This is a genomic window from Streptomyces sp. NPDC041713 (assembly GCF_055591085.1).
The window spans coordinates 937,431-992,786 of record NZ_JBVIZY010000001.1 but is presented as its reverse complement, the minus strand read 5'-3'; the positions used below and the strand labels follow the sequence as shown (position 1 = coordinate 992,786).

Annotated in this window: 56 protein-coding genes (2 of these 56 running past the window's edge); 15 read left to right on the top strand and 41 right to left on the bottom strand. The window is 71.4% G+C overall.

Annotated features, from left to right (window positions below):
- The 9 genes from ACZ6CV_RS04365 to ACZ6CV_RS04325 form a co-directional block, all read right to left on the bottom strand.
- Nucleotides 1-579, bottom strand: partial view of a DUF3618 domain-containing protein gene (locus ACZ6CV_RS04365; RefSeq protein WP_469249494.1) — the 5' portion only. The gene continues 57 nt to the left of window position 1, outside the view; the window shows 579 of its 636 coding nt (coding positions 1-579); the start codon lies at nt 577-579; the stop codon falls past the left edge of the window.
- The gene (locus tag ACZ6CV_RS04360) at nt 576-1,013 is read right to left on the bottom strand and encodes a phage holin family protein (RefSeq protein WP_388666752.1); all 438 of its coding nucleotides are present in this window, start codon (nt 1,011-1,013) and stop codon (nt 576-578) included. Before ACZ6CV_RS04360 ends, ACZ6CV_RS04365 begins: the two co-directional genes overlap by 4 nt.
- A gap of 51 nt (nt 1,014-1,064) precedes the next feature.
- Entirely contained in the window at nt 1,065-1,730 is a 666-nt protein-coding gene (locus tag ACZ6CV_RS04355; RefSeq protein WP_469249493.1) for a hypothetical protein, read from the bottom strand.
- Nucleotides 1,727-1,879: a hypothetical protein gene (locus ACZ6CV_RS04350; RefSeq protein WP_362376377.1), complete on the bottom strand. Its 153-nt coding sequence runs from the start codon at nt 1,877-1,879 to the stop codon at nt 1,727-1,729. The genes ACZ6CV_RS04355 and ACZ6CV_RS04350 overlap by 4 nt, the downstream gene beginning before the upstream one ends.
- Before the next feature lie 93 nt (nt 1,880-1,972).
- Nucleotides 1,973-3,199 carry a WD40 repeat domain-containing protein gene (locus ACZ6CV_RS04345; protein WP_469249492.1) on the bottom strand — a complete coding sequence of 409 codons (1,227 nt, stop codon included), beginning with the start codon at nt 3,197-3,199 and terminating at the stop codon, nt 1,973-1,975.
- 2 nt (nt 3,200-3,201) lie between these two features.
- A complete protein-coding gene (locus ACZ6CV_RS04340) occupies nt 3,202-3,756 on the bottom strand; it encodes a SigE family RNA polymerase sigma factor (protein ID WP_469249622.1) in 555 nt (184 codons plus the stop codon).
- Between the two features lie 173 nt (nt 3,757-3,929).
- Nucleotides 3,930-4,565: a hypothetical protein gene (locus ACZ6CV_RS04335; protein ID WP_469249491.1), complete on the bottom strand. Its 636-nt coding sequence runs from the start codon at nt 4,563-4,565 to the stop codon at nt 3,930-3,932.
- 87 nt (nt 4,566-4,652) lie between these two features.
- The gene (gene dapD, locus ACZ6CV_RS04330; protein WP_469249490.1) at nt 4,653-5,642 is read right to left on the bottom strand and encodes a 2,3,4,5-tetrahydropyridine-2,6-dicarboxylate N-succinyltransferase; all 990 of its coding nucleotides are present in this window, start codon (nt 5,640-5,642) and stop codon (nt 4,653-4,655) included.
- A 9-nt stretch (nt 5,643-5,651) separates the two neighbouring features.
- Nucleotides 5,652-6,989 (bottom strand): MFS transporter, encoded by a 1,338-nt coding sequence (locus tag ACZ6CV_RS04325; protein WP_469249489.1) that lies wholly within the window; start codon nt 6,987-6,989, stop codon nt 5,652-5,654.
- A gap of 63 nt (nt 6,990-7,052) precedes the next feature.
- Here ACZ6CV_RS04325 and ACZ6CV_RS04320 point away from each other — a divergent pair, with 63 nt between their 5' ends.
- A complete protein-coding gene (locus tag ACZ6CV_RS04320) occupies nt 7,053-7,943 on the top strand; it encodes a winged helix-turn-helix transcriptional regulator (RefSeq protein WP_469249488.1) in 891 nt (296 codons plus the stop codon).
- Here ACZ6CV_RS04320 and ACZ6CV_RS04315 read toward each other — a convergent pair.
- From ACZ6CV_RS04315 to ACZ6CV_RS04270, 10 genes are all read right to left on the bottom strand, one after another.
- On the bottom strand, nt 7,924-8,460 hold the full coding sequence (locus ACZ6CV_RS04315; RefSeq protein ID WP_469249487.1) for a TetR/AcrR family transcriptional regulator: 537 nt from the start codon (nt 8,458-8,460) through the stop codon (nt 7,924-7,926). The genes ACZ6CV_RS04320 and ACZ6CV_RS04315 overlap by 20 nt on opposite strands.
- A complete protein-coding gene (locus ACZ6CV_RS04310; RefSeq protein WP_355818005.1) occupies nt 8,460-8,780 on the bottom strand; it encodes a DMT family transporter in 321 nt (106 codons plus the stop codon). The genes ACZ6CV_RS04315 and ACZ6CV_RS04310 overlap by 1 nt, the downstream gene beginning before the upstream one ends.
- A gap of 138 nt (nt 8,781-8,918) precedes the next feature.
- Nucleotides 8,919-9,257 (bottom strand): metal-sulfur cluster assembly factor, encoded by a 339-nt coding sequence (locus ACZ6CV_RS04305; RefSeq protein WP_030358830.1) that lies wholly within the window; start codon nt 9,255-9,257, stop codon nt 8,919-8,921.
- Nucleotides 9,254-9,727 carry a Fe-S cluster assembly sulfur transfer protein SufU gene (gene sufU, locus ACZ6CV_RS04300; RefSeq protein ID WP_469249486.1) on the bottom strand — a complete coding sequence of 158 codons (474 nt, stop codon included), beginning with the start codon at nt 9,725-9,727 and terminating at the stop codon, nt 9,254-9,256. The genes ACZ6CV_RS04305 and sufU overlap by 4 nt, the downstream gene beginning before the upstream one ends.
- Before the next feature lie 16 nt (nt 9,728-9,743).
- Entirely contained in the window at nt 9,744-11,000 is a 1,257-nt protein-coding gene (locus tag ACZ6CV_RS04295; RefSeq protein WP_469249485.1) for a cysteine desulfurase, read from the bottom strand.
- Nucleotides 10,997-11,761: a Fe-S cluster assembly ATPase SufC gene (gene sufC, locus ACZ6CV_RS04290; RefSeq protein ID WP_358710950.1), complete on the bottom strand. Its 765-nt coding sequence runs from the start codon at nt 11,759-11,761 to the stop codon at nt 10,997-10,999. The genes ACZ6CV_RS04295 and sufC overlap by 4 nt, the downstream gene beginning before the upstream one ends.
- Nucleotides 11,762-11,768: 7 nt before the next feature.
- Complete coding sequence (locus tag ACZ6CV_RS04285; protein ID WP_355817992.1) at nt 11,769-12,113, bottom strand: bifunctional 3-phenylpropionate/cinnamic acid dioxygenase ferredoxin subunit; 345 nt, start codon at nt 12,111-12,113, stop codon at nt 11,769-11,771.
- Nucleotides 12,110-13,291 (bottom strand): Fe-S cluster assembly protein SufD, encoded by a 1,182-nt coding sequence (sufD, locus tag ACZ6CV_RS04280; RefSeq protein ID WP_469249484.1) that lies wholly within the window; start codon nt 13,289-13,291, stop codon nt 12,110-12,112. Before sufD ends, ACZ6CV_RS04285 begins: the two co-directional genes overlap by 4 nt.
- A gap of 62 nt (nt 13,292-13,353) precedes the next feature.
- Nucleotides 13,354-14,775, bottom strand: a complete 1,422-nt coding sequence (gene sufB / locus ACZ6CV_RS04275) for a Fe-S cluster assembly protein SufB (RefSeq protein WP_062776871.1) — start codon at nt 14,773-14,775, stop codon at nt 13,354-13,356.
- On the bottom strand, nt 14,772-15,518 hold the full coding sequence (locus tag ACZ6CV_RS04270) for a helix-turn-helix transcriptional regulator (protein ID WP_362376350.1): 747 nt from the start codon (nt 15,516-15,518) through the stop codon (nt 14,772-14,774). The genes sufB and ACZ6CV_RS04270 overlap by 4 nt, the downstream gene beginning before the upstream one ends.
- 161 nt (nt 15,519-15,679) lie before the next feature.
- Here ACZ6CV_RS04270 and ACZ6CV_RS04265 point away from each other — a divergent pair, with 161 nt between their 5' ends.
- The 5 genes from ACZ6CV_RS04265 to ACZ6CV_RS04245 all read left to right on the top strand — a co-directional run bounded on the left by ACZ6CV_RS04265 (nt 15,680) and on the right by ACZ6CV_RS04245 (nt 20,144).
- Nucleotides 15,680-16,519: an AAC(3) family N-acetyltransferase gene (locus ACZ6CV_RS04265; RefSeq protein ID WP_469249483.1), complete on the top strand. Its 840-nt coding sequence runs from the start codon at nt 15,680-15,682 to the stop codon at nt 16,517-16,519.
- A gap of 77 nt (nt 16,520-16,596) precedes the next feature.
- A complete protein-coding gene (locus ACZ6CV_RS04260; protein WP_469249482.1) occupies nt 16,597-17,520 on the top strand; it encodes an ABC transporter ATP-binding protein in 924 nt (307 codons plus the stop codon).
- Nucleotides 17,517-18,287 carry an ABC transporter permease gene (locus tag ACZ6CV_RS04255; RefSeq protein WP_469249481.1) on the top strand — a complete coding sequence of 257 codons (771 nt, stop codon included), beginning with the start codon at nt 17,517-17,519 and terminating at the stop codon, nt 18,285-18,287. Before ACZ6CV_RS04260 ends, ACZ6CV_RS04255 begins: the two co-directional genes overlap by 4 nt.
- Before the next feature lie 152 nt (nt 18,288-18,439).
- The gene (locus ACZ6CV_RS04250; protein ID WP_469249480.1) at nt 18,440-19,111 is read left to right on the top strand and encodes a tetratricopeptide repeat protein; all 672 of its coding nucleotides are present in this window, start codon (nt 18,440-18,442) and stop codon (nt 19,109-19,111) included.
- A gap of 4 nt (nt 19,112-19,115) precedes the next feature.
- Nucleotides 19,116-20,144, top strand: a complete 1,029-nt coding sequence (locus tag ACZ6CV_RS04245; protein ID WP_469249479.1) for a COX15/CtaA family protein — start codon at nt 19,116-19,118, stop codon at nt 20,142-20,144.
- 16 nt (nt 20,145-20,160) lie between these two features.
- Here ACZ6CV_RS04245 and ACZ6CV_RS04240 read toward each other — a convergent pair whose 3' ends face one another.
- From ACZ6CV_RS04240 to ACZ6CV_RS04230, 3 genes are all read right to left on the bottom strand, one after another.
- Nucleotides 20,161-21,261, bottom strand: a complete 1,101-nt coding sequence (locus ACZ6CV_RS04240; protein WP_469249478.1) for an amidohydrolase family protein — start codon at nt 21,259-21,261, stop codon at nt 20,161-20,163.
- A gap of 101 nt (nt 21,262-21,362) precedes the next feature.
- Nucleotides 21,363-21,728, bottom strand: coding sequence for a hypothetical protein (locus ACZ6CV_RS04235; protein WP_362376328.1), 366 nt, complete (start codon nt 21,726-21,728; stop codon nt 21,363-21,365).
- A 99-nt stretch (nt 21,729-21,827) separates the two neighbouring features.
- Nucleotides 21,828-22,781 carry a heme o synthase gene (locus ACZ6CV_RS04230; protein WP_362376432.1) on the bottom strand — a complete coding sequence of 318 codons (954 nt, stop codon included), beginning with the start codon at nt 22,779-22,781 and terminating at the stop codon, nt 21,828-21,830.
- Nucleotides 22,782-23,199: 418 nt separating this feature from the next.
- Here ACZ6CV_RS04230 and tkt point away from each other — a divergent pair, with 418 nt between their 5' ends.
- From tkt to pgl, 5 genes are read left to right on the top strand one after another with little or no spacing between them, the layout of a single operon-like run.
- Entirely contained in the window at nt 23,200-25,302 is a 2,103-nt protein-coding gene (gene tkt, locus ACZ6CV_RS04225) for a transketolase (RefSeq protein WP_469249477.1), read from the top strand.
- Between the two features lie 34 nt (nt 25,303-25,336).
- A complete protein-coding gene (gene tal, locus ACZ6CV_RS04220; RefSeq protein ID WP_469249476.1) occupies nt 25,337-26,455 on the top strand; it encodes a transaldolase in 1,119 nt (372 codons plus the stop codon).
- Nucleotides 26,452-27,984 (top strand): glucose-6-phosphate dehydrogenase, encoded by a 1,533-nt coding sequence (zwf, locus tag ACZ6CV_RS04215; RefSeq protein ID WP_469249621.1) that lies wholly within the window; start codon nt 26,452-26,454, stop codon nt 27,982-27,984. The genes tal and zwf overlap by 4 nt, the downstream gene beginning before the upstream one ends.
- A complete protein-coding gene (gene opcA, locus ACZ6CV_RS04210; protein ID WP_469249475.1) occupies nt 27,981-29,018 on the top strand; it encodes a glucose-6-phosphate dehydrogenase assembly protein OpcA in 1,038 nt (345 codons plus the stop codon). Before zwf ends, opcA begins: the two co-directional genes overlap by 4 nt.
- Nucleotides 29,015-29,794, top strand: a complete 780-nt coding sequence (gene pgl / locus ACZ6CV_RS04205; protein ID WP_469249474.1) for a 6-phosphogluconolactonase — start codon at nt 29,015-29,017, stop codon at nt 29,792-29,794. Before opcA ends, pgl begins: the two co-directional genes overlap by 4 nt.
- A gap of 52 nt (nt 29,795-29,846) precedes the next feature.
- Here the strand turns inward: pgl and ACZ6CV_RS04200 are convergent, their stop codons facing one another.
- The 14 genes from ACZ6CV_RS04200 to ACZ6CV_RS04135 all read right to left on the bottom strand — a co-directional run bounded on the left by ACZ6CV_RS04200 (nt 29,847) and on the right by ACZ6CV_RS04135 (nt 45,780).
- On the bottom strand, nt 29,847-30,341 hold the full coding sequence (locus tag ACZ6CV_RS04200) for a DUF2087 domain-containing protein (protein ID WP_469249473.1): 495 nt from the start codon (nt 30,339-30,341) through the stop codon (nt 29,847-29,849).
- A gap of 129 nt (nt 30,342-30,470) precedes the next feature.
- Entirely contained in the window at nt 30,471-32,123 is a 1,653-nt protein-coding gene (gene pgi, locus ACZ6CV_RS04195) for a glucose-6-phosphate isomerase (RefSeq protein WP_469249472.1), read from the bottom strand.
- A 180-nt stretch (nt 32,124-32,303) separates the two neighbouring features.
- Nucleotides 32,304-32,639, bottom strand: coding sequence for an RNA polymerase-binding protein RbpA (locus ACZ6CV_RS04190; protein WP_355817946.1), 336 nt, complete (start codon nt 32,637-32,639; stop codon nt 32,304-32,306).
- A 160-nt stretch (nt 32,640-32,799) separates the two neighbouring features.
- Nucleotides 32,800-33,030 carry a preprotein translocase subunit SecG gene (secG, locus tag ACZ6CV_RS04185; protein ID WP_030784160.1) on the bottom strand — a complete coding sequence of 77 codons (231 nt, stop codon included), beginning with the start codon at nt 33,028-33,030 and terminating at the stop codon, nt 32,800-32,802.
- A 135-nt stretch (nt 33,031-33,165) separates the two neighbouring features.
- A complete protein-coding gene (gene tpiA, locus ACZ6CV_RS04180; protein WP_469249471.1) occupies nt 33,166-33,942 on the bottom strand; it encodes a triose-phosphate isomerase in 777 nt (258 codons plus the stop codon).
- Between the two features lie 6 nt (nt 33,943-33,948).
- Nucleotides 33,949-35,160 carry a phosphoglycerate kinase gene (locus ACZ6CV_RS04175; protein ID WP_469249470.1) on the bottom strand — a complete coding sequence of 404 codons (1,212 nt, stop codon included), beginning with the start codon at nt 35,158-35,160 and terminating at the stop codon, nt 33,949-33,951.
- Between the two features lie 101 nt (nt 35,161-35,261).
- Entirely contained in the window at nt 35,262-36,272 is a 1,011-nt protein-coding gene (gap, locus tag ACZ6CV_RS04170; protein ID WP_355817938.1) for a type I glyceraldehyde-3-phosphate dehydrogenase, read from the bottom strand.
- A 189-nt stretch (nt 36,273-36,461) separates the two neighbouring features.
- Nucleotides 36,462-39,422 carry a M14 family metallopeptidase gene (locus ACZ6CV_RS04165; RefSeq protein ID WP_469249469.1) on the bottom strand — a complete coding sequence of 987 codons (2,961 nt, stop codon included), beginning with the start codon at nt 39,420-39,422 and terminating at the stop codon, nt 36,462-36,464.
- 159 nt (nt 39,423-39,581) lie between these two features.
- On the bottom strand, nt 39,582-40,571 hold the full coding sequence (whiA, locus tag ACZ6CV_RS04160) for a DNA-binding protein WhiA (protein ID WP_362376311.1): 990 nt from the start codon (nt 40,569-40,571) through the stop codon (nt 39,582-39,584).
- Nucleotides 40,562-41,584, bottom strand: coding sequence for a gluconeogenesis factor YvcK family protein (locus ACZ6CV_RS04155; protein ID WP_469249468.1), 1,023 nt, complete (start codon nt 41,582-41,584; stop codon nt 40,562-40,564). The genes whiA and ACZ6CV_RS04155 overlap by 10 nt, the downstream gene beginning before the upstream one ends.
- Nucleotides 41,581-42,516, bottom strand: coding sequence for an RNase adapter RapZ (rapZ, locus tag ACZ6CV_RS04150; protein WP_362376308.1), 936 nt, complete (start codon nt 42,514-42,516; stop codon nt 41,581-41,583). The genes ACZ6CV_RS04155 and rapZ overlap by 4 nt, the downstream gene beginning before the upstream one ends.
- Nucleotides 42,513-44,537 carry an excinuclease ABC subunit UvrC gene (uvrC, locus tag ACZ6CV_RS04145; protein WP_469249467.1) on the bottom strand — a complete coding sequence of 675 codons (2,025 nt, stop codon included), beginning with the start codon at nt 44,535-44,537 and terminating at the stop codon, nt 42,513-42,515. Before uvrC ends, rapZ begins: the two co-directional genes overlap by 4 nt.
- A 36-nt stretch (nt 44,538-44,573) precedes the next feature.
- Nucleotides 44,574-45,203 (bottom strand): L,D-transpeptidase, encoded by a 630-nt coding sequence (locus ACZ6CV_RS04140; RefSeq protein ID WP_469249466.1) that lies wholly within the window; start codon nt 45,201-45,203, stop codon nt 44,574-44,576.
- Entirely contained in the window at nt 45,193-45,780 is a 588-nt protein-coding gene (locus tag ACZ6CV_RS04135; RefSeq protein WP_469249465.1) for a SigE family RNA polymerase sigma factor, read from the bottom strand. The genes ACZ6CV_RS04140 and ACZ6CV_RS04135 overlap by 11 nt, the downstream gene beginning before the upstream one ends.
- Before the next feature lie 125 nt (nt 45,781-45,905).
- On the opposite strand from ACZ6CV_RS04135, the gene ACZ6CV_RS04130 reads away from it, so the two are divergent.
- Entirely contained in the window at nt 45,906-46,856 is a 951-nt protein-coding gene (locus ACZ6CV_RS04130; RefSeq protein WP_469249464.1) for a L,D-transpeptidase, read from the top strand.
- A gap of 81 nt (nt 46,857-46,937) precedes the next feature.
- Here the strand turns inward: ACZ6CV_RS04130 and ACZ6CV_RS04125 are convergent, their stop codons facing one another.
- Together ACZ6CV_RS04125 and ACZ6CV_RS04120 are read right to left on the bottom strand one after the other, a co-directional pair.
- The gene (locus tag ACZ6CV_RS04125) at nt 46,938-47,795 is read right to left on the bottom strand and encodes a hypothetical protein (protein ID WP_469249463.1); all 858 of its coding nucleotides are present in this window, start codon (nt 47,793-47,795) and stop codon (nt 46,938-46,940) included.
- 5 nt (nt 47,796-47,800) lie between these two features.
- A complete protein-coding gene (locus ACZ6CV_RS04120; RefSeq protein ID WP_469249462.1) occupies nt 47,801-48,478 on the bottom strand; it encodes a papain-like cysteine protease family protein in 678 nt (225 codons plus the stop codon).
- 327 nt (nt 48,479-48,805) lie between these two features.
- On the opposite strand from ACZ6CV_RS04120, the gene ACZ6CV_RS04115 reads away from it, so the two are divergent.
- Nucleotides 48,806-49,711, top strand: coding sequence for a hypothetical protein (locus ACZ6CV_RS04115; protein WP_469249620.1), 906 nt, complete (start codon nt 48,806-48,808; stop codon nt 49,709-49,711).
- A gap of 59 nt (nt 49,712-49,770) precedes the next feature.
- Here ACZ6CV_RS04115 and ACZ6CV_RS04110 read toward each other — a convergent pair whose 3' ends face one another.
- A complete protein-coding gene (locus ACZ6CV_RS04110; protein ID WP_469249461.1) occupies nt 49,771-50,199 on the bottom strand; it encodes a Rieske (2Fe-2S) protein in 429 nt (142 codons plus the stop codon).
- A 226-nt stretch (nt 50,200-50,425) separates the two neighbouring features.
- On the opposite strand from ACZ6CV_RS04110, the gene ACZ6CV_RS04105 reads away from it, so the two are divergent.
- Nucleotides 50,426-51,349, top strand: coding sequence for a carbohydrate kinase family protein (locus ACZ6CV_RS04105; protein WP_469249460.1), 924 nt, complete (start codon nt 50,426-50,428; stop codon nt 51,347-51,349).
- 124 nt (nt 51,350-51,473) lie between these two features.
- Nucleotides 51,474-51,800 (top strand): hypothetical protein, encoded by a 327-nt coding sequence (locus tag ACZ6CV_RS04100; RefSeq protein WP_469249459.1) that lies wholly within the window; start codon nt 51,474-51,476, stop codon nt 51,798-51,800.
- On the opposite strand, the gene ACZ6CV_RS04095 is transcribed toward ACZ6CV_RS04100, so the two are convergent.
- Together ACZ6CV_RS04095 and uvrA are read right to left on the bottom strand one after the other, a co-directional pair.
- The gene (locus ACZ6CV_RS04095; protein ID WP_469249458.1) at nt 51,787-52,551 is read right to left on the bottom strand and encodes a crotonase/enoyl-CoA hydratase family protein; all 765 of its coding nucleotides are present in this window, start codon (nt 52,549-52,551) and stop codon (nt 51,787-51,789) included. The two genes, ACZ6CV_RS04100 and ACZ6CV_RS04095, sit on opposite strands and share 14 nt — an antisense overlap.
- 163 nt (nt 52,552-52,714) lie before the next feature.
- Nucleotides 52,715-55,356 carry the 3' portion of an excinuclease ABC subunit UvrA gene (uvrA, locus tag ACZ6CV_RS04090; RefSeq protein ID WP_469249457.1) on the bottom strand. The gene runs 481 nt beyond the window's last position, so the window shows 2,642 of its 3,123 coding nt (coding positions 482-3,123); the start codon falls outside the window, past its right edge; its stop codon occupies nt 52,715-52,717.

Below are 55,356 nucleotides of genomic sequence, written 5' to 3'. Positions count from 1 at the left end.
CGCGCCCGCCGCGGCGAGCTTCCCCGGGTGCCGGCCGCCGGTCCGCACGACGCCGCTCGCGGCGGCCCGTACGGGCTCCGGCGTACCCTCCTGCACCCGGCGCGCGGCCTCGGCCACCTTCGCCTCGGCCTGGACCACGGCCGGGTGCTGTTCCGCGCGCGCCTTGCCGTCGAGCACGGCGCCCTTGGCGCGCCCGGCGCCCTCGATGGCCTTGCCCTTCGCGAGCGCCGCGCCTTCCACCGCCTTGCCCTTCGCGAGGGCCGCGCCCTCGACCGCCTTGCCCTTGGCGCGCGCGGCGCCCTCGGCCGTCGCACTCTTGGCCTGCCCGGCCTCGCCGGTGGCCTTGCCCTTGGCGCGCGCCGCCTGTTCCGTCACCTTGTCCTTCACCTGTGCCGCCGTCCCTTGTACTTGGTCCTTCACCGCCGCCGCCCGATTCCGGGCGCGGGCCTTCACATCCGCCTTCGCCGCCAGTTCCTCGACGGTCTCGCCGAGGCGGCCGCGGGTGTCCTCGATCTGCCGGCGCAGCTCGTCCGGCCCCTTCGCACCCGCGTTCTTCGGGTCCTTCGGAGCGTTCGTCATCGGTGGGCCCTTTCCTTGATCTCCTCGACATCCGCCTTGACGCTGTCCATCGCCTCCTGCGGCACGGGCGGTACGGCGCGGGCCAGTTGGCCGCGCCCCATCGCGCCGAGCACCCCGGCGACGACGAAGAGCACGCCGGTGACGATCAGGATGGCGGCCCATACGGGCAGCGCCAGGGAGAGAGCCGCGGCCGCCGTCGCCGACAGCGCCATGAGCCCGACGTACGAGACCGCGCCGGCCGCTCCGATGAGCCCACCGCCGCGTCCCGCGCGTTTGCCCTTCGCCGCCATCTCCTGGGCGGCGAGCCGCATTTCCTGGCGTACGAGTTCCGAAAGCTGCGCGGTGGCCTGCTCGACGAGCTCTCCCACCGAGTGCTGCGCGTGCTCGCTCGTCGGCTGCCCGCGCGTCGGCTGCTCGCCCATGGTCCCGGTCACAGTGTCGCCTCCCTTCCGGTCGGGAGGCCCGAGTACCCGGGCGGGGCGGTGCTATCCCCGCTGATCGCCGGTGAACCGCGCCAGTTCCTCCTGGAACCAGTCGAGCCGGGCCTGGAGCAGCGCCGCCTCGGCCATCAGTTCGGGCATGCCGAGCCCGGTTTCCGCGCCCTCGTACGAGGCCGGGGTGGCCGCGACGACCCGCAGCCCCTCCCCCGCGAGCCGGCCGAACTCCGCGACGGCCAGCGTCCGCCGCCCGCCCCGGCACCGCCCGCACACGGCCTCGACCACCCGCCACCCGGGCCTGCCCCACCCCGCGTCGGCGAGCAGCGGGGCCGGCGCGCCGCACGCACAGGGCGGCAGCGTCGCCGTGCGCACCCGCTGCCGCGCGTACCGGAAGCCGCGCTCGAAGCGGATGTACGCGCCGAGCACCGTCACCTCCAGGAGCGCCGCTCCGCGGTGTTCGGCCGTGCACAGCAGGGCCTCGGCGGTGGCGCGGTCGTGCACGCAGTGGAAGCCGCAGTCGCAGCGGCGGTGCGGGGCGCGGTGGCGTCTGCCGTAGACGCAGCGGGCCTCGTCGAGCACGCCGTACGGCAGCGCCCCGCCGAGGGAGACGCCGGTGAAGCCCGCCCGGGTGCCGTCGTGGGACAGCACCGGGCGGGCGATCTTGTAACCGGTGGGCGGCTCCGTCGGGCGTTCCTCGGGGAGCCGCAGCCTCATCGGGCGGCCGTGACCTCGGCCGGCCGGTCCTGAGCGGGACGCTCCGGCTCGGGGACGACCACGGGTGCCGCCTGCTCCGGTACCGGCTCTTCGTGGAGCGCGGGCCGCTCTTCGGCGATGCCGGTGGAGAGTGCCTTGCCGAGGTTCATGACGCCTCCTGGGGGCCGACTGTTTTGCCATGGTGCCCCAGACGGGGGCCAGTTGGCACCAGTGCGTCGGTCCCGCCCCGGGACACGTCCGCGTCAGCGGCGGGCGAAGACGGGCGTCCACCGGTCGGCGGAGTCGCTCTTTCCTCCCGTGAATCCGCTGAGCGGCACGGTCTTCTTGCTCCCGACGGTGATGAGGACCAGCCGCTGCCGGTACTCGCTCGTACCGGGCGCGATGTCCCAGGCGATCAGCCGCTTGTCGTCGGCCCAGGCGAGCAGTTGCTGACCGGGCAGCTTGGCGACGCGCTTGCCGGTCAGCGGGTCGAGGAGTTCGGTGGCGGTGGTCTTCATGCCGCCCGCGAAGTCACCGGCGGCGAGCTTCCCGTTCGGCGAGAGCCGGGCCTCGACGGCCCACGGCAGGTACTTCTCCCGCGCGGGTGCGCTCTTCTTGTGCCCCGCGAAGTCGTAGTACTGCTGCCCCGGCGCGCGGATGAGCCCCGAGTAGACCAGCGAGCCGTCCTGACTGAAGTCGAAGTCCTGCCTGGTGTTGATGTCCGAGAAGCCGAATCCGCCGCTCTTGGTCTTCACCGCGCTCCACTCCCCGTCCCCCGATGCCACGTCGAGGACGTAGAAGCCGGTCCGGCTCGGGTCGGCGGGCCCCGGCCGCTCGGTCTTGCCGTCGTCCATCGGCCGGTCCTTGTCGAGCCGGTCCGGATCCTTCGCGTAGGTGGTGGCGACGATCCTCCTGCCGTCGGGCGAGAAGGAGACACCTCCGACCCCGTGCTTCACCGGGATCCAGCGGTCCACCTTGCCCGTGACCATGTCCAGCAGCCCGATCCGCCGCGCGGGCAGGCCGCGCTCCAGCACGGCGGCCGTCCGCATGCCGGGGGCGACGTCCAGCCACGACCAGCGGGGGTCCTCGCGGTACGTGCCGGTCTTCTGGTCCAGCAGCCGGTAGGTGCGGGTGATGACGGCGTCGCCGTCGCGCTGCGCGACCTGTTTGCTCGTGTCGTACGCGGCGAGCGCCGTGTCGCCCGCGGCGATCAGGTCCCGCGGCGGCGTCTGGCCGGGGTGCGCGACCACGTCGTCGCTCTGCAGCTCACTGGCCGGGCGGGGGCCCCGTTCCGCGGAGTCCGTGTCGATGGCCGGGACCGCCACCGCCACGACGGCGGCCGTCACCGCGGCGAGCGAGGTGCCCGTGGCCGTCCTGACCCTGCGCCGTCGCCGGGCCGCCAGCACCCGGTCCGCGAAGTCGCCCGGCACCGAAGCCTCTTGTGCCGCCTGGTCCCGGAGCGACTCGCGCACGAGATCTGTCACGTTCACGGTCATGCCTCCACGGGCGAGAAGTCGGGGGAGTCACACGCTCGGCGGCCGGCCGGATCGTCGAGCCGCGCCAGCTCGGGGGCGAGGGTGCGCAGCCGGGCCAGGGACCGGTGCGTCGTACTGCGCACGGTGCCGATGGAACAGCCGAGGACCGCGGCCACCTCCGCCTCCGGCAGGTCCTCGAAGTACCGCAGTACGAGGACGGTCCGCTGGCGCGAGGTGAGCTTGGCGAGCGCCCCGCGCATCACGATGCGCAGCTCCGCGGCGGACGCGCCGTCGCCGGACGCGGCGCGCTCCGGCGGCTCGGCGACGGCCAGTTCGCGCCGCGGCCACTTCAGCCGCCACCTGCTGACCTGCTGCCGGTACAGGATCCGCCGTACGTACGCCTCGGGTTCGTCGATCCGCTGCCACCGTCCCGCGGCTCTGACGAGCGCGTTCTGCAGCAGGTCCTCGCCCGCGTGCCGGTCGCCCCCGCTGAGCAGCACGGCGGTCTTCAGCAGCGCGGGCGACCTGGCCGCCACGAACTCCCGGAAACTCTCCTGCTCCTGGACATTCATCGTCACCTTCGCTCCCTGGGGGGCCTGTTGCCCTCCCGCACTCAGCAGGACGGGGGCGGGGGCCCGCCGCTATGCCTGGGGTGCGGAACAAATTTCGCCGCCGTACAAAACGAACCGCCCGGCGAAACGAAAGAAGCGGCCACCCCGAGGGTGGCCGCTCCGGTGTGTCTCGCTCAGCCGGCGGCGGGGAAGCCCGCGGCCTTGGTCCAGAGCAGGCTGTCGGAGCCGCGGCTGAAGGTGACCTTCTTGCCGCCGGGGGCGACGACGATCTTCTCCCAGCCGTCGAAGTTCTTCGTGACGTGCTTGTCCCACTTGGTCAGCGGGCCGACGGCCACCGCGGCGACCGACTCGGTCGGCGGCTCGCCGTCCGCGCAGTACGTGCCGAAGTCGCCGAAGGCCGCGACGGTGCCGTCCTTGGCCTTGAGCGTGATGCCCTGACAGGCGTCGGTCGCAGTCCCGTACACCACGGCGGGCGCGGACCAGCCCTTGGCGGTGGGGCTGTAGTCCTGCACGAAGAGCCCCTTGTCGCGCAGGTAGTACATGGCGACGCGACGCCCGTCGGCGAGCTTGACCTGCGCGTTGAAGGGGCTGGGGCTGCCGCTCCAGGGAATGTCGCTCTTGCCCAGCGGATGGCTGTGGTCACCGGCCACGGCCCTGCCGCCGGCCTCCGCGGCGGCCCGGTCGGCGGCCTGCGCGGCGGCCCGGGGAGCGTCCACCCGGTCCTGCCCCACGCTCTGCCCGCCTCCGGCCACGAGCCCGAACACCGCCACCGCGCCAAGGGCCAGAGCCCGCGTACCCGTCCTGTTCATGCTGTTCCCCCTGGGATCCGTGGGACCCCCGCGGATCCCAGGGGAGCAGACGTTACCGGCACCGGCGCGGTTCCGGCAGGTCCGTGATCAGTTGTGGCTGTGCAGGACGTCGTTCAGGCCGCCCCAGACCGCGTTGTTCGGGCGGGCCTCGACCGTGCCGGTGACCGAGTTGCGGCGGAAGAGGATGTTGGAGGCGCCGGAGAGCTCGCGGGCCTTGACGATCTGGCCGTCGGGCATGGTCACGCGGGTGCCCGCGGTGACGTACAGGCCGGCCTCGACCACGCACTCGTCGCCCAGCGCGATGCCGACGCCCGCCTCGGCGCCGACCAGGCAGCGCTCGCCGATGACGATGCGGACGTTGCCGCCGCCGGAGAGCGTACCCATGGTGGAGGCGCCGCCGCCGATGTCCGAGCCGTCGCCGACGACCACGCCGGCGGAGATGCGGCCCTCGACCATGGAGGTGCCGAGCGTGCCCGCGTTGAAGTTCACGAAGCCCTCGTGCATGACCGTGGTGCCCTCGGCGAGGTGCGCGCCGAGCCGGACGCGGTCGGCGTCGGCGATGCGGACGCCCTTCGGCGTGACGTAGTCCGTCATGCGCGGGAACTTGTCGACGGACGTCACGGCGAGGTGCAGGCCCTCGGCGCGGGCGTTGAGCCGGACCTTCTCGACGTCGTCGACGGCGACCGGGCCGAGCGACGTCCAGGCGACGTTGGCGAGGAAGGCGAACTGGCCGTCGAGGTTCACGCCGTGCGGCTTGACCAGGCGGTGGCTGAGCAGGTGCAGGCGCAGGTAGACGTCGTGGGCGTCCAGCGGCTTGTCGTCGAGGGACGCGATGACCGTACGTACGGCGATGATCTCGACGCCACGGCGGGCGTCCGGGCCGATGGCCTGGGCGGCGCCGTCACCGAGCAGCTCCACGGCACGCTCGGCGGACAGCCGCTCGCTGCCGGCGGGGCCCGGCTCCGCGGCGAGCTCGGGCGCGGGGAACCAGGTGTCGAGAACGGTGCCGTCGGCGGTGACGGTGGCGAGGCCTGCGGCGACGGCGCCGGTGGTGCGAGAAGCATTCGTGTCGGTCATGGGTGAAACCTAACCGGAGGTGCCGCGCGCGGGCGAACCGGTCTCAGGGTCCGGGCCACCCGAGGTCACGGGCACGGACGGCACCCCGTCAAGCACCCCCTCCCGCACCCGCCCCGTAGCCGACCCTGTCTCCCGTCCCCCTCCCGATCCCGTCACCCCTCCCGCCGCGAGGACCGCGCACCCCGCCACCCCCGCGAGCACCGCACACACCGGCCACAGCAGTCCCGGCGCCGCGCTGTACAGGGCGCCGCCGAGCGGAGCCGACAGCACGACGCCGCTGACCGAGACGCCCGAATACAGACTCTGGAAGCGGCCCTGCACGTGCGCGGGCGCCTGGTCGGCGACGTAGGCGGTGGCCGGGGTCTTGTAGAGGATCTCCCCGGCCGTGAGCAGCAGCATCATCGCCACGGCGGTGGCGAGCCCGGTGCCGGTGGCGAGCACGGCGTACCCCGCGCCCACGAGCAGCAGCCCGCTCCCGATGATCCGCAGCGGCGCACGGCCGCGCAGGGCGAGGGTGGCGGGGAGTTCGAGGAGGAGGATGACGCCGCCGTTGACGGCCAGCAGCCAGCCGTAGACGCCGGTGTCCAGGCCGTGCCGGTCGAGGTCGACGGGGAGCGTCGCGTACTGCTGCCGGTAGACGAGGTCGGTGAGGAGGATGGCGCCGAGGAGGACGAGGACGCCGGGACGCCGGCGCAGTTCGGCGACGACTCCCTCTCCCCGACCACCCTTGCCGACCAGACCCGTACCCGCACGGGCACCCGTACCCGTCCCCGTATCCGTATCCGTCCGCACCGCGCCGTGCGCAGGCAGCACCCGCCAGGCGTACGCGGCGAAGGCGAGCGTGCCGAGTCCGTCGACGGCGAAGAGCCAGCCGTACGAGACGTGCGCGATGAGCAGCGCGCCCAGCGGAGGCCCGACGGTGAACCCCGCGTTGGTGGCGAACCGCATCACGGCGTAACCCTGGCGCCGCACGCCCTGCGGCACGATGACGGCGACGAGCGTGCTGTTGGCGGCGCGCGCGCAGCCCCCGGCGTACTGGCTCAGGGCCGGTACGACGTACAGCAGCGCGACCGGCAGGACGGACAACGAGAGCACCCCCACGCCGGAGAGCACCGAGCCGGCGAGCAGCACCCGCCGGTGGCCGTACCGGTCGCCGAACCAGCCGCCGGTGAAGTTGCCCGCGACCGCGCCGGCCCCTCCGATGCCGCTGATCACTCCGGCTCGGGCGACGGAGAGGCCCACCTCGTCCGTCAGATAGACGAAGAAGTAGACGAAGGTGAAGGTGACGACCATGGTGCAGAACTGGCCGGCGGCGAGCAGCCAGACGGTTCTCGGTACCTCGCGCAATGCCGCCCCCACGGATCGTCGAGTCAGTTCCTTTTGGGAACGGACTATGTCAGCATGGGGGCCATGGCGCAACGGACCCGGCTCGACGACGATCACTGCGCCATCGCGCAGGCCCTGGACGTGGTCGGCGACTGGTGGACCCTGCTGATCGTGCGCGACGCGGCGCGCGGCGTGCACCGCTTCGAGGAGCTGCAGCGCGAACTGGGCGTCTCCCGCAAGGTGTTGACCGAGCGCCTGCGGCTCCTGACGGAGGCGGGCGTGCTCGCGCGCGTCCCCTACCAGGACCGCCCGGAGCGCCATGAGTACCGCCTGACGCCGCGCGGGCGCGCACTGCTGCCCGTCCTGGTCGCCCTCCAGGACTGGGGTGACACCTGGGTACTGGGAGAGGGAGAGACGATGGCGACAGCGGCGGAGACGTCCATGGAGGCCCGGCGCGTGCACGAGCTGCTCGGGACGCGCGTGCCGGAGCTGCAACTACCGGGCCACGAAGGCGAATCGCGCGACCCGGTGGCGGCCGGCACGCCGTGGACCGTCCTGTACTGCTTCCCCGGCGCGTACGCCCGGCAGGACGCGTACCCGCCCGGCTGGGCCGGGATCCCCGGCGCGCGGGGCTGCACGCTGGAGTCGTGCACCTACCGCGACCGGCTCGCGGAGTTCACCGCGGCGGGCGCCACGGTGCAGGGCGTGTCGACCCAACGGCCGGACGAGCAGCGGGCGTTCGCCGAGAAGGAGGGCCTGCGCTTCCCGCTCCTGTCGGACGCCGGCCTGGCGCTCACGGCGGCCCTGCGCCTGCCGACGTTCCGTGCGGCGGGCGTGAGCCGGCTGAAGCGGCTGACGTTGGTGGTGGACCGCGACCGGGTGGTGCGGGACGTGCAGTATCCGGTCACGGACGTCACGGCGAGCGTCGAGGCGGCATTGGAAGCGGTCAAGTCCCTTACCCGAGGAGACGGTTGAGCACCTCGCGCGCGTACTCCTCGTCGTACTCGCCGCCCGTCAGCAGCACCTGCAGGCTGATGCCGTCCATCAGGGCGACCAGGGCGCGGGCGGTGACCGGGTCGGTGCGGCGCACGAGGACGTCGGCGAGGCCCTGACACCACTCGGCGGCCACGGGGCGCAGCGCGGGCCTGCGCAGGGCGGCGAGGTAGAGCTCGTACTCCAGCTCGACCCCGGACCGCTCCCCCGCGAACCACTCGCCGAGCACCCGGGCGAGCGCGCCCGCGAGATCCGCCTGCGGGTCCTCGAAGGCGCTGCTCGCCGCCATGACCTTCGCGAAGCCCTCGTTGCTCTGGCGCAGCGCGGCGACCATCAGCTCGTCGAGCGTCTTGAAGTGGTACGTGGTGGAGCCGAGCGGCACGTCGGCCTCGGCGGCGACCGAGCGGTGGGTGAGCCCGGCGATGCCCTTGGTGCCGACCACGCGGATCGCCGCGTCGATGATCCGCTGACGGCGCTCGGGATCGTAGCGCCGGCCCATCAGTGCGCCCCGCCGAGATTGAGCACGACGACCCCGATGATGACCAGCGCGATGCCCGCGATCTTGAGCGGGCTGGCCGACTCACCCAGGAAGAGCATGCCGATCCCGGCGACGGCGGCGGTGCCGATCCCCGCCCAGATGGCATAGGCGGTGCCCACGGACAGCGTCTTGAGGGTCTGCGCGAGCAGGGTGAACGCGAGCAGATACCCGGTGACGGTGATCAGAGAGGGCCACAGCTTGCTGAACCCCTCGCTGTACTTCATGGCGGTGGTCCCCGCCACCTCCGCCGCGATGGCCGCGGCCAGCAGTGCGTATCCCATGCGTACGAGTGTACATATCGTTGTGTACGGGCGTACGCAAAGCGCCGGACGCACCCACCGGGACACACCAAGGACCCGCGGGCACACGGCAAAGGGCCCCCCGCGCCATCGGCGCGAAGGGCCCTCAGAGCCGTTCTCTCAGACGTTGAACCCGAGCGCCCGCAGCTGCTCGCGGCCGTCGTCCGTGATCTTGTCCGGGCCCCACGGCGGCATCCAGACCCAGTTGATCCGGAGCTCGTTCACGATGCCCTCGGTCGCGGACTTCGCCTGGTCCTCGATGACGTCCGTCAGCGGGCAGGCCGCCGACGTCAGCGTCATGTCGATCGTCGCGATGTTCGCGTCGTCGATGTGCACGCCGTAGATCAGGCCGAGGTTGACGACGTCGATGCCCAGCTCGGGGTCGACGACGTCGTACAGCGCCTCGCGGACCTCTTCCTCCGAAGCGGGCTTCGTCGTGAGTGTCTCGTTCTCGCTCATGCCGTCTTCCTTTCAGCGGCCCCGTCGTTCTCGCCCAGTGCCTGGGCCGTCGCGTCCTTCCAGGCCATCCAGCTCAGCAGGGCGCACTTCACCCGCGCCGGGTACTTGGAGACCCCGGCGAACGCGACGGCGTCCTCCAGGACCTCCTCCATCGCGTCGTCCGGCTCCAGCTTGCCCTTGGACTGCATCAGCTCCAGGAAGACCTCCTGGATCTTCTGTGCCTGGGCGAGCTCCTTGCCGACCAGCAGGTCGTTCAGGACGGACGCGCTGGCCTGGCTGATGGAGCAGCCCTGTCCCTCGTACGACACGTCGGCGATCGTCGACCCGTCGTACTTCACGCGCAGCGTGATCTCGTCGCCGCACGTCGGGTTGACGTGGTGCACCTCGGCGTCGCCATCGCGCAGACCACGCCCGTGCGGGTGCTTGTAGTGGTCCAGGATGACTTCCTGGTACATCGAATCCAGCTTCACGTTCCCGGTCAGCCCCTCAGCCGAAGAAGTTCCGTACGTGCTCCAGGCCGTCGACGAGGGCATCGACCTCGCCGGGCGTGGAGTACAGATAGAACGACGCTCGCGTGGTCGCAGGAATTCCGTAGCGCAGGCACACGGGGCGCGCGCAGTGGTGACCCACGCGGACCGCTATGCCCTGCTCGTCGAGGACCTGGCCCACGTCGTGCGGGTGGATGTCGCCGAGCGTGAAGGAGATCGCGGCACCGCGCTCCTCGGCCGTCGTCGGGCCGATGATGCGCAGGTCGGGAACCTCCAGGAGGCGCTTGACCGCGTACTCGGTGAGCGCCTGCTCGTGCGCCGCGATCTTGTCCATGCCGATGGCCGAGAGGTAGTCCACGGCCGCGCCCAGGCCCACGGCCTGGGAGACCGGCGGGGTGCCGGCCTCGAACTTGTGCGGCGCGGGGGCGTACGTCGACGAGTTCATCGACACGGTCTCGATCATCTCGCCGCCGCCGAGGAAGGGCGGGAGATCCTCCAGGAGCTCCTGCCGTCCCCACAGGACGCCGATGCCCGTCGGACCGCACATCTTGTGGCCCGTGAAGGCCACGAAGTCGGCCTGCAGCGCCTGCACGTCCAGCGGCATGTGCGGCGCGGCCTGCGAGGCGTCGATCAGGACGAGCGCGCCGACCTCCTGGGCGCGGCGCACGATGGCCTCGACCGGGTTGTGCGTGCCCAGGATGTTGGAGACGAGGACGAAGGAGACGATCTTCGTCTTCTCGGTGATGACCTCGTCGATGTTCGACAGGTCGAGCCGGCCGTCGTCGGTGAGACCGAACCACTTCAGCTTCGCGCCGGTGCGCTGCGAGAGCAGCTGCCACGGCACGATGTTGGAGTGGTGCTCCATCTCCGTGATGACGATCTCGGTCTCATGGTCCACGCGGTAGGGCTCGTCGGCCCAGCCCAGCATGTTGGCCACGAGGTTCAGCGACTCCGAGGCGTTCTTGGTGAAGATCACCTCGTCGCGGCTGGGCGCGTTGATGAACGCCGCGACCTTGTCACGGGCGCCTTCGTACAGCGCCGTGGCCTCCTCGGCGAGGACGTGCACGCCGCGGTGAACGTTGGCGTTGTGCTGCTCGTAGTACTCGTTCAGTACGTCGAGGACCTGGCGCGGCGTCTGCGAGGTGGCCGCGTTGTCCAGGTACACGAGCTTCTTGCCGTCGTGGATCGTGCGATCCAGGATCGGGAAGTCCTTGCGGATCGCCTCGGTGTCGAGGAGGCCCGGCAGCTGTGTCACGCGGATGCGCCACCCTTCGTGTAGGCCTCGTAGCCCTCGGCCTCGAGCTTGTCGGCGAGCTCGGCGCCGCCGGACTCGGCGATGCGGCCGTTCGCGAAGACGTGCACGAAGTCGGGCTTGATGTAGCGCAGGATGCGCGTGTAGTGCGTGATCAGCAGGGTGCCGACCTCACCGGTCTCACGGACGCGGTTGACGCCGTCGGAGACCTGGCGGAGCGCGTCGACGTCCAGGCCGGAGTCGGTCTCGTCGAGGATCGCGATCCGCGGCTTGAGGAGCTCCATCTGGAGGATCTCGTGGCGCTTCTTCTCGCCGCCGGAGAAGCCCTCGTTGACGTTGCGCTCGGCGAAGGCCGGGTCCATCTGGAGCTGCTCCATCGCGGACTTGACCTCCTTCACCCAGGTGCGCAGCTTGGGGGCCTCGCCGCGGATCGCCGTCGCCGACGTGCGCAGGAAGTTGGAGACCGAGACGCCGGGGACCTCGACCGGGTACTGCATGGCGAGGAACATGCCGGCGCGGGCACGCTCGTCGACGGACATCTCCAGGACGTCCTCGCCGTCGAGGGTCACGGTGCCCTGCGTGATCGTGTACTTGGGGTGGCCCGCGATGGAGTAGGCGAGAGTCGACTTGCCGGAGCCGTTCGGGCCCATGATGGCGTGGGTCTCGCCCTGCTTCACGGTCAGGTCGACGCCCTTGAGGATCTCCTTGGTGGAGTTGTCGGCCTCGACGGTGACGTGCAGGTCCTTGATTTCAAGCGTTGCCATGGGTGCCTCAGGACTCCTGGGAAGGGGAGGCGTGCACGTCAACGAGTACATCGCCCCCTTCGATCTTTACGGGGTATACGGGGACGGGGCGCGTCGCGGGGAGGCCGGACGGCTTGCCGGTGCGGAGGTCGAAGCTGGAGCCGTGCAGCCAGCACTCGATCTGGCAGTCCTCCACCTCGCCCTCGGAGAGGGAGACGTTCGCGTGCGAGCAGATGTCGTGGATCGCGTACACCTCGCCCTCGGTGTGGACGACCGAGACGGGCGTGCCGTCGAGTTCCACCCGCTTCGGGGTGTCCTCCTCCAGCTCGCTCAGTCCGCAGGCCCGGACGAACCGGGCTTGGTCGAGGCTCATGCGACGGTCGCCTCCAGCTCCTCTTCGATCTTCGCGATGAGGCGCTCCTCGACGTCGGGCAGGCCGATCTGCTGGACCAGCTCGGCGAAGAAGCCGCGGACGACCAGGCGCCGGGCGTCCTCTTCCGTGATGCCGCGCGACTGCAGGTAGAAGAGCTGCTCGTCGTCGAAGCGGCCGGTCGCCGAGGCGTGGCCCGCGCCGACGATCTCGCCGGTCTCGATCTCGAGGTTCGGCACCGAGTCGACCCGGGCGCCGTCGGTGAGCACGAGGTTGCGGTTCATCTCGTACGTGTCCGTGCCCTCGGCGGCGGCCTCGATGAGGACGTCGCCGATCCACACCGCGTGGGCGTCGTCGCCCTGGAGCGCGCCCTTGTAGACGACGTTGGACTTGCAGTGCGGGGCGTTGTGGTCGACCAGGAGGCGGTGCTCCTGGTGCTGGCCCGCGTCGGTCACGTACAGGCCGAGCAGCTCGGCCTCGCCGCCGGTGCCCGCGTAGGTGACGCGCGGGTGCAGGCGGACCAGGTCGCCGCCGAAGGTGACGACCACGGACTTGAAGGTGGCGTCGCGGCCGACCAGCGCGTTGTGCTGGGCGACGTGCACCGCCTCGTCGTCCCAGTCCTGGACGGAGACGACGGTGAGCTTGGCGCCGTCGCCGACGAGGAAGTCGACGTTGGCGGCGAGTACGGCGTCACCGGTGTGGTCGATGACGACCAGGGCCTCGGCGAAGGCACCCACCTCGACGACCTGGTGCGCGAAGGCGGTGCCGCCCTCGCCGTGCACGGCGATGCGGATCGGCTCGCTCAGCACGGTCTCCTTGGGCACCGAGATGACCGAGGCCTTCTCGAACGAGGAGTAGGCCTGCGCGGCGACGCGGTCGACGGGCTTGCCCGCCTTGCCGACGCGCGCGTCGTCCCGGCCGACGGTCTCCTGGGTGACGCCCCCGGGGGCGCTCACCTCGACGCGGATGCCGCCGTCGGCGACGGCCGTGCCGTCGTGCAGCCCGCGCAGCCGCTCCAGCGGCGTGAACCGCCACTCCTCCTCGCGGCCGTGCGGGACCGGGAAGCTGTCCACGTCGTAGGACGGGGGAGCGCTCATGCGGGTGGCGACGGTGGACTCGGCGGCCACCGCGATGGACCCGGCGGTCGTCGACCCCACGGGGATGTTCTGAGCCTCAGCCATGGCTGTCGTCGTGCTCTCTCTCTGCGTAAGAAGTCAGTCGCTGCGAAGGATGGTCGCCGGAATTAACCGACCGAACCCTCCATCTGCAGCTCGATCAGCCGGTTCAGCTCCAGGGCGTACTCCATGGGGAGCTCCTTGGCGATCGGCTCGACGAAGCCGCGCACGATCATCGCCATCGCCTCGAACTCCGTCATGCCGCGGCTCATCAGGTAGAAGAGCTGGTCGTCGGAGACCTTGGAGACGGTCGCCTCGTGGCCCATGGAGACGTCGTCCTCGCGGACGTCGACGTAGGGGTAGGTGTCCGAGCGGGAGATCGTGTCGACGAGCAGCGCGTCGCAGAGCACGTTCGACTTGGATCCGGCGGCGCCCTCACCGATCTCGACGAGGCCGCGGTACGACGTACGACCGCCGCCGCGCGCCACCGACTTGGAGACGATGTTGGAGGAGGTGTTCGGCGCCATGTGGACCATCTTGGAGCCGGCGTCCTGGTGCTGGCCCTCGCCCGCGAAGGCGATGGACAGCGTCTCACCCTTGGCGTGCTCGCCCATCAGGTAGACGGCCGGGTACTTCATGGTGACCTTGGAACCGATGTTGCCGTCGATCCACTCCATGGTCGCGCCCTCGTACGCCACGGCGCGCTTGGTGACCAGGTTGTAGACGTTGTTCGACCAGTTCTGGATCGTCGTGTAGCGGCAGCGGCCGCCCTTCTTCACGATGATCTCGACCACGGCGGAGTGCAGCGAGTCCGACTTGTAGATCGGCGCGGTGCAGCCCTCGACGTAGTGGACGTAGGCGTCCTCGTCGACGATGATCAGCGTCCGCTCGAACTGGCCCATATTCTCCGTGTTGATGCGGAAGTAGGCCTGGAGCGGGATCTCGACGTGCACGCCCTTGGGGACGTAGATGAACGAGCCACCGGACCATACGGCGCTGTTCAGCGAGGCGAACTTGTTGTCGCCGACGGGGATGACCGTGCCGAAGTACTCCTTGAAGAGCTCCGGGTGCTCCTTCAGGGCGGTGTCCGTGTCGAGGAAGATGACGCCCTGCTCCTCCAGGTCCTCGCGGATCTGGTGGTAGACGACCTCGGACTCGTACTGGGCCGCGACACCGGCGACGAGGCGCTGCTTCTCCGCCTCGGGGATGCCGAGCTTGTCGTACGTGTTCTTGATGTCCTCGGGCAGGTCCTCCCAGGACTCCGCCTGCTTCTCCGTGGAGCGCACGAAGTACTTGATGTTGTCGAAGTCGATGCCCGAGAGGTCCGAGCCCCAGTTCGGCATGGGCTTCTTGTCGAAGAGGCGCAGGCCCTTGAGGCGGAGCTTGGTCATCCACTCCGGCTCGTTCTTCTTCGCGGAGATGTCCCGGACGACGTCCTCGTTGATGCCGCGCTTGGCAGAGGCACCGGCGACGTCGGAGTCGGCCCAGCCGTATTCGTAGTTGCCCAGGCCCTCGAGTTCGGGGTGGGCAGTCTCCGTGGGGAGCGTCATGCGGGGTTCCTCCCGGCCGTGCTTGCTGATGCTGATGTGGTGGTCCGTGTGGTGCTGCTACCGCCGCTGCCGCTGTTGCCGCGCGGGATGAACGTCGTACAGACGCCGTCCCCGTGGGCGATCGTGGCAAGGCGCTGCACATGCGTGCCGAGCAGGCTGGAGAACATCTCGGTCTCCGCCTCGCACAGCTGCGGGAACTGCTCGGCGACATGGGCGACCGGGCAGTGGTGCTGGCAGAGCTGCTCGCCGACCGGTGCGCTGCGCGCCGTAGCAGCGTACCCGTCGGCGGTCAATGCCCTGGCCAGAGCCTCGGTGCGCTGCTCGGGGGGTGCGGCGTCGATCGCCTTCTTGTACGTCTCCGCCTGGGCGGCGATACGGTCCCGGGCGAAGGCGTCGACGGCACCCTCGCCGTGGCGCTCGGTGATCCACCGGAGCGCGTCCGCGGCCAGCTTGTCGTACGACTGGTCGAAGGCGTCGCGCCCGCAGTCGGTCAGCGCGAAGACCTTGGCGGGCCTGCCCCGGGTCCTCGCCCCGTAGACCCGCTGCTCACGGGGTTCCACGACGTTCTCATGGGCGAGGGCGTCGAGGTGGCGGCGGACGGCCGCCTGGGTGAGGCCGAGGCGCTTCGCGAGGTCGGCGACGGTGGAGGGGCCGTGGTCCAGGATGGACCGCGCGACCCGGTTGCGCGTGGAGCGCTCCCCGGTCGCGAGTTCCTCCTGCGGAGCCTCGCCAACGTTTTTCACAACGCCATTGTTGCGTAATTCCTCAGAGCCTGACAACCCGCGTCCAAAACGGCCCCTGGTGCGCTGCATCACTTAGGTAAACCTAAATTGACCTGCGGAAATGATCAGTGATCGATCAAATCGGTGGCGCCCGAGGAATGCGTCCGCAAGACTCCTCAACCATGCCGACACCCCCTCTCACCGGCCCTTTGTGCACGCGCGAGTCGCTCGCCGACGACCTTTTGAGGCTCGGCGTCCGCCCCGGCGAGACCCTCCTCGTGCACACCTCGCTCAGCGCGCTCGGCTGGGTCAGCGGCGGCGCGGTCGCCGTCGTCCAGGCACTCCTCGACGCCCTTGGCCCGGACGGCACGCTGGTGGTCCCCGCTCATACGGGTGACAACTCCGAGCCGTCGGCGTGGCGGAACCCGCCGGTCCCCGCGGAGTGGTGGCCGGTGCTGCGCGCGTCCATCCCCGCGTACGACCCGCTGACCTCGCCCTCCTTCGGCGTCGGCGTCGTCCCGGAGGCCGTGCGCACCTGGCCGGGCGCGCTGCGCAGCGCCAATCCGCAGACCTCGTTCGCGGCGGTCGGCCCGGCCGCCGCGACGATCACCGCGGGGCACGCCCGTGACTGCCGACTCGGCGAGCGCAGCCCGCTGGCGCGCCTGGAGAAGGCGGGCGCCCGCGTCCTGCTGCTCGGCACCGGATACGACGCGTGCACCGCCTTCCATCTGGCCGAGTACCGCATCCCCGGCCCCGACGTGGAGAACTCCTTCGCCGCCATGACGTCGCAGGGGCGCCGCTGGATGACGGTCCGGGAGCGCTCGATCTGCGAGGACGGCTTCGTGGAGCTCGGCGCGGCGTTCGAGAAGGGGGAGGCGGTGGGCGCCGGCCGGGAGACCGCCGCGCCGACCGCGGTGGTGCGCGGGCTCGTCGGCGCCGCCGAGACGCGGCTCTTCCCGCTGGCGGACGCCGTCGCGTACGCGGAGCGGTGGCTGGCACAGCACCGGCCGCGGCAGGCGTAGCGCTCCCGGCGCCCGCGGGGCCGGGAGCGCCGCCCCGCCGGTCCGGGGTCCCGGCGCCGTCCCTAGACTGGCTCACCATGCGAAACGAGCCCGTCGTCCAGATCCGGAATCTGGTCAAGCGGTACGGAACCAAGACCGCGGTCGACGGTCTCGACCTGACGGCAGGAGCCGGCATCACCGCCGTCCTCGGCCCCAACGGCGCGGGCAAGACCACCACGATCGAGACCTGCGAGGGGTACCGGAAGCCGGACTCCGGCACCGTCCGGGTGCTCGGGCTCGACCCGGTCAGCGAGGCGCACGCGCTGCGGCCCCGCGTCGGCGTGATGCTCCAGTCCGGCGGCGTCTACTCCGGCGCCCGCGCCGACGAGATGCTCCGCCACGTGGCCAAACTGCACGCCCGCCCGCTCGACGTGCCCGCGCTCATCGAGCGGCTCGGCCTGGAAAGCTGCGGCCGCACCACCTACCGCAGGCTCTCCGGCGGCCAGCAGCAGCGCCTCGCGCTCGCCATGGCCGTGGTCGGCAGGCCCGACCTCGTCTTCCTCGACGAGCCGACGGCGGGCCTGGACCCGCAGGCGCGCCGGGCCACCTGGGACCTCGTACGCGATCTGCGCCGCGACGGCGTCGCCGTCATCCTCACCACGCACCACATGGACGAGGCCGAGGAGCTCTCCGACGACGTCGCGATCATCGACGCGGGCCGGGTCATCGCCCAGGGCAGCCCCGACGAGCTGTGCCGGGGCGGCGCCGAGAACACCCTGCGGTTCACCGGCCGCCCCGGGCTCGACGTCGGCTCGCTGCTCAAGGCGCTGCCCCCGGACTCGGCCGCCGCCGAACCGACCCCGGGCTCCTACCGGGTGAGCGGCACGATCGACCCGCAACTGCTCGCCACGGTCACGTCCTGGTGCGCCCAGCACGGGGTCATGCCGGACCGCATCTCGGTCGAACGCCACACGCTCGAGGACGTCTTCCTGGAGCTCACGGGTAAGGAGCTGCGCGGATGAGCGCCGCCGGTACGTACACGCCGGAGCCGGGCGCCGCCCCGCTCCCCCGCATGATCGCCGCGCAGGCGGTCCTCGAGACGAAGATGCTGCTCCGCAACGGCGAACAGCTGCTCCTCACCGTCGTGATCCCGACGCTGCTGCTCGTCCTGTTCAGCTCGGTCGACATCGTCGACACGGGCGACGGCGACGCGGTCGACTTCCTCGCGCCCGGCATCCTCGCGCTCGCCGTCATGTCGACCGCCTTCACCGGTCAGGCCATCGCGACGGGCTTCGAGCGCCGTTACGGCGTGCTCAAGCGGCTCGGCGCGTCGCCGCTGCCGCGCTGGGGCCTGATGACGGCGAAGACCCTCTCGGTGCTCGTCACCGAGGTGCTGCAGGCCGTCCTTGTCACGGTCATCGCGTTCGCCCTCGGCTGGTCGCCGCACGGCAACCCCCTGTACGTACTCCTCCTCCTGGTCCTCGGCACTGCGGCCTTCTCCGGGCTCGGGCTGCTGATGGCGGGGACCCTCAAGGCGGAGGCGACGCTCGCCGCGGCCAACCTCGTCTTCCTGCTGCTCCTGATGGGCGGCGGCGTGATCGTCCCCCTCGACAAGTTCCCCGACGCGGCCCAGTCGGTGCTCGGCCTGCTCCCCGTCTCGGCCCTCTCGGACGGCCTGCGGGACGTGCTGCGGCACGGTGCGGGCATGCCCTGGGGCGACCTCGGGATCCTCGCGGTGTGGGCGGTGCTCGGTCTCGGCGCGGCGGCGAGGTTCTTCCGCTGGGAGTGAGGGGGCGGCGTTGGGCGCCGCCTGGTTCTCCGGGTCACCTCTGGTGGTTCGTCCGCGGGTGGGTGGGGGTTGATCGCGCAGTTCCCCGCGCCCCTGACCAGCCCGCAGCACCGCCCCCGTCGGAGGGCCCCTCAGGACGACAGGAGGCCGGCATGATCCACCGCAACGCGGGCCGGCTCTCCGAGGCACTCGACTGCTACCGCCGGGCCGGCGAGCTGGTCCGCAGCAAGCGCGGCGAGGAGGACTTCGAGACCGCGCAGGTCGCCAAGTTCCTCGCGGACGTGCTGCGCCGCAAGGGCCAGCAGGGCAGGGCCGCGTCCCGGCACGCCCGCAGCCCGCTGCGCAAGCGCCGTCTGCGCGCGCGGTCCCAGGCCCATCTGACGGCGGCGCACGCGCTCCTCGGCCCCGTCGTGACCCTGCTGGGCGAGCGCCGCGCGACCGAGGCGCACACCTACGCCGCCTGCCTCAACAAGCTCGGTTCGCTGCAGTGGGCGCAGGGCCACACCGCCAAGGCCATCGGCACGCTCCGCGAGACCGAGGAGATCTACGTCACCGCGTACGGCCCCGACCACCACTACCGGGCGAAGACGCTCTCCCGACTCGGGCCCGTGCTGCGCGCGGCGGGCCACCGGGCCCGCGCCGAGCAGGCGCTGCGCACCGCGGAGCGCATCTTCGTGGTCAGCCTGGGCGAGGAGCACCCCTCGCTCGTCGCGGTGTACGCCTTCCTCGCCGACTGCGCCGCGGATCCGGCCGACGCGGCGGAGCTGCGCGCCAGGGCCGACCGCATCCACTGGACGCTCTGGGACAACTCGTCCCCCTCGTGAAGAGATGCACAAGCGGCCCCCTACGATGGTGCGCGTGCCAAACGTGACCCGAGCCGACATCGCCTCCGCCGCGCGGAACCCGCTCGCCTTCATCGCCGAGCGCTGGACCCCGGCCCAGCGGACCGTCCAGCAGGCGGCCCTGATCTCCCTCGTCATGACGGTGGTCATCGTGGTGACCGGCGGCGCCGTCCGGCTGACCGGTTCGGGTCTCGGCTGCCCGACCTGGCCCAAGTGCACCGAGGAGTCCCTCACCGCGACGCACGAGATGGGCTTCCACGGCGTCGTCGAGTTCGGCAACCGCATGCTGACGTACGTGCTGTGCGCGGTCGTCGGCTGGGCGATCATCGCGGCCCGCTCGCAGAAGCCGATGCGGCGCAGCGTCACCCGGCTCGGCTGGATGCAGTTCTGGCTGGTGATGGGCAACGCGGTGCTCGGCGGAATCGTCGTCCTGGTGGGCCTGAACCCCTGGACGGTCGCGGCACACTTCCTGCTCTCCACCGCCCTGACCGCGGTCGCCGTCGTGATGTGGCAGCGGACCCGCGAGGGCGACTCGGAGCCGCGCCCGCTGGTCGGCAAGGCCGTGACGCAGCTCGTCTGGGTCCTGGTCGGGGTCTCCGTGCTGCTGATCGCCATGGGCACGATCGTCACGGGTTCGGGGCGGCACGCGGGCGACTCCAGCGACGTCCCGAGGATGGGCTTCGACTGGGAGTCGGTCAGCAAGCTGCACGCGGTCCTCGCCTGGATCGTGGTGACGCTGGCGTTCGCCCTGTGGTTCGTCCTCAAGGCGGTCGACGCGCCGCCCGGCCCGCTGGCCCGTACCCGCCAGCTCTTCCTGGTCCTGCTCGCGCAGGGCGCGATCGGCTACGTCCAGTACTTCACGGACACGCCGGAGATCCTGGTCGGCGTGCACATGTTCGGCTCGTGTCTGGTGTGGATCGCCGTGATGCGCGTCCTGCTCTCGATGCGGGAGCGCCCGCTCACCACGGCCGACGTGCCCGCCCAGGCCGACGACTCGCGCCTGTCCGCCGTCTGAGCCGGCCGCACCGCCCTCACTGCCCGGCGGCGCCGTCGGGGAGCCCGTAGACCCGGCGGGCGTTGCCCGCGGCGATCAGACCCGCCACGCGCTGCGCGTCGGTGAGCGACCAGGCCCCCTCGGCGACCCAGGTGCCGAGCACCCGCCCGAGCGCCTCGCGGAACAGGTGCGCCCCGACGACGTGCAGCTCGGGCAGGCCGTGGGCGCCGCTGGAGAACAGCAGCTTGCCGAAGGGCGCCAGTTCCAGGATCTCCGCGAGCACCGCCGCGGCGCGGGCCCCGGTCCGCACCAGGGCGGGCCCGAGGTCGGCGTACACGTGCGGGAAGACGGCCGCCAGGTGTGCGGCGCTGCGGTGGTACGGATAGCCGTGCAGCAGCACCAGGTCGGTGCCGAGGCCCGCGGTGGCCCGCGCGAACTCCCCGAGGTAGGTCTGCGGGTCCCCGGCGCCCGCGTGCAGCTGCAGCGGGCGGCCCGAGGCCACGGCGATCCACAGCAGATGGCGAAGGAGCACCGGGTCGGTGAGCGCCCCGCCGACCTGCCGCCCGGCCAGCCAGCGCCCCACGGCGCCCCGCACCTCGCCGGGTCCCGGCGGCTCCGGGGCGAGGGCGAGCGGATGGCGCACCCCCGCGACGGAGGTGAAGGCGACGGCGCCCACGGCGGCGGCGTGCACGGACTCGGCGAGATTGGCCAGGAACGCGTCGGCGGTGCCGGAGGTGTCCGCGACCTGTTCGGCGAGCAGCTCCAGACGGACGATCTCGCGGGCGTCCGCGTCACCCGTACAGGCCATCTCGTCGGGTCCGGTCAGATCCCCCGGCAGCCCGGTGTCGACGAGGTACGTGGTGATGCCGCTGCCGCGCAGCAGGCGCCGGCCCGACTCGAGGACGCCGAGTTCGCGGCGGCGGGCCAGATAGCGGGCCGGCGGGCAGTGCGGCTCCATGCCGAGCAGCGGCGGGCACCAGCGGCGCACGGCGAAACCGGTCTGGGTGTCGAAGAAGGTGGTGCCGGGGGCGGGCGGCCCCTCGCCCCGGCCGAGGTGGGCCTCGAAGGTGCCGAGGCCCAGCTCCGTACGGAGGACGCCATGGCAGTACTGGTCCACCAGGGACGGCGTTTCGATCATCCGGACTCCCGATGAGTGGACCTTGTTCTTACGGTCCTAACGGGTGACCCGGCTGTCAGGTGTTGCTTTCGGCCGTTCTCCGCGGGGGCGTACGGCGCGCGTCAGCCGTTGCTGGGACCGCCGAGCTGGATGCCGGCCATCCGCTTCCACTCGTACGGTCCGGTCCGCACCTTGGCCGCGAACTCCCCGGCGAAGTCGTCGTGGACGGTGATCCCGGCCTTCTCGACGGCGCTCTGCGCCACGGCGTAGGAGGGCGCCATCAGGTCGCCCCAGCCGCCGTCCTCGCCCACCAGGACGATCCGGGCGCCGCGCTCCCCGACATACGCGACCTGACCCTCGGCGCCGCCGTGGGCCTTCGCGAAGGCGCCGATCTCCTTGGCGAGCCTGGCCGCCTTCCGCTCCGCGCGGGCCGCCTGCTTGCCGTCCTCGACCTGCTCGGTCTCTGCCATCTGCTCGGTCTCTGCCATGGAACAGGATGCTACCGACGGGTAGATCAACTGGCGACGGGCGGGGCACGTGGCGTTCGACACCAGCGTGCCCCGCCCGTCGGCGGCGTGTGTGTGCGCTCAGCGCAGGAAGGGGTCCACCGCGACCGCGACGAAGAGCAGCGAGACGTAGGTGATGGACCAGTGGAAGAGCCGCATCTCCTTGAGCTTGCCGCCCGTGACCTCGGCCTTGGCGCGGTTCTGCAGCCCGTGCGCCTCCCACAGCCACCAGCCGCCGGTGACCAGCGCGACCGCGGTGTAGAACCAGCCGGTGTAGCCGAGCGGCTGGAGCAGCAGCGAGACGGCGACCATGACCCAGCTGTAGAGGACGATCTGGCGGGCGACCACCTTGTTGGAGGCGATCACCGGCAGCATCGGCACGCCCACGCGCGCGTAGTCCTCCTTGACCTTCATGGACAGCGGCCAGTAGTGCGGCGGCGTCCAGAAGAACATGACCAGGAAGAGGATGACCGGGGCCCACGACATCGAGTTGGTGACCGAGGACCAGCCGATGAGGACCGGCAGGCAGCCCGCGATGCCGCCCCAGACGATGTTCTGGGAGGTGCGCCGCTTCAGGATCATCGTGTAGACGACCACGTAGAAGAGGAGCGCGCCGAGCGAGAGCCAGGCGGAGAGCCAGTTGACGGCGAAGCCGAACAGCAGGGTCGAGACGACCGCGAGGGTGATGCCGAAGACGAGGCACTCGCGCGGGCTGACCATGCCGGTGACCAGCGGCCGCTGCGACGTACGGTCCATCAGGGCGTCGATGTCGCGGTCGATGTACATGTTGAGCGCGTTGGCGCCCCCGGCGGAGAGGTAGCCGCCCAGGCAGGTCACGAAGACCAGCCAGAGGTCGGGCACCCCCTGTTCGGCGAGGAACATCACCGGAACGGTGGTGATGAGCAGCAGCTCGATGATCCGCGGCTTGGTCAGCGCCACGAACGCCTTGACACGAGCCCCGAACGGCCGATGGCTCGGGCTAAGGTCCGTCCCGGAAACCCCCGCTGGACGGGATTCAACGGCCGTCACGCACACCCCTGACAGAGACATCCCAGCGGGCCGACCAGCACCTTCAGACATGAAGATCCGGTAAAGCCCGCGCGTACCACGCCACTGTAGACGTTGCCCATACCTCGCTCTTCGCGGGGGTGGGGTCGTGTTGGGCGGCCGGTCGAACGGCGTCCGGGGCGAGTTGGACCGCCAGATGAGCGGAACCCCGGGTTCATTGAGCGGACATATGGGCGATACCCGTGGCCTTATGAGCGGACATATGAGCGACCCCATATTCACTTGCCTAATGCCCGCGCTTTCCTTTCGACAGGCGGATCCTCGCGTGTCACTGCAGTCTGGAATGACTCGAAAAAATGAGCGTTCTAGCAGCGGTAGGCTCGACATCGGCCGGTGGTATCTACGCCGCCGGCATTCGACATGTGGAGAGGAGCCCTGACTCAGGGTGAGCACCAAGCCGACCACCACAGACCTCGAGTGGACCGAACTGGACCAGCGAGCCGTTGACACCGCTCGCGTCCTGGCCATGGATTCCGTACAGAAGGTCGGCAACGGCCATCCCGGTACGGCCATGAGCCTCGCGCCCGCCGCGTACACCCTCTTCCAGAAGGTGATGCGCCACGACCCGGCGGACGCCGACTGGACCGGCCGCGACCGGTTCGTCCTCTCTGCGGGCCACTCGTCCCTGACCCTCTACATCCAGCTCTACCTGGCCGGCTTCGGCCTGGAGCTGGACGACCTGAAGGCCTTCCGCACCTGGGGCTCGAAGACCCCGGGCCACCCGGAGTACGGCCACACGGTCGGCGTGGAGACGACCACGGGCCCGCTGGGCCAGGGCGTCGCCAACGCCGTGGGCATGGCGATGGCGGCCCGCTACGAGCGCGGTCTGTTCGACCCGGAGGCGGCCGACGGCGCGTCCCCGTTCGACCACCACATCTACGCCATCGCCGGTGACGGCTGCCTCCAGGAGGGCATCTCCGGAGAGGCCTCGTCGCTGGCCGGGCACCAGAAGCTCGGCAACCTGATCCTGCTGTGGGACGACAACCACATCTCGATCGAGGGCGACACGGAGACCGCGGTCTCCGAGGACACCATGAAGCGGTACGAGGCCTACGGCTGGCACGTCCAGCGCGTGGAGCCCAAGGAGAACGGCGACCTCGACCCGGCCGCCCTCTACGCCGCGATCAAGGCCGCCCAGGCCGAGACCGAGCGCCCCTCCTTCATCGCGATGCGCTCGATCATCGCCTGGCCCGCCCCGAACGCGCAGAACACCGAGGCCGCCCACGGCTCGGCGCTCGGCGACGAGGAAGTGGCCGCCACCAAGCGCGTCCTCGGCTTCGACCCGGAGCAGACCTTCGAGGTCTCCGACGAGGTCCTCGCGCACACCCGCAAGGCCCTCGACCGCGGCCGCGAGGCCAAGGCCGAGTGGGACAAGGGCTTCGCCGCCTGGCGCACCGCCAACGACGAGCGCGCCGCCGAGTTCGACCGCATCCGCGCGGGCGAGCTGCCCGAGGGCTGGGAGGAGAAGCTCCCGGAGTTCGAGACCGGCAAGGGCATCGCCACCCGCGCCGCGTCCGGCAAGATCCTCCAGGCGCTCGGCCCGGTCATCCCCGAGCTGTGGGGCGGCTCCGCCGACCTGGCGGGCTCGAACAACACGACGATCGACAAGACGTCGTCGTTCCTGCCCGAGGGCAACCCGCTGCCGGGCGCCGACCCGTACGGCCGTACGGTCCACTTCGGCATCCGCGAGCACTCCATGGCCGCGGAGATGAACGGCATCGCGCTGCACGGCAACACGCGCATCTTCGGCGGCACCTTCCTGGTGTTCTCCGACTACATGCGCAACGCCGTCCGGCTGTCCGCGCTGATGCACCTCCCGGTGACGTACGTGTGGACGCACGACTCCATCGGCCTCGGCGAGGACGGCCCGACCCACCAGCCGGTCGAGCACCTGGCCTCGCTGCGCGCCATCCCGGGCCTGAACGTGGTGCGCCCGGCCGACGCCAACGAGACCGTCGTCGCCTGGCGCGAGATCCTCAAGCGCTACACCAAGGAGTTCGGCAAGGGCGCCCCGCACGGCCTCGCGCTGACCCGCCAGGGCGTACCGACGTACGAGCGCAACGAGGACGCCGCCAAGGGCGGGTACATCCTCTTCGAGGCCGACGGCCCCAACGGAAAGAGCACAGCGCCCGAGGTCGTCCTCATCGGCACCGGCTCCGAGGTCCAGCTCGCCGTCGAGGCGCGTGAGCAGCTGCAGGCCGCCGGCGTTCCGACGCGCGTCGTCTCGATGCCGTCCGTCGAATGGTTCGAGGAGCAGGACCAGGGGTACCGGGACTCGGTGCTGCCGCCGTCGGTGAAGGCACGCGTGGCGGTCGAGGCGGGCATCGGCCTGACCTGGCACCGTTTCGTGGGCGACGCCGGACGCATCGTCTCGCTGGAGCACTTCGGTGCCTCGGCGGACGCCAAGGTGCTGTTCCGCGAGTTCGGTTTCACCGCCGACGCGGTGGCTCAGGCGGCCCGGGAATCGATCGACGCCGCTCAGCGCTGACGCCCATATACGACCAAGTAGGAGATGTAATTCCATGACAGACGCACTCAAGCGCCTTTCCGAAGAAGGCGTCGCGATCTGGCTGGACGACCTGTCGCGCAAGCGGATCACGTCCGGCAACCTCGCCGAGCTGATCGACCAGCAGCACGTCGTGGGCGTCACGACCAACCCGTCGATCTTCCAGAAGGCCATCTCGCAGGGCGACGGCTACGACCAGCAGCTCTCGGACCTCGCGGCCCGTGAGGTCACCGTCGAAGAGGCCATCCGCATGATCACGACGGCGGACGTCCGTGACGCCGCCGACATCCTTCGCCCGGTCTTCGAGGCGACCGGCGGCCAGGACGGCCGGGTGTCCATCGAGGTCGACCCGCGCCTGGCGCACAACACCAAGGCCACGACGGCCGAGGCCAAGCAGCTCGCCTGGCTGGTGGACCGCCCGAACGCGCTCATCAAGATCCCGGCCACCGAGGCGGGCATCCCGGCGATCACCGAGGTCATCGGCCTCGGCATCAGCGTCAACGTCACGCTGATCTTCTCGCTCGAGCGCTACCGCATGGTCATGGACGCGTACCTCGCCGGCCTGGAGAAGGCCAAGGAGCGCGGGCTCGACCTGTCGAAGATCCACTCGGTGGCGTCCTTCTTCGTGTCCCGCGTGGACACCGAGATCGACAAGCGCCTCGACGCCATCGGTACGGACGAGGCCAAGTCCGCCAAGGGCAAGGCCGCGCTCGCCAACGCCCGGCTCGCCTACGAGGCGTACGAGGAGGTCTTCTCCTCCGACCGCTGGGCCGCCCTGGACAAGGCGCAGGCCAACAAGCAGCGTCCGCTGTGGGCCTCGACCGGCGTCAAGGACCCGGCCTACAAGGACACGCTGTACGTCGACGAGCTCGTCGCACCCAACACGGTGAACACGATGCCCGAGGCGACCCTGGAGGCCACCGGCGACCACGGCTCGATCTCCGGCAACACCATCGCGGGCACGTACGACCAGGCGCGCGCCGAGATCGCCGCCGTGGAGAAGCTCGGCATCTCGTACGACGAGGTCGTGCAGCTCCTGGAGGACGAGGGCGTCGAGAAGTTCGAGGCGTCCTGGAACGACCTGCTCAAGTCGACCGAGGCCGAGCTCAAGCGCCTCGCTCCTGCGAAGGGCTGACCACTTTGTCAAGCAGCAATCCGCTGCGTGACGCCGCAGACCGACGGCTCCCGCGTATCGCGGGGCCGTCGGGCCTGGTCATTTTTGGCGTCACGGGCGATTTGTCCCGTAAAAAGTTGATGCCCGCCGTCTACGACCTCGCCAACCGGGGTCTCCTGCCGCCGGGCTTCTCGCTCATCGGCTTCGCCCGCCGCGACTGGGAGGACGAGGACTTCGCCCAGGTCGTCCACGACGCGGTCAAGCAGCACTCCCGGACCCCGTTCCGCGAGGAGGTCTGGCAGCAGCTCATCCAGGGCATGCGCTTCGTCCAGGGCAACTTCGACGACGACGACGCCTTCGAGCAGCTCAAGGCCACCATCCAGGAACTGGACAAGGCGCAGGGCACCGGCGGCAACTTCGCGTTCTACCTCTCGGTGCCGCCGAAGTTCTTCCCGCAGGTGGTGCAGCAGCTCAAGAAGCACGAGCTGGCCGACGCCCCGAAGGGCGCCTGGCGCCGCGCGGTCATCGAGAAGCCGTTCGGCCACGACCTCGCGTCGGCCCGCGAGCTGAACGCCATCGTGCACGAGGTGTTCGCCCCGGACCAGGTGTTCCGGATCGACCACTACCTCGGCAAGGAGACCGTCCAGAACATCCTGGCGCTCCGCTTCGCCAACCAGATGTTCGAGCCGATCTGGAACCGGTCGTACGTGGACCACATCCAGATCACCATGGCCGAGGACATCGGCATCGGCGGCCGCGCCGGCTACTACGACGGCATCGGCGCCGCGCGCGACGTCATCCAGAACCACCTGCTCCAGCTGATGGCGCTGACCGCGATGGAGGAGCCCGCCTCCTTCGACGCGAACGCCCTGGTCGCCGAGAAGGCCAAGGTTCTGGGCGCCGTCCGGCTGCCCAAGGACCTCGGCAAGAGCACCGTCCGCGGGCAGTACGCCGCGGGGTGGCAGGGCGGCGAGAAGGCCGTCGGCTACCTCCAGGAAGACGGCATCGACCCCAAGTCGAAGACCGACACGTACGCGGCCATCAAGCTGGAGGTGGACAACCGCCGCTGGGCGGGCGTGCCCTTCTACCTGCGCACGGGCAAGCGGCTCGGCCGCCGGGTGACGGAGATCGCGGTGGTCTTCCAGCGGGCCCCCCACTCCCCCTTCGACCACACCGCCACCGAGGAGCTCGGGCAGAACGCGATCGTCATCCGCGTCCAGCCCGACGAGGGCATCACGGTCCGGTTCGGCTCCAAGGTGCCCGGCACCTCCATGGAGATCCGGGACGTGTCGATGGACTTCGCCTACGGCGAGTCCTTCACCGAGTCCAGTCCGGAGGCGTACGAGCGCCTGATCCTCGACGTCCTGCTCGGCGACGCCAACCTCTTCCCGCGCACGGAGGAGGTCGAGCTGTCCTGGAACATCCTCGACCCGATCGAGGAGCACTGGGACAAGCACGGCAAGCCCGCGCAGTACGCGTCCGGGACCTGGGGCCCGTCCGAGGCGGACGAAATGCTCGCACGAGACGGACGGAGCTGGCGTCGGCCATGAAGATCGACCTTACGGACACCACGTCCAGCAAGATCAACAAAGCGCTCGTGCAGGGCCGCCGCGCGATCGGCACGCCGGCCGTCGGCATGGTGCTCACCCTTGTCATCGTCACCGACGAGGAGAACGCCTACGACTCACTGAAGGCCGCCAACGAGGCGTCCCGCGAGCACCCCTCGCGCAAGCTGGTCGTCATCAAGCGCGCCGCGCGCTCGCCCCGCGACCGTACGACGTCGCGCCTCGACGCCGAGGTACGGGTCGGCGCGGACGCCGGCACCGGCGAGACGGTCATACTGCGGCTGTACGGCGAGGTCATCGACCACGCCCAGTCGGTCGTCCTGCCGCTGCTGCTGCCGGACGCCCCCGTGGTCGCCTGGTGGCCGGTGAACGCCCCGCTGGACCCGGCCAACGACCCGCTGGGCTCGCTGGCCCAGCGCCGCGTCACGGACACCTACGCGGCCGAGGACCCGATCCACGAGCTGACCGCGCGCTCCGAGGCCTACCACCCCGGTGACACGGACCTGTCCTGGACCCGCATCACCCCGTGGCGCTCCATGCTCGCCGCGGCGCTCGACCAGGTCGCCTGCAAGGTCACCTCGGTCCAGGTGGACGGCGAGGAGTTCAACCCGAGCTGCGAGCTGCTCGGCATGTGGCTCGCCGACCGGCTCGACGTACCGGTGAAGCGCGCGCTGTCGGCGGGCCCCGGCCTGACCGGCGTCCGCATGGAGACCGACTGCGGTCCCATCGTGCTCGACCGGGCCGACGGCTCGCTCGCCACGCTCTCCATCGAGGGGCAGCCCGACCGCGCGGTGGCGCTCAAGCGCCGCGAGACGGCCGAGCTGATCGCCGAGGAGCTGCGCCGCCTCGACCCGGACGACACCTACGCCTCCGCGCTGAAGTACGGCGTGGACCGCCTGGGCCAGCCGTCCGAGCCGGTGACGGAGACCGCGTCGGAGGCCAAGGAGGGCGGCAAGGCCCCCGAGGCCAAGCAGGCGCCGGCGAAGAAGGCAGCGGCCAAGAAGGCGGCCGCGAAGTGACCGCGACCCCGCAGCTCGTCGTCCACCGCGACAAGGAGCTGATGGCGCAGGCCGTGGCGGCCCGCCTCATCACGAAGATCGTCGACGCGCAGGCCGCCCGCGGCCACGCGTCGGTGGTCCTCACCGGCGGCCGCAACGGCAACGGCGTGCTGGCCGCGCTCGGCTCCTCCCCGGCGAAGGACGCGGTCGACTGGTCGCGCCTGGACCTGTGGTGGGGCGACGAGCGGTTCCTGCCGGACGGCGACCCGGAGCGCAACTACACCCAGGCCAAGGAGGCACTCCTCGACTCGGTGCCCCTGAACCCGGCCCGGGTGCACCCGATGCCCGCGTCGGACGGCGCGTACGAGGTGGACGCGGCGGCGGAGGTCTACGCCGCCGAACTCACCGCGGCCGCGGGCCCGGAGGACCACGGCCCGGTGCCGACCTTCGACGTCCTGATGCTCGGCGTCGGCCCGGACACGCACGTCGCGTCGCTCTTCCCCGAGCTGCCCGCGGTGCGTGAGACGGTCCGCTCGGTGGTCGGCGTGCACGGCGCGCCGAAGCCGCCGCCGACCCGCATCTCGCTGACCCTCCCGGCGATCCGGGCGGCCCGCGAGGTGTGGCTGCTTGCGGCGGGCGAGGACAAGGCGCGGGCCGCGGCCATCGCCCTGTCGGGCGCGGGCGAGGTGCAGGCCCCCGCGGCCGGCGCCTACGGCCGCTCGCGCACGCTGTGGCTCCTGGACGCCGCGGCGGCCTCGCAGCTCCCTCCGGAGCTGTATCCGCCGGCCGTGTCCTAGCGATCCGTCGCGTTACGTCGCTGAGGGCCCCGCACCATGTGGTGCGGGGCCCTCAGGCGTCCACGAGGACGCGGCGGTAGCTGCTGCCGTCCTGCTCGCGCACCAGGAGGCCGTCGGTGACGCAGTACCGCCGCAGCGCCGCGGTGTCGTCGTGGACGGTGCCGAACGCGTCGTTGACCTCGCGCTCGCTGTAGCTGCGGCCGGTGTCGAAGAGGGTGTCCGTGAGGTGGACGAGGAGTTCGTGGCGCACCACGGCCCGTACCGGGATCGTGGTGAGGCGGCCGTGTGCGAAGAATCCGGTGAGGCGGCGCGGCACGGTGGGGTGGACGTAGGCGTCCACGGGGTCGGGCGAGCGCCGGAAGACGGCCGGGTCGGCCCGCAGCGATCCGTCGGGCAGCCGCTCCACGAGGCCGGTAGCGAGGAGCCGTCCCAGGTGCTTGCGGGCGGCGGCGGAGTCGGCCTCGCCCGGAGGCAGGTCGTCGAGGACTATGCGCGCGTACAGCCGGAGTCTGTCGGGGTCGGCGAGCGCGGCGTGCAGCTGGTCCATGACGGGGGTCCCTCCCGGCGGGTGACAGAGCTGAAGCAGTGTCACCCGCCGGGGGCCGCGCCCGCATCCGATTAACGTCCGTACGCCCGAGGTCCGTACGTCAACGGACGTGCCGCAGGGCCGGCGGGATCAACGGCCGCGCAGATCGCGGTACTTGGCGACCAGCGCCGTGGTCGACCCGTCCAGGTCCGGCACGTCGGCGCCCTCGGTCAGCGCGGGCTCGATGCGCTTGGCGAGGACCTTGCCGAGCTCGACGCCCCACTGGTCGAAGGAGTCGATGTTCCACACCGCGCCCTGGACGAAGACCTTGTGTTCGTAGAGCGCGACGAGCTGGCCGAGGACCGAGGGGGTCAGCTCCTTGGCGAGGATCGTCGTCGTCGGGTGGTTGCCCTTGAACGTCTTGTGCGGGACGAGCTCCTCCGCGACGCCCTCGGCGCGCACCTCGTCCGGCGTCTTGCCGAACGCCAGCGCCTGCGTCTGCGCGAAGAAGTTGGCCATCAGGAGGTCGTGCTGGGCGACCAGGCCGGGCAGCAGGTCGGCGACCGGCTCGGCGAAGCCGATGAAGTCCGCCGGGATCAACTTCGTGCCCTGGTGGATGAGTTGGTAGTAGGCGTGCTGGCCGTTGGTGCCGGGCGTGCCCCAGACCACCGGGCCGGTCTGCCAGTCGACCTCTTCGCCGTCCCGGTCGACGTACTTGCCGTTGGACTCCATGTCCAGCTGCTGCAGATACGCGGTGAACTTGGAGAGGTAGTGCGAGTACGGCAGCACGGCGTGCGACTGCGCGTCGTGGAAGTTGCCGTACCAGATGCCCAACAGTCCCATCAGGAGCGGCACGTTGGACTCGGCGGGCGCGGTGCGGAAGTGCTTGTCGACGAGGTGGAAGCCGTCGAGCATCTCGCGGAACCGGTCGGGGCCGATGGCGATCATCAGGGAGAGGCCGATGGCCGAGTCGTAGGAGTAGCGGCCGCCGACCCAGTCCCAGAACTCGAACATGTTGTCCGTGTCGATGCCGAAGTCCGACACCTTCTCGGCGTTGGTCGACAGGGCCACGAAGTGCTTGGCGACGGCGCTCTGGTCGGCGCGCAGGCCGGTGAGCAGCCAGTCCCGCGCCGAGGTGGCGTTGGTGATCGTCTCGATGGTGGTGAACGTCTTCGAGGCGATGACGAACAGCGTCTCGGCGGGGTCCAGGTCCCGCACGGCCTCGTGCAGGTCCGCACCGTCCACGTTCGACACGAAACGGACCGTGAGGTCGCGGTCGGTGAAGGAGCGCAGCACCTCGTACGCCATCGCGGGACCGAGGTCGGAGCCGCCGATGCCGATGTTGACGACGTTCTTGATGCGCTTGCCGGTGTGCCCGGTCCACTCGCCGGAGCGGACCTTCTCGGAGAAGGCGCTCATCTTGTCGAGGACGGCGTGCACGGCCGGCACCACGTTCTCGCCGTCGACCTCGATGACGGCGTCCCGCGGGGCGCGCAGCGCGGTGTGCAGGACCGCGCGGTCCTCGGTGGTGTTGATCTTCTCCCCGCGGAACATGGCGTCCCGCAGCCCGAACACGTCGGTCGCGGCGGCCAGCTCGCGCAGCAGCCGCAGCGTCTCCTCCGTGACGAGGTGCTTGGAGTAGTCGATGTGCAGGTCACCGACCTGGAGGGTGTACGCCGTGCCGCGCGCCGGATCCGCGGCGAACAGCTCGCGCAGCTGCACTTCTCCGAGTTGTTCGCGGTGCTTGGTGAGCGCCGTCCACTCGGGCGTCTGATTGAGCCTTGCGCGGCTTTCTGCATTCATCTCGGACTTCAGCCTTCTCTCGTACCCGCGTACGTGTATTGCCCCGCTGCACTCACCAACCTAATCGATCGATGAGCGGTATGAGATGTCTGAAACCGTCTGTCCGCAGACGTACCCGCGGATGTACCCGGACAAGAAACCGGCCGGACACCTTCTCGGTGTCCGGCCGAATCCCAAGTACTAGATCTCGCCCCGCAGTTTGGCGAGCGCTTCCGCGAGAATGGCCTCGCCGTCCGCGTCGCTGCGCCGCTCACGCACATACGCCAGATGCGTCTTGTACGGCTCGGTGCGCGGCGGGTCCGGAGGGTTGTCCCGGTCCTGACCTGCCGGAAAGCCGCAGCGGGTACAGTCCCATGTGTCGGGGATCTGCGCGTCGCTCGCGAAGCTGGGCTGCGTCTCGTGCCCGTTGGAGCACCAGAAGGAGATGCGCGCTCGCGGCGCGGACTCACCGCGCTCGGCCTCGCCCATCGGCCCCGCCCCGACCCGACTTCCTCGGATCGCGTTGCCACTTGCCACGGTCGTAACTCCCTGCGTGATGGTGCTGCTGCGGGCGCCTCAGTTTACGTAAGGCCCAACGCGCGTCCAGTGTGCGGAGTTACACCCCACCCCCCGGACGCAAGCCCCATGATAAGCCGCGCACGCTGCCACGCACCGGACAAGCGACCAGCGCCTGACGCTAGTTGTTCGCCTTCATCAGCAGACCCAGCGCGACAATGCACGCGAACCACAGCAGACCGACCACGACGGTGATCCGGTCGAGGTTGCGCTCCGCGACGGAGGACCCGCCGACGGACGACTGCATGCCGCCGCCGAACATGTCGGAAAGACCGCCGCCCTTGCCCTTGTGCATCAGCACCAGCAACATCATCAGAGCACTGAAGACGATGAGGGCGATCGAGAACCCCATAACCACGGCTGGACCAACTTCCTCGGATCTGAATCGACGACGGGGGCCGGGGCTTTTTTCGCGGGCGAGCTTTCCAGCCAGCTTTCCGAGCCTCCGACCCCCGCAAGGGTACGACGTATCGCCGCTACCGCATACTCACTGGTCGCGGAACCGGACGATCTTGACGAACTCGTCGGAGTCCAGCGCGGCGCCGCCCACCAGGGCGCCGTCGACGTCGGGCTGCGCCATGATGTCGGCGACGTTCTTCGCCTTCACGGAGCCGCCGTACTGGATGCGGACCTTGTCGGCGAGCTCGGGCGAGTACAGCTCGGCGAGGCGGCGGCGGATCGCGCCGCAGACCTCCTGCGCGTCCTCGGGGGTGGCGACCTCGCCGGTGCCGATCGCCCAGACGGGCTCGTACGCGATCACGATGGTCTCGGCCTGCTCGGCCGGGACGTCCTTGAGGCCACCGTCGAGCTGGTTCAGCGTGTACTGGACCTGCTGTCCCGCCTTGCGGATGTCCAGGCCCTCGCCGATGCAGAGGATCGGGGTCAGGCCGTGCTTGTAGGCGGCCTTCACCTTGGCGTTGCAGATCTCGTCGGTCTCGTCGTGGTACTGGCGGCGCTCGGAGTGGCCCACGGCGACGTAGGTGCACTTCAGCTTGGCCAGCATCGGGCCCGAGATCTCGCCGGTGTAGGCGCCGGAGTCGTGCGCCGAGATGTCCTGGGCGCCGTACTTGATCTTGAGCTTGTCGCCGTCGACCAGGGTCTGCACCGAGCGGAGGTCGGTGAAGGGCGGCAGGACGGCGACCTCGCAGGCCTCGTAGTCCTTGTCGGCCAGGGCGAAGGCGAGCTTCTGGACGTGGGCGATGGCCTCGAGGTGGTTGAGGTTCATCTTCCAGTTGCCCGCCATCAGCGGGGTGCGCGTAGTCATCAGGTCTCAGTTCTCCAGTGCCGCGAGGCCGGGGAGCGTCTTGCCCTCGAGGTATTCGAGGGAGGCGCCGCCACCGGTCGAGATGTGGCCGAATGCGTTCTCGTCGAAGCCCAGCTGCCGGACGGCCGCGGCGGAGTCGCCGCCGCCGACGACCGTGAAGGCCGCGGAGTCGAGGAGCGCCTGGGCGACCGCCTTGGTGCCCTCGGCGTAGTCGGGGTGCTCGAAGACGCCCATCGGGCCGTTCCAGAAGACGGTGGCCGCGTCGGCGAGCTTCGAGGCGTAGAGCTTACGGGTCTCGGGTCCGATGTCGAGACCCTCCTGGTCGGCCGGGATGGCGTCCGCGGCGACCGTGGTGGGGTTGGCCGGGGCCTTGGTCTTCAGGTCCGGGAAGTCCGGCGAGACCAGCACGTCGACGGGGAGGACGAACTCCACGCCCCGCGCCTCGGCGCGCTTGAGGTAGTCCTTGACGGCCGGGATCTGGTCCTCCTGGAGGAGGGAGATGCCGACCTCGTGGCCCTGGGCCTTGAGGAAGGTGTAGGCCATGCCGCCGCCGATGAGGATGCGGTCGGCCTTCTCCAGGAGGTGGTCGATCACGCCGAGCTTGTCGGAGACCTTGGCGCCGCCGAGGACCACCGCGTAGGGCCGCTTGACCTCATCGGTGAGCTTCTTCAGGACGCCGACCTCGGTGGCGATGAGGTAGCCGGCGTAGTGCGGCAGCTTGGCGGGGAGGTCGTACACCGAGGCGTGCTTGCGGTGCACGGCGCCGAAGCCGTCGCCCACGTAGACGTCCGCGAGGGCGGCGAGCTGGTCGGCGAACCCGGCCCGCTCGGCGTCGTCCTTGGAGGTCTCGCCCGCGTTGAAGCGGAGGTTCTCGATGACGGCGACCTGGCCGGGCTGCAGGCCGTCCACCGCGTCGTGCGCGGCGGGGCCGACGGTGTCCTGCGCGAACGCGACGGGCGCGCCCAGGAGCTCGCCGAGCCGCTCGGCGGCGGGCAGCAGCGAGAAGGCCGGGTCCGGGGCGCCCTTGGGGCGGCCCAGGTGCGAGGCCACGACCACCTTGGCGCCCGCGTCGGCGAGGGCCTTCACGGTCGGCAGGACGGCGCGGATGCGGCCGTCGTCGGTGATGGCGCCCTCGGCGAGCGGCACGTTGAGGTCGGCGCGGACGAAGACCCGCTTGCCGTCGACTCCTTCGGCGAGAAGTTCGTCGATCGTCTTCATGAACTGGACTCCTTGGGTGGGCTGACGCACAACAGGGCCCGGAGCGCGCGGCGTTGCGCGGTCCGGACCCTGTGCTCACATCTAGGTGCCTGCTCTGGTGGTTAGAGCTGACCGCCGACGAAGACGGTGAGGTCGACGAGACGGTTGGAGTAGCCCCACTCGTTGTCGTACCAGCCGAGGATCTTCACCGACTTGCCGTCCTGGACCATCGTCAGGGACGAGTCGAAGGTGCAGGAGGCCGGGTCGCTGACGATGTCGGACGACACGATCGGGTCCTCGGTGTAGAAGAGGTAGCCCTTCAGGTCGCCGTCGTCGGCGGCCTTCTTGAACGCGGCGTTGACCTCGTCCTTGGTGACCTCGCGGGAGACCTCGACGACCAGGTCGGTGGCCGAACCGGTCGGGACCGGGACGCGCATCGCGATGCCGTCGAGCTTGCCCTTGAGCTGGGGCAGGACCAGGGCGGTGGCCTTGGCGGCGCCCGTCGTGGTCGGAATGATGTTCTCGGCGGCGGCGCGGGCGCGGCGCAGGTCCGAGTGCGGGAAGTCCAGGATGCGCTGGTCGTTGGTGTACGCGTGGACCGTGGTCATCAGGCCCTTGACGATGCCGAAGTTCTCGTCGAGGACCTTCGCCATCGGCGCCACACAGTTGGTGGTGCAGGAGGCGTTGGAGATGACGTGGTGGTTGGCCGCGTCGTACTTGTCCTGGTTGACGCCCATCACGATGGTGATGTCCTCGTCCTTGGCCGGAGCCGAGATGAGGACCTTCTTGGCGCCGCCGGTGATGTGCTTCTCGGCGTCGGCCTTCTTCGTGAAGATGCCGGTGGACTCGATCACGATGTCGACGCCGAGGTCGCCCCACGGGATGTCGGCGGGGTTGCGCTCGGACAGGACCTTGATGGTCTTGCCGTCGACGGTGATGGTGTCCTCGGTGTGCGACACCTCGGCCTTGAGGCGGCCCAGGATGGTGTCGTACTTCAGAAGGTGCGCGGTGGTCGCGGTGTCACCCAGGTCGTTGACAGCCACGATCTCGATGTCCGCACCCTGCTCGAGCAGCGCGCGGAAGTAGTTGCGACCGATGCGGCCAAAGCCGTTGATGCCTACGCGGATCGTCACGAAACCGATCTCCTCGTTGGTACGCCGGTTTTAGACGCCGGCGAGTTGTATGGGATGTCCCCGACCGCCTCCGACCCTACCTCTCTGAGGCCTCTGAGGTGACATCGAGAGGGGCTCCGGGCGACACAGAGGCCCGTACCCCTCAGTAGGGGTACGGGCCACCGGGACCTTGGTCCCGATTACGCACTGTCAGCTGCGCAGATGTGCCAGGGAGGCGCCCATAAGAGCGGCCCGTTCGGCGTTTCCGGGCACGTGCTCGAACCCGAAGCCGAGCAGCACGCTGTCACGCGCTGTGACCGCCGCGAAGGTACGGAAGAGCTCCCCGGTGCGCGCCCAGTCGCCTGTGATAGTGGGGCTGCCGGGCGGGGGCGGCGCGACGGTCCAGGAGCCGAGCGAGGTCTCGAATCCCTCGGACTCGACGGCGTTGCCGCCGACCACGAATTGCGCGTCGTCGGCGAAGAGGCCGCGGCCTCCGGTGGAGGGGTCGGTGACGGAGCTGAGCGACACCTCGATCTTCTTTCCGGCGTACGCGCTGAGGTCGAACGCGACGGGCTTCCAGCCGCCGGAGGAGCCGGTGAAGCTGTTCCAGGCGCCGCTGCTGCCGGAGGCGGTGCAGCCGCCGCCTTCGAGCGTGAGGTAGTGGCGCAGGAAGGGGTGTCCGTTGAGGAAGAAGCCGGCCGCGCACTCGGCGGGGACGGCGGTGGAGGAGTTGCCGTTCTTGTCCGGCAGCGTGGTCCAGTCCTCCGCGCCGGTGGTGTGCGCCTCCAGGAGGCCGTGGTCGTAGCCGGTCTCCAGGTTCCAGTTGAGGGCGAGGCGCAGCTCCGGCCGGTCGGCGGCGGTGACGCCGGTCAGGTCGATGGTGTGGGTGAGCCGCTTGTAGTCCTGGTCGGTGTGGGTGGCCGAGGCCATGCCCTGGCCCTCGAAGGGGGCGTAGGGGTTGGCGAGGCCCGGGTAGGAGCCCGCGGCCGCGCTCTTGAACCGCGGGAAGTCGCGGGGCGGCAGGATGTCGGAGGTGACGGTGAAGCGTCCGGCCTTGTCGAGCGGGTTGGCGCCGGCGGCGGCGAGCGGGGTGCTGACGCCGTCGAGCGCGCCGGTGCCCTTGAAGCTGTCGGCGCCGGGTGCGGAGGCGCGGTCGTAGGCGCCCAGGTAGTACTGCGCGAAGTCGTCGGTGAGGGCCTCGCCGAGGTCGACGTCGCCGCCGGCGCGCTCACCGGCCTCGATGAGCTTGCCGCCCTCGTTGAGGTGGTCGCGCAGGGCGAGTTGGGTGGCCGCGCCGGGGACGGGGTCGCCGGTGGAGTGGACCACCACGGGGAAGTGCGCCAGGACGCCGAGCGGGTGCGGGACGCCCTGCTTCGCCACGTCCCAGACGGCGGCCGAGCGGCCGTTGGCCTTGAGGGCGTCGACGTACTTCTGGGTCTCGGTGGCGCTCGCCCCCTCCTCGGCCACGACGAGCGTGGTGGCCTTGGGTCGCTCGGCGACGGTGTACGTGAAGTGCTCGCTGCCGGTGCGGCCCTTCTTCGTACGCCCGGAGAACCACACCTCGACCTTGTCGCCGGCGCGGGCGCCCTCGACCTTCGCGCGGTACTCGTCGAAGTAGAGGTTGTCCTCGCCGCCGTAGGTCTCGCCGCCCTTCCAGGCGCGCAGGTCCTCGTCGTGCGTGCGGCCGCCGTTGACGCGGTAGTTGAGCTCCTTCTCGCGGACCGACCTGCGGGCGGTGACGGCGACCTGCTGGTCGCCTCCGCGCGCGTAGGAGGTGGTGAAGGCGTCGGGGGTGAAGTCGGGGGCGTCGACGCCGGTGACGGAGACCGGCTGGTCGGGGTGGAGGGCGGTCTCGGCGACGGCGAGCGCGAAGGGCACGTTCTTCGCGAACTCCTGCTGGATCAGCTTCTCGTCGTCGGGGAAGGTGAAGACGGAGGCGCAGTCCGCGGGCTTCCAGGCGTCGTCGGGGTCGACGTTCGAGGCGGTCTGGCAGGTGGACATCTCCGGGGTGAACATCGCCATGCCGTTGACGTTGCCCGCGTGTCCGTCGGCCTCGCCGTTGGTGGTGTAGAGCTCGGAGGAGACCTGCGGGTGGTAGCCGGGGATCGCGGACTTCTCCGGGGTACCGGCCAGCGCCTTGTAGAGGACGTCGTCCGGGGTCGGCGTGGCGACCTGCCAGCCCACTCCGTAGAGCAGCAGTTCGGCCGCGGAGTGGTAGTTGATGCCGTACGTGAACCCGATGCGCTTCTCGAAGCGGTCGATGGCCACGGTCTCCGGCTCGGACATCGGGCGGGCGCCCCGGTAGGTCTCGTTCGATGAGTCGGGGGAGGAGCCCTCGTTGTCGTAGCCCCACTTGTACGCGAAGTTGCGGTTGAGGTCGACGCCGTCACCGGAGGCGATCTTGCCGTCGCCGTCCACGTCACGGAGGTTCTTGCGCCACTGGCGGTTGGCCGCGGCGGCGTGCGTGTAGTCGTAGCCGTCGGGGTTGGCGGAGAGCACGAACCACAGCTCGGTGGAGTCCACGAGCCGGGTGATGCGCTTGTCCTTGCCGTAGTTGTCCAGGTAGTGGTGCATCAGGCGGCGGGTCATCTCGGGGGTGATCCACTCGCGCGCGTGCTGGTTGGACATGTACAGCGTGGCCGGCTTGGCGCCGTCCTTGGTCTTCCCGGCGTTCTTGGAGAGCTTCAGGGCGAGGATGTCCTGGCCCTTGAGGGTCTTGCCGATGGAGACGACCTTGGTGAGGCCGGGGTGGGCCTGCCCCGTCCTGACGATCTCCTCCCGCAGGCCGCCCTTTCCGCTGTACGGCCGGAAGACGCCGTCCCCCGCCGCCTTGAGCCGCTTCTCCGCGCCTGCCGTGATCTTGTGCTCGCTGAGTTCGATGCCCTTGCGCTCGACGGCCTTGGCCTGGCCCTCGGTCAGATAGAGCTCGACGCGGCCGGTGCCGCGCTCGGGTGTCTGTCCGGCGAGTTCGTGGGCGTCCTGGCCCGCCGCGACCAGCAGGGGTATCTGCTTCTCGGTGACGTCGGCCTGGTAGACCTGCACGGCGGCCGGGTCGTCGGCCTTCGGGGTGGTGCTCGGCCCGCTCGCCCCGGCCTGTGGCGCGACGGCGAGACCGCCGATCAGCACCACGCCGGCCGCGAGAACGGATCTCGCGCTCGCTCTTCGTCTCATGAGCCCCCCTTGCGGTTGTCCGGCACAGATGTGCGGGATGCCAGGCTCGTGACGGTGCATGATCATGTCAATACAGCGGGTGAAGGCGGGCGGAGCGGGCACACGAAAGCCGCCGGTGCCCAACGGGGCGCCGGCGGCTCAAGAGGCGTACGGGGCGGGTCAGACCGCCATGTTGTCCGCGAGCTCCTCGCTCAGGTTGGACTCGGTCCCCGGGATGCCCATGTCCTGGGCGCGCTTGTCGGCCATGGCGAGCAGACGGCGGATGCGGCCCGCGACGGCGTCCTTGGTCAGCGGCGGGTCGGCGAGCGCGCCCAGCTCCTCCAGGGAGGCCTGCTTGTGCTCCATGCGCAGGCGTCCGGCGGCCGCGAGGTGCTCGGGCACCTCCTCGCCGAGGATCTCCAGGGCGCGCTGGACGCGGGCGCCGGCGGCGACGGCCGCGCGGGCCGAGCGGCGCAGGTTCGCGTCGTCGAAGTTGGCCAGGCGGTTGGCGGTGGCGCGCACCTCGCGGCGCATCCGCCGCTCCTCCCAGGCGAGCACCGACTCGTGCGCGCCGAGGCGGGTGAGCAGGGCGCCGATGGCGTCGCCGTCGCGTACGACGACCCGGTCCACGCCGCGCACCTCGCGCGCCTTGCTGGCGATCTGCAGCCTGCGCGCGGCGCCGACCAGCGCGAGCGCGGCCTCCGGGCCGGGGCAGGTCACCTCCAGGGAGGAGGAGCGGCCGGGCTCGGTGAGCGAGCCGTGTGCGAGGAAGGCGCCGCGCCAGGCCGCCTCGGCGTCACAGGTGGCCCCCGAGACCACCTGCGGGGGCAGGCCGCGGATGGGGCGGCCGCGGCCGTCCACGAGACCCGTCTGGCGGGCCAGCTGGTCGCCGCCCGCAACCACCCGTACGACGTAACGCGAGCCGCGGCGCAGGCCGCCGGGGGCCATCACGATCAGCTCCGAGCCGTGCCCGAAGATCTCCAGGATGTCCCGCTTGAGGCGGCGCGCCGCCATCGCGGTGTCCAGCTCCGCCTCGATCACGATGCGGCCGCTCACCAGGTGAAGGCCGCCCGCGAACCGCAGGATCGCCGAGACCTCTGCTTTTCTGCAGCAGGTCCGGGTGACGGGGAGCCGGGAGATCTCGTCCTTCACCGCTGCCGTCATCGCCATGGGCCGATCCTTCCATGCATCCGAAAAATACGGTCGTACGCGGCTGCCAGGAGCTCCGGGTCGTGCCGCGGAGTTCCGTCGGGCCGGGCCACCGGCGCCAGCTCGACCGTGGCGCCGAGCCGCTTGGCGGCATCGGTCAGTGACGCACGGTCGGGCACGGCGGCCTCGTCGGCCAGCACCACGTCCAGGGCGAGTTTAGGGGCGTGTCGGGCCAAAACCTCCAAATGACGCTGCGGAGAGAAGCCTTCGGTTTCTCCCGGTTGCGGCGCGAGGTTGAGCGGGAGGACCTTGCGGGCCTTCGTCTCGGTGAGCGCGTCGAGCAGTTCGGGGACCAGCAGGTGCGGGATCACCGAGGAGAACCAGGAGCCGGGGCCGAGCACCACCCAGTCCGCGTCCAGGACGGCGGCGACCGCCTCGGGGACGGCCGGCGGGTCGTGCGGCACGACGTGCACGGACTGCACCTCGCCCGGGGTGAGGGCCACCGTGGCCTGGCCGCGGACCGTGTCCACGTCGTCCGGGCGCGCCGGGTCGTGGCCCTTGACCAGGGCCTGCAGCTCCAGCGGCACGGCCGACATGGGCAGCACCCGGCCCCGCGCACCGAGCAGCGTGCCGACCAGGTCGAGCGCCTGGACGTGGTCGCCGAGCTGCTCCCACAGGGCGACGATCAGCAGATTGCCGACCGCGTGCTCGTGCAGGTCGCCCTTGGACTGGAAGCGGTGCTGGATGACGCGGGACCAGGTCTGGCCCCAGTCGTCGTCGCCGCAGAGCGCGGCGAGCGCCTTGCGCAGATCGCCGGGCGGCAGTACGCCCAGCTCGTCGCGGAGCCGGCCGCTCGATCCGCCGTCGTCGGCGACCGTGACGACGGCGGTGAGGTCTCCGGCCCCGGTGATGCGGCGCAGCGCGGCGAGCGAGGCGGACAGGCCCATGCCCCCGCCGAGCGCGACCACCTTCGGCTGGGTGCCCCGCTTGCGGCCCAGTCGGCTCAGGCGGACGGTCCGGCGGTTGCGTGTCATTCGCGCCCCATGTCCCGGTGGACGATGACGGTCTCCACGCCCTCGGACGCCAGGCGCGCCGCGAGCTTCTCCGACATGGCCACGGAGCGGTGCTTGCCGCCGGTGCAGCCGACCGCGATCGTCACGTACCGCTTGCCCTCGCGGCGGTAGCCCGCGGCGATGAGCTGGAGCAGTTCCGCGTACCGGTCGAGGAACTCCTTGGCGCCGGGCTGGTTGAAGACGTACGCCGCGACCTCCTCGTTCTGGCCGGTGAACTGGCGCAGCTCGGGGACCCAGTGGGGGTTCGGCAGAAAGCGCATGTCGACGACGAGGTCGGCGTCGACCGGCAGGCCGTACTTGAAGCCGAAGGACATGACGGTGGCCCGCAGCTCGGGCTCCTCCTCGCCCGCGAACGAGGCGTCCATCTTGGCGCGCAGCTCGTGCACGTTCAGGCTGGAGGTGTCGATCACCAGGTCGGCGTCGCCGCGCAGCTCGCGCAGGAGGTCGCGCTCGGCCGCGATGCCGTCGACGATGCGGCCGTCGCCCTGCAGCGGGTGCGGGCGGCGGACCGACTCGAAGCGGCGGACCAGGGCCTCGTCCGAGGACTCCAGGAAGACGATGCGCCGGGTGACGTTCTTCGACTCCAGCTCGGCGAGGGACTCGCGGAGGTTGTCGAAGAAGCGCCGGCCGCGGACGTCGACGACGACCGCGATGCGGGCGACGTTGCCCTGCGAGCGGGCGCCGAGCTCCACCATGGTGGGGATCAGCGCGGGCGGCAGGTTGTCGACCACGAACCAGCCGAGGTCCTCCAGGCACTTCGCCGCGGTGCTCCGGCCCGCGCCGGACATCCCCGAGATGATCACCAGCTCCGGGATCGCGGCGTCCGGGACCGCCGGCGTGTCGATGGGCGTGCCCGCGCTCACTTGCTCTCCACCTTCGTCGTGCTCGCTCATGTCTCCTGCCCCCGTCGTTCCTCCGAGGGGCCCGCGGTCACGGGCTCCTCCTCTTCCATGATCTCTCCGGTCGCCGTGTTCACGGCGGGCCCGGCGGGTGTCGCCCCGGCGAGGGCCGCCACGATGGCCTCGGCCGTCTTGCGGCCCACGCCCGGCACCTCGCAGATCTGGTCGATTGTCGCGGATCGCAGCCTCTTCACCGAACCGAAGTGCTTGATCAGCGTCTGCTTGCGCGCGTCCCCGAGGCCCGGCACGGCGTCCAGCGGGCCCGCCCGGAACCGCTTGGCCCGCTTGTTGCGCTGGTAGGTGATGGCGAAGCGGTGGGCCTCGTCACGCACGCGCTGCAGGAGGTAGAGGCCCTCGCTGGTGCGCGGCAGGATCACCGGGTCGTCCTCGTCGGGGACCCAGACCTCCTCCAGGCGCTTGGCCAGGCCGCACACCGCGATGTCGTCGATGCCGAGCTCGTCGAGGGCCCGCTTGGCGGCCGCCACCTGCGGCTGGCCACCGTCCACCACGACGAGCTGCGGCGGGTACGCGAACCGCTTGGGGCGCCCGTCCTCCTCGGTCGGGCCGAGATCGGAGATCTCACCGGTCTCCTCGTCGACCCACTCCCCCGTCTTCTCCTTCTCGGCGAGGTAGCGCTTGAAGCGGCGCGTGATCACCTCGTGCATGGAGCGGACGTCGTCCTGGCCCTCGAAGCCCTTGATCTGGAAGCGGCGGTACTCGCTCTTGCGGGCCAGGCCGTCCTCGAAGACGACCATCGAGGCCACCACGTCGTCGCCCTGGAGGTGGGAGATGTCGTAGCACTCGACGCGCAGGGGCGCGCTGTCCAGCTCCAGGGCGGCGGCGATCTCCTCCAGGGCGCGCGAGCGGGTGGTGAGGTCGGAGGCGCGCTTGGTCTTGTGCAGCACCAGGGACTGCTGGGCGTTGCGCGCGACGGTCTCCATGAGGGCCTTCTTGTCGCCGCGCTGCGGGATGCGCAGCGAGACGTTGGCCCCGCGGCGCTCGGTCAGCCACTCCTGGACCGGCTCTATGGGGTCGGGCAGCGCGGGGACGAGGACCTCCTTGGGGACGGCGTCCCCGCTCTCCTCGCCGTACAGCTGCTGGAGGGCGTGCTCGACGAGGTCGCCGCTGGTGACCGCCTCGACCTTGTCGGTGACCCAGCCGCGCTGGCCGCGCACGCGTCCGCCGCGTACGTGGAAGATCTGGACGGCCGCCTCCAGCTCGTCCTCGGCGAGGGCGATGAGGTCGGCGTCCGTGGCGTCGGCGAGGACGACGGCGCTCTTCTCCATCGCCTTCCTGAGGGCCTCGATGTCGTCGCGCAGGCGGGCCGCCCGCTCGTACTCCATCTCCTCGGCGGCGTCCGCCATCTGGCGCTCCAGGCGGCGGATGTACGTGCCCGTGCGGCCGGCCATGAAGTCGCAGAAGTCCTCGGCGAGTTCGCGGTGCACCTCGGGGGTGACGCGCTCCACACAGGGCGCGGAGCACTTGCCGATGTAGCCGAGCAGGCAGGGGCGGCCGGTGCGGGCGGCGTTCTTGAACACGCCCGCGGAGCAGGTGCGCACGGGGAAGGCGCGCAGCAGCAGGTCGACGGTGTCGCGGATCGCCCAGGCGTGGCCGTACGGCCCGAAGTAGCGCACGCCCTTCTTCTTCTGGCCGCGCATCACCTGGACCCGCGGGAACTGTTCGTTCATCGTCACCGCGAGGTACGGATAGCTCTTGTCGTCGCGGTACTTGACGTTGAACCGGGGGTCGAACTCCTTGATCCAGGAGTACTCCAGCTGGAGCGCCTCGACCTCGTTGGTGACGACCGTCCACTCCACGGAGGCGGCGGTGGTCACCATGGAGCGGGTGCGCGGGTGGAGCCCGGCCAGGTCCTGGAAGTAGTTGGCCAGGCGCTGGCGCAGGCTCTTGGCCTTCCCGACGTAGATCACCCGGCGGTGCTCGTCGCGGAATTTGTAGACCCCCGGGGCGTCGGGGATCTGTCCCGGCTTGGGGCGGTAGCTGGAAGGGTCGGCCATGTCGGACAGCCTACTTGCGGGTGCTGACAGCGCGGGTCAGCGTCCGGTTCCACCGGCGCTGACGGTGATCACGTCGCCCGGCCGAAGGCGGTCGTGGAGCGTGCGGGCGTCCTCGGTGCGCAGCCCGATCAAGCCGTGGGTGACGTCCCTGTGCCCCGGCGCCTTCTCGTCGTAGGTCAGTGCGACGGCGTAGTTGGTGGCGCCGTCCGGGGTGCGCAGCTCGACGACCCACGGCAGCGTCAGGTCGTACTGCTCGCCGAGCCCCACGGTCTGGTCGGCCAAGCGCAGCGTGCGGTGGGTGGCGACGACGGTCATCCGGCCGGTCGGCGTGGGGTGTTGCGCGGTGCCCGCCGAGACCGGCAGCTCCCGGCCGCCGAGCGTCATCCGGTGCCGGGACAGGTCGACCGCGGCGGCGGGCGCGCGGCCGGTGTCGGTGGCGGCCGGTGCCGGGGTCCGGTGCGGGCGTGCGTCGTCGTGTCCGGTCAGGAGCCCGGCCAGGACGGTCACGGCGACGGCGGCCGTGGCGAGGGTCACGCCCGCGACGGCGGCGCGGCGCCTGCGGCCGCGCGCGGCGCCGCGACGGCGGATCTCCGCGCCGGGGACGGGAGGCGGCGTGCGGTGGTCGGCCGCGAGGTCGTGCAACGCGGACGTCAGGTCATCGGACACGGCCACTCCCCTTCGCGCGCGGCGCGTCGCCGTCGCCGTCGGCGTCCGGTCCCCCGCCCCGGCCCTCGGCCCCGGCCGTCCGCTCGCCGGTCCGCTCCTCCGCCCGTTCGGCGGCCAGCCGCGCGGCGAGCGCCGCACGTCCGCGCGACAGGCGGGCCTTGACGGTTCCCACCGGCGCACCGGTCTCGGAGGCTACCTGCTCCACACTCAGGTCGCACAGGTGGTGCAGCACGACGGCGGTGCGCTGCGCCTCCGGGAGGGTGCGCAGCGCCTGGACCAGGGCGGTGTGCTCGGGTCCCGGGCCGGGGACGCGGTCGGCGGGCGGGTCCTTGCGCACGAGTTCGAGCCAGCGCCGGGCACGGCGCCAGCGGCTGACGGCCAGCCGCATGGCGACGGTGCGGATCCAGGCCTCGGGGGCCTCGTCGGCGAGGAAGCTCCCGCGGCGGTCCCAGGCCCGTACGAACGCCTCCTGGACGACGTCCTGCGCCTCGCCGTGGTCGCCGGTCAGGGCGTACAACTGGCCGACCAGACGCGGGAAGGCGCCGGCGTAGAACGCGTCGAACTCGTCCTCCGTCATGCCCCCGCGCCCCCGTCCGGCCGCACCGGATCACCCGTACCGAAAATTCCCGCACCTCGTGTGCAACCCGCCGCCCCGCCCGTGCGTACAGGTCGCGTACATCGAAACACAGCCCAGGGGGACCGATGACCACAGGGATCACGATGAGAAGCGCCACGCGCGCGTGGGGCGCGGCGGTGCTCTGTTCACTCGCGCTCGCGGGCTGCTCGGCGCAGGGCGGCGCGCGGGACGGGGGGACGTCGGACCCGAAGCCCGGGCCGACGTCCGCGGACCGTGCGTCGGCCGGGCGGCAGCAGCCCACGAAGCGGCCCGCGCCGGATCCGGCGGCGCTCGACGACGCGCGGATCAACGTGTCCGACGGCCGGACGGTCGGCGTCGGCATGCCGGTGTCGCTGACCTTCGCCCGCCCGGTGCCGGTGGCGGAACGGGCCGCCGTCGAGCGGCGCCTGAAGGTGACGGCCGACCCCGGCGTGACGGGGTCGTGGAGCTGGGTGAAGGACCGCAACCTGCACGACGGGCAGCGCGTCGACTACCGGCCCCGCGAGCCGTGGAAGCCCGGCACGAAGGTCACCGTACGGGCGGGCGCCCGGCTGACCCGGACGTTCGAGGTGGGGCGTTCGCTCGTCGCCACGGTGGACGTGCGGGCCCACACCATGACGGTGGTGAAGGACGGCGGAACCCGCACGGTGAAGGTCACCGCGGGCGCCCCGGGCATGGACACCTGGAACGGCACCATGGTCGTCCTCGACAAGCAGTCCCGGGTGCTCATGGACTCGCGGACCGTGGGTTACGGGAAGGCGTACAAGGACTACTACAACTTCGCGGTGCACCTGACGACTTCGGGCACGTACCTGCACGAGAACCCGAACGCGAACGCCACCGCGGGCGAGCGCAACGTCACGCACGGCTGCATAGGCCTGGCCACCGACGGGACCGCGCGGCGCTTCTACGAAGAGGTCATCCCCGGCGACATCGTGCGGGTCGTCGGCTCGAAGGAGACCGTGGACCCGGGCAACGGCTACGGCGACTGGAACGTGAACTGGAAGCGGTGGCGGGCCGGCAGCGCGCTGCACTGACGCCGGTCCGGGCCGGGCGGGCACGGGTGAGTGCGGAGCGGCGGCCGGGGCCCGGCCGCCGCTCCCCCGGTGCCGGCCGGGTCAGCCCCGCTGCCGGGCGCCGCGGCGCCGGACGAGTGCGGCGCCGGAGAGGCCTAGTGCGGCCAGGGCACCGACGGCGGCCAGCGACGAGGCGACCGTGACGGGGACGTCGAGGGACGACTGCGCCGCCGCCGTCTCGGGCCGGTCCTGCGCCTTCGCGTAGCCGCCGGCCTTGCCCGACTTCGCGTACGCGGAGCCCGGCAGCTTGTCGCCGTACGCCCGCCGCACGCGGGTGCGGTAGGCGGTGAGCGAGGTCCCCTCGGCGCCGACCGCGCGGACCGCGTCCTCGTCGAGCGGCAGCACGCGCGCGTGCCGTGCGTCCTCGACGTACCAGGCGTTGATCTGCGGCTCGTGGAAGACGGTGCCGCCGGGGGACTTCTTCGCCCCCTCGCGCGCGTAGCGGATCTCGTCGTCGCCGGTCGCGATGTTCACGACCTGCCAGGAGCCGGCCCGCTCGACGGTCCAGAGGGAGGCCTCCTGGCCGTCGGAGGAGACCGCCTTGCTGGCGAGGAACTCCAGGCGGGCGACGGGGGCGCCCTTCTTGCCCGCGACGAAGTCCGCGGACAGGTAGTGGACGGGCACGGCCCCGCCGTCGATGCGCGGGTCGGCGGCGGCCTTGGAGACCGTTCCCTCCCGCGCGAAGAAGCGGGACAGCGTGTCGAGGGTGCGCGGCGCCGCGGCCACCCGGTGCGCGGCGGCGCGGGAGGACGCGGAGGGCGCCGCGGGGTCGGGGCCGGAGCCCGGCTCTGCGGAGGCCGCGGGGGCCACGGCGCCGAGGAGCAGGGTGGCGGCGGTGCCGGCGAGCGTCGCCCTGGCCAGCCGGTGGCGCGGCGTCGTGCGGGGAAGGTGACGGGTCATCGCTCTCACGCCCCGATCCGGTAGAGCGAGTGGGTCCAGGAGAAGGTGTCGTTGTCGACGTACCAGGCGTGCGAGGCCCAGTTGTAGCGGTCGTTGGAGGGCCAGGGGTCGCCCCAGTAGACCCAGCTGCTCGCGTCGTCGTAGCCGTACAGGACGTGCATGTGGCCGCCGCCGTTGGACCACTGGATGCGGGTCTCGACCGGGCGGCCCGCGTTGATCTCGGCCTGCACGGTCGGGTAGCGCAGCCAGCCGGTGACGTACGAGCCGGAGTTGATGCCCGCCCAGCGCAGGCCGCTCTGCACATTGCCGAGCGTGGCCTGGTTGTTGGGGCACTCGGTGTTCTGGTTGCGCCCGAAGGCGGCGTTGCAGAACTGGTTCTGGCTGTAGTCGCGGCCCAGGAAGGTCGCGATGGTGTTGCCGCCGGCGGCCCAGCACCAGTTGGTCTTCTGCTGGGCCTGCATGGTGATGTTCAGCCGCTTGGCGGCGCGGACGGACAGGTCGGGGGCCGTGCCGGTGCTCGCCGCGGCGGCCGCGGGCGCGGCCGTCGTGGCGGGTGCGGGGGTGAGCGGAGCGGCCGTGGCCGTGGCCACGGGTGCGGCGAAAAGGGCCGCCGCGACGACGGCGAGTGCGGACAGGCGTCTCCGTCCGCCGGTGCCGTTGCTCCTGGTGTGGGGTTCGCGCATGGCGTTCCTCCCGTGCGGGGTGGGGTGTGGAGGAGCGCGTCCGGACGCTGCGATTGAGCATCGAGTGTTGTCGGGTGCAGGTCAACACGCTTCAATGCGGAATTACTTGGGCCGTGAACGGCGGCGTACGGATGTGAACATCGCCCGCGCGCCCACCTGGCAGCCCGCCCCCACCGGCGCGAACGCCGGAACGGCAGAAGTGAACGTTCACAGAAGGAGCCCGCTTTGCGGCACGGCACACCACTCGCGGACGGCCGGGGCGAACAGCCCGGCGGGCACGACGACGCGGGGCACGAGAGCGCCCGGGACCACGAGGAGCCCGCGGACCTGGCGGCCGCCCTGCGCACCGGACCGTTCCACCTCGCGCTGCGCACCGCGATCGCCGCACGCCGGCTCCCGCTGCACCGCATACGCCACCATCTGATCCGGCACGGCGTCAATGTCGGTGTGACGAGCCTGAGTTACTGGCAGCAGGGCGCGCGCCGCCCGCAGCGCACCGAGTCACTGCGCGCCGTGCGCGCCCTGGAGGAGATCCTGCAGCTCCCCGAGGAGTCGCTGATCCGGCTGCTCGTCCGGCCCGCCGAGCGCACCGAACGGGCCCGGCCCGCCGCCCGCTCGTACCGCTCCCTCGTGGAGGCCTCGGACGTACTGCGCTCGCTCCTGGCCGAGCTGGGGTCCCCGGCCGACGGCGGGCTGCACACCATCGGCCACCACGAGCGGGTACGGATCGGCGCGCGCCGCGAGATGGCGGGACGCGACTCGCAGCACGTCGTGCGGGCCCACCGGGACGGCGTGGACCGCTATGTCGCCATTCACCACGGGGACCCGGGGTGCTCCCCCGACCGGGTCCGGGTGCACGCCCTGGAGAACTGCCGTACGGGGCGGGTGCGGTGGCACCAGGGCACCGGGGTGCTCGTCGCGGAGCTGCTCTTCGACGCGCGGCTGCGGGCCGGCGACACACATCTGTTCGGCTACGGCTTCGAGGACGGCACGGCCGGGCCCGCCACCGAGTACATGCGCGGCTTCACCTACGCGGGCGGCCAGTATGCGCTGCAGATCCGCTTCGACGAGGCGGCGCTGCCCGTACGCTGCCACCGCTTCGTCCAGCACTCGGCCGCGGCCCCGCGCGGCGGCCGCCAGGAGCTGACCCTGAGCGGCAGCCACCGCTCGGTGCATGTGGTCGAGCCGCAGGTGCGGGCGGGGATCCTGGGGATCGCGTGGGACTGGGAGTGAGTGGGGGCCGGCCCGCCGGTACGGGGTAAGCCTTCGGTGCAGGGCCCGTGGCTACGAGGTCAGGCCTTCTTGTCCGGGCCCGCGATGATCTTGCCGTTGGCCACCTTCACCGGCAGTTCGGCGAGCGGCTCGACGGCCGGGTCGTGCAGCACCTTGCCGTTGGTGGCGTCGAACTGACTGCCGTGGCACTGGCAGGTCAGCTTGTGCCCCTCCAGGTTCTTGATCGGGCAGCGCGCGTGCGTGCAGATCGTGCTGTACGCCGTGTAGCGGTCGTCGGAGATCCGGCTCACCACGACGTTGTGGTCGGTGTACAGCTTCGAGGCGCCCACCGCCACCTCGTCGGACTTTCCGAGGTCCACCGGCGCGGTCGGCACCGACCGGTTCGCTCCGTCGTCGCCGGACGAGCAGGCGGTGAGACCGAGTCCGACGGCCGGGGCGAGTGCGGCGGCCCGCAGCACGGTGCGGCGGGCGTGGGGCGTGCCGGACATGGTGTCTCCACAGGTGAGGGGTGTCGGTGACGGATCCGACCCTACCGGCGCGGGGTGCCCGGGCCGGGCGGGGCGCGGCGCCGCGACCGGGTGGGGCGTGCGCCCGCCCGAGTGGTGCCCGGTTCGGGCGGCGCCTTCGCGCACCGCCTAGCCTGGGCGGGACGCCGCGCCCCTCGCGTGCCGCGGTGTCCGAGCCGGAGCAGGCAGCGCCCGAGAGGAACCGCCCGTGATCGTCGTCGCAGGAGAGGCCCTGATCGACCTCGTGCCGCAGGGCACGGCCGGCGAGCCGGGGCGGCTGCCCGTGCTCGCGCCCCGCCTCGGCGGCGGCCCGTACAACACCGCCGTGGCGCTCGGCCGGCTCGGCTCCCCCGTCGCCTTCTGCTCACGGGTCTCGCGGGACGCCTTCGGCGAGGCGCTGCTCGACGGGTTGCGGGCGGCCGGCGTCGACGTCTCGCCGGTGCGGCGCGGCCCGGAGCCGACGACGCTCGCCGTCGCCTCGATCGGCGCGGACGGCTCCGCCGGGTACTCCTTCTACGTCGAGGGCACGGCCGACCGGCTCTTCGAGACACCCGCCCGGCTCCCCGACGGCGTACGTGCGATGTCCTTCGGCACCTGCTCGCTGGTCCTGGAGCCGGGGGCGAGCGCGTACGAGGAGCTGATGCGGCGGTCCGCGGCGCACGGCGTGTTCACCGCGCTCGATCCGAACGTACGGGCGGGTCTGATCCCGGACGCCGACGCCTACCGCGCCCGGTTCAAGAGCTGGTTGCCGTCGGTCTCGCTGCTCAAGCTGTCGCAGGAGGACGCCGACTGGCTCGGCGGCACCCCGCACGAGTGGCTGTCCGCCGGGCCCGCGGCCGTGGTCGTCACCCACGGCGGCGACGGTCTGTCGCTGTACACGCGCGGTGGCGTGGAGCTGCGGGTCCCCGGCGAGCGGGTGGACGTGGTGGACACGATCGGCGCGGGCGACACCGTCAACGCGGCGCTGCTGCACGGCCTTTCGGCGCGGGACGCGCTCTCGGTGCGGGCGGCGGACGCGCTGGACGCGGCGGGCTGGACCGAGGTCCTGCGGTTCGCCGCGCGCGCGGCGGCTCTCACCTGCTCACGCGCAGGCGCGGAACCGCCGTACGCGGCGGAACTCACGGGGGCGTAGGGCTTCTCGTCCGGAGGAGGCCGGATCGGGCCGGATCGGGCCGGTCCGGACCAGGGCGCGGGGCGTGGTGCGCTCGCCGTCAAGGGCGCGAGGTCTGGCGCGCTCGCCATCGAGGGCGCGGGGCGTGGTGCGCCGCCACCAACGGCGCGGGGTCTGGCGCGCCCGCCATCGAGGGCGCGGGGCGTGGCGCGCCGCCACCAACGGCGCGGGGTCTGGCGCGCCCGCCGTCGAGGGCGCGGGGCGTGGCGCGCCCGCCGCCAAGGACGCGGGGCGTGGCGCGCCCGCCGCCAACGGCGCGGGGCCTGGTGCGCCCACCGCCAAGGACGCGAGGTCCGGCGCACCCACCGCCAAGGCCGCGAGGTCCGGCGCACCCACCGCCAAGGCCGCGGGGCGTGGTGCGTCCGCCGCCAACGGCCCGAGGTCTGGCGCACCCGCCGTCAGCGGTCCCTGAACGCCCCGTGCCGGCCCGCCCCCGCGGCGAAGCGGGCCGCGCCCTCGGCCGCGCCGGCCAGCGAGACCATGCCGTGGCGCAACTCGACGGCCAGCGCCTCCTGTTCGGGCAGTCCGCCCTGTTCGTGCAGGGCGAGCCGGTCCTGTCGCAGACAGGTCTGCGGGAACGCGGCGATCTCCGCGGCGAGCCGCTCGGCCGCGGCGCGCGCGGTGCCGGTGGGCACGGTCCGGTTGACCAGGCCCATGCCGAGCGCCTCCGCGGCGGCCACGGGGCGGCCGGTCAGGATCAGGTCGAGGGCGCGCCCCTCGCCGATCAGCCGGGGCAGCCGCACCGTGCCGCCGTCGATGAGCGGGACGCCCCAGCGGCGGCAGAACACCCCGAGGACGGCGTCCTCCTCCGCGACGCGCAGGTCGCACCAGAGGGCGAGTTCGAGTCCGCCCGCGACGGCGTGGCCGGAGATCGCCGCGATCACCGGCTTGGACAGCCGCATCCGGGTGGGGCCCATGGGACCGTCCCCGTCCTCGGTCACCGCGTTGCCGTCGGGGGTGCCGATGGCCTTGAGGTCGGCTCCCGCGCAGAAGGTGCCGCCCTCGCCCCACAGGACGGCGACGGCCGCGTCCGGGTCGGCGTCGAAGGCCCGGAAGGCATCGGCGAGCGCGCGGGCGGTGGGCCCGTCGACGGCGTTGCGGGCGGCGGGGCGGGACAGGATGACGGTGGTGACGGGGCCTGCGCGTTCGCTGCGTACGGGCATGAGGCCAGCCGATCACGCCAACGGGGCGGCGGACAAGGGGTGTTCGGGCCGCCGAACCCGCTCCCGCGCCGACGCGAAGCGCCCCACCCCTGGTGAGGGATGGGGCGCTCGGCGTCGGGCGCGCACGTCGGCCGGACCGTGCCGCGCGGCCCCGGGGCTGCGGTCAGGCCTTGCGAGCCCGCGCCGCCTTCTTGGCGGCCGGCTTCTTGGCCGCGGCCGTCTTCTTCGCGGCGGCGGCCTTGTTCGTGGCGGCCGCCTTCTTGGCAGGGGCCTTGCCCGCGGGGGCCTTACCGGCCGGGGCGTCCGCCTTGACCGTGGCCGTCCGCTTGGTGGCCGTGGCGCTCGCCGCCACCGTCTTCTTGGCGGCGGCCTTCTTGGCGGACGCCTTGCGCGGGGCGGTCTTCTTGGCCGACCGCCCCCGCGAGGGCACCGCGTCGCTGATCCGGTCCGACGAGATGATGTCCCGGAGGAACTTGCCGGTGTGGCTGGCGGGGACGCCCGCGACCTCCTCGGGCGTGCCCTCGGCGATGACCAGACCGCCGCCGTTGCCCCCCTCGGGGCCCATGTCGACGACCCAGTCCGCGGTCTTGATCACGTCGAGGTTGTGCTCGATGACGATGACCGTGTTGCCCTTGTCGACCAGGCCGGAGAGGACCGTGATCAGCTTGCTGATGTCCTCGAAGTGCAGACCGGTGGTCGGCTCGTCCAACACGTACACCGTCCGGCCGGTGGAGCGCTTCTGGAGCTCGGAGGCCAGCTTCACGCGCTGGGCCTCGCCTCCGGAGAGCGTGGGCGCCGACTGGCCGAGCCGCACGTACCCGAGGCCGACGTCGTTGAGGGTCTTCAGGTGCCGGGCGATGCCGGGCACCGCCTCGAAGAAGTCGAGCGCCTCCTCGATCGGCATGTCGAGGACCTCGGCGATGGACTTGCCCTTGTAGTGCACGTCCAGCGTCTCGCGGTTGTACCGCGCGCCGTGGCAGACCTCGCACGGCACGTACACGTCCGGGAGGAAGTTCATCTCGATCTTGATGGTGCCGTCGCCGGAGCAGTTCTCGCAGCGGCCGCCCTTGACGTTGAAGGAGAAGCGGCCGGGGAGGTAACCCCGGACCTTCGCCTCCGTCGTCTCCGCGAAGAGGCGGCGGACGTGGTCGAAGACTCCGGTGTACGTCGCCGGGTTCGAGCGCGGGGTGCGGCCGATCGGCGACTGGTCGACGTGCACGACCTTGTCGACGAGGTCGTCACCCTCCACGCGCGTGTGCCGGCCGGGGACGGACCGGGCGCCGTTCAGCTCGCGGGCCAGGTGCGTGTACAGGATGTCGTTGACCAGCGTCGACTTGCCGGAGCCCGAGACGCCCGTGACCGCGGTGAGCACACCGAGCGGGAAGGAGACGTCGATGTCCTGGAGGTTGTTCTCGCGGGCGCCGTGCACCGTGAGCTGCCGGGAGGGGTCGGCGGGGCGGCGCACGTCCGGGATCGGGATGGCCCGCTTGCCCGAGAGGTACTGGCCGGTGATCGACTTGTCGTTGGCCAGGAGCTCCTTCATGGAGCCGCTGTGCACGACCTTGCCGCCGTGCTCACCGGCGCCGGGGCCGATGTCGACGACCCAGTCGGCGACCTTGATGGTGTCCTCGTCGTGCTCGACGACGATGAGCGTGTTGCCCATGTCGCGCAGCCGGACGAGGGTCTCGATCAGGCGGTGGTTGTCGCGCTGGTGCAGGCCGATGGACGGCTCGTCCAGGACGTACAACACGCCGACCAGGCCGGAGCCGATCTGGGTGGCGAGGCGGATGCGCTGGGCCTCGCCGCCGGAGAGGGTGCCCGCGGCGCGGTTCAGCGAGAGGTAGTCGAGGCCGACGTCGACCAGGAACCGCAGGCGTTCGTTGACCTCCTTGAGCACGCGCTCGGCGATCTTCTTGTCGCGCGCGCCCAGCTTCAGCTGCGCGAGGAAGTCCGCGCAGTCGCTGATCGACATCGCGGAGACCTCGGCGATCGACTTCCCCATGACCGAGACGGCCAGGACGATCGGCTTGAGGCGGGTGCCCTCACAGGTGGGGCAGGGCACCTCGCGCATGTAGCCCTCGAAGCGCTCGCGGCTGGCGTCGCTCTCGGCCTCGCTGTGGCGGCGCTTGACGAAGGGGACGGCGCCTTCGAAGGCGGTGGTGTAGACCCGCTCGCGGCCGTACCGGTTGCGGTAGCGGACCTCGATCTGGGTGCGGTGGCCGTTGAGGAGGGCCTTCCTGGCGCGCAGCGGAAGTCCGGCCCACGGGATGTCGGTACGGAAGCCGAGCGCGTCGGAGAGGGCTCCCACGAGCCGCCCGAAGTACTCCTTGGTGTGGCCGTGCGACCAGGGGTGGATGGCACCCTCGTCGAGCGACTTGTCCTCGTCCGGGACGATCAGCTCGGGGTCGACCTCCATGCGGGTGCCGATGCCGGTGCACTCCGGGCAGGCGCCGAAGGGCGAGTTGAAGGAGAAGGAGCGGGGCTCCAGCTCCTCGAAGGACAGGTCGTCGTACGGGCAGTAGAGGTGCTCCGAGTACATGCGCTCGCGCTCGGGGTCGTCCTCGGCGAGGTCGACGAAGTCGAGCACGACCATGCCGCCGGAGAGGCCGAGGGCGGTCTCCACGGAGTCGGTGAGCCGGCGCTTGGCGGAGTCCTTCACCGTGAGGCGGTCGACGACCACCTCGATGGTGTGCTTCTCCTGCTTCTTCAGCGTGGGCGGCTCGGAGAGCTGGATGGTCTCGCCGTCGACCCGCGCGCGGCTGTAGCCCTTGGTCTGCAGGTCGGCGAAGAGGTCGACGAACTCGC

Bases quoted from the DNA above. Each gene is read 5' to 3' on its own strand.
- ACZ6CV_RS04355 (WP_469249493.1), bottom strand. From the start codon at position 1,730: ATGAGGCTGCGGCTCCCCGAGGAACGCCCGACGGAGCCGCCCACCGGT.
- ACZ6CV_RS04350 (WP_362376377.1), bottom strand. From the start codon at position 1,879: ATGAACCTCGGCAAGGCACTCTCCACCGGCATCGCCGAAGAGCGGCCC.
- ACZ6CV_RS04340 (WP_469249622.1), bottom strand. From the start codon at position 3,756: ATGAATGTCCAGGAGCAGGAGAGTTTCCGGGAGTTCGTGGCGGCCAGG.
- ACZ6CV_RS04335 (WP_469249491.1), bottom strand. From the start codon at position 4,565: ATGAACAGGACGGGTACGCGGGCTCTGGCCCTTGGCGCGGTGGCGGTG.
- dapD (WP_469249490.1), bottom strand. From the start codon at position 5,642: ATGACCGACACGAATGCTTCTCGCACCACCGGCGCCGTCGCCGCAGGC.
- ACZ6CV_RS04320 (WP_469249488.1), top strand. From the start codon at position 7,053: ATGGCGCAACGGACCCGGCTCGACGACGATCACTGCGCCATCGCGCAG.
- ACZ6CV_RS04315 (WP_469249487.1), bottom strand. From the start codon at position 8,460: ATGGGCCGGCGCTACGATCCCGAGCGCCGTCAGCGGATCATCGACGCG.
- ACZ6CV_RS04310 (WP_355818005.1), bottom strand. From the start codon at position 8,780: ATGGGATACGCACTGCTGGCCGCGGCCATCGCGGCGGAGGTGGCGGGG.
- ACZ6CV_RS04305 (WP_030358830.1), bottom strand. From the start codon at position 9,257: ATGAGCGAGAACGAGACACTCACGACGAAGCCCGCTTCGGAGGAAGAG.
- sufC (WP_358710950.1), bottom strand. From the start codon at position 11,761: ATGGCAACGCTTGAAATCAAGGACCTGCACGTCACCGTCGAGGCCGAC.
- ACZ6CV_RS04285 (WP_355817992.1), bottom strand. From the start codon at position 12,113: ATGAGCCTCGACCAAGCCCGGTTCGTCCGGGCCTGCGGACTGAGCGAG.
- sufD (WP_469249484.1), bottom strand. From the start codon at position 13,291: ATGGCTGAGGCTCAGAACATCCCCGTGGGGTCGACGACCGCCGGGTCC.
- sufB (WP_062776871.1), bottom strand. From the start codon at position 14,775: ATGACGCTCCCCACGGAGACTGCCCACCCCGAACTCGAGGGCCTGGGC.
- ACZ6CV_RS04265 (WP_469249483.1), top strand. From the start codon at position 15,680: ATGCCGACACCCCCTCTCACCGGCCCTTTGTGCACGCGCGAGTCGCTC.
- ACZ6CV_RS04260 (WP_469249482.1), top strand. From the start codon at position 16,597: ATGCGAAACGAGCCCGTCGTCCAGATCCGGAATCTGGTCAAGCGGTAC.
- ACZ6CV_RS04255 (WP_469249481.1), top strand. From the start codon at position 17,517: ATGAGCGCCGCCGGTACGTACACGCCGGAGCCGGGCGCCGCCCCGCTC.
- ACZ6CV_RS04250 (WP_469249480.1), top strand. From the start codon at position 18,440: ATGATCCACCGCAACGCGGGCCGGCTCTCCGAGGCACTCGACTGCTAC.
- ACZ6CV_RS04245 (WP_469249479.1), top strand. From the start codon at position 19,116: ATGCACAAGCGGCCCCCTACGATGGTGCGCGTGCCAAACGTGACCCGA.
- ACZ6CV_RS04240 (WP_469249478.1), bottom strand. From the start codon at position 21,261: ATGATCGAAACGCCGTCCCTGGTGGACCAGTACTGCCATGGCGTCCTC.
- ACZ6CV_RS04235 (WP_362376328.1), bottom strand. From the start codon at position 21,728: ATGGCAGAGACCGAGCAGATGGCAGAGACCGAGCAGGTCGAGGACGGC.
- tal (WP_469249476.1), top strand. From the start codon at position 25,337: ATGACAGACGCACTCAAGCGCCTTTCCGAAGAAGGCGTCGCGATCTGG.
- opcA (WP_469249475.1), top strand. From the start codon at position 27,981: ATGAAGATCGACCTTACGGACACCACGTCCAGCAAGATCAACAAAGCG.
- ACZ6CV_RS04200 (WP_469249473.1), bottom strand. From the start codon at position 30,341: ATGGACCAGCTGCACGCCGCGCTCGCCGACCCCGACAGACTCCGGCTG.
- pgi (WP_469249472.1), bottom strand. From the start codon at position 32,123: ATGAATGCAGAAAGCCGCGCAAGGCTCAATCAGACGCCCGAGTGGACG.
- secG (WP_030784160.1), bottom strand. From the start codon at position 33,030: ATGGGGTTCTCGATCGCCCTCATCGTCTTCAGTGCTCTGATGATGTTG.
- tpiA (WP_469249471.1), bottom strand. From the start codon at position 33,942: ATGACTACGCGCACCCCGCTGATGGCGGGCAACTGGAAGATGAACCTC.
- ACZ6CV_RS04175 (WP_469249470.1), bottom strand. From the start codon at position 35,160: ATGAAGACGATCGACGAACTTCTCGCCGAAGGAGTCGACGGCAAGCGG.
- ACZ6CV_RS04165 (WP_469249469.1), bottom strand. From the start codon at position 39,422: ATGAGACGAAGAGCGAGCGCGAGATCCGTTCTCGCGGCCGGCGTGGTG.
- whiA (WP_362376311.1), bottom strand. From the start codon at position 40,571: ATGGCGATGACGGCAGCGGTGAAGGACGAGATCTCCCGGCTCCCCGTC.
- ACZ6CV_RS04155 (WP_469249468.1), bottom strand. From the start codon at position 41,584: ATGACACGCAACCGCCGGACCGTCCGCCTGAGCCGACTGGGCCGCAAG.
- rapZ (WP_362376308.1), bottom strand. From the start codon at position 42,516: ATGAGCGAGCACGACGAAGGTGGAGAGCAAGTGAGCGCGGGCACGCCC.
- uvrC (WP_469249467.1), bottom strand. From the start codon at position 44,537: ATGGCCGACCCTTCCAGCTACCGCCCCAAGCCGGGACAGATCCCCGAC.
- ACZ6CV_RS04135 (WP_469249465.1), bottom strand. From the start codon at position 45,780: ATGACGGAGGACGAGTTCGACGCGTTCTACGCCGGCGCCTTCCCGCGT.
- ACZ6CV_RS04130 (WP_469249464.1), top strand. From the start codon at position 45,906: ATGACCACAGGGATCACGATGAGAAGCGCCACGCGCGCGTGGGGCGCG.
- ACZ6CV_RS04125 (WP_469249463.1), bottom strand. From the start codon at position 47,795: ATGACCCGTCACCTTCCCCGCACGACGCCGCGCCACCGGCTGGCCAGG.
- ACZ6CV_RS04120 (WP_469249462.1), bottom strand. From the start codon at position 48,478: ATGCGCGAACCCCACACCAGGAGCAACGGCACCGGCGGACGGAGACGC.
- ACZ6CV_RS04110 (WP_469249461.1), bottom strand. From the start codon at position 50,199: ATGTCCGGCACGCCCCACGCCCGCCGCACCGTGCTGCGGGCCGCCGCA.
- ACZ6CV_RS04095 (WP_469249458.1), bottom strand. From the start codon at position 52,551: ATGCCCGTACGCAGCGAACGCGCAGGCCCCGTCACCACCGTCATCCTG.